This window comes from Brevibacillus sp. 1238 (assembly GCF_029892995.1).
Lineage (GTDB): Bacteria > Bacillota > Bacilli > Brevibacillales > Brevibacillaceae > Brevibacillus > Brevibacillus parabrevis.
Map to the genome: position 1 here is coordinate 55251 of NZ_JARXWC010000003.1, position 55673 is coordinate 110923.

At 52.6% G+C, this 55673-nt stretch carries 60 protein-coding genes and 1 riboswitch (2 of these 61 cut by a window edge); of the genes, 41 read left to right on the plus strand and 19 right to left on the minus strand.

Annotated features, from left to right (window positions below; genetic code table 11):
- From M2298_RS07810 to M2298_RS07825, 4 genes are all read left to right on the plus strand, one after another.
- Positions 1 to 284: the final stretch of an aspartate aminotransferase family protein gene (locus M2298_RS07810; protein ID WP_122964944.1), read on the plus strand. Its footprint begins 931 nt before the window's first position; 284 of the gene's 1215 nt are visible here — the last part of the coding sequence; its start codon lies beyond the left edge, outside the window; its stop codon occupies positions 282 to 284.
- A 3-nt stretch (positions 285 to 287) separates the two neighbouring features.
- Complete coding sequence (locus M2298_RS07815) at positions 288 to 1421, plus strand: N-acetyldiaminopimelate deacetylase (protein WP_122964945.1); 1134 nt, start codon at positions 288 to 290, stop codon at positions 1419 to 1421.
- Between the two features lie 290 nt (positions 1422 to 1711).
- A complete protein-coding gene (locus tag M2298_RS07820) occupies positions 1712 to 2308 on the plus strand; it encodes a hypothetical protein (protein WP_173597014.1) in 597 nt (198 codons plus the stop codon).
- A 113-nt stretch (positions 2309 to 2421) separates the two neighbouring features.
- Positions 2422 to 2784, plus strand: a complete 363-nt coding sequence (locus M2298_RS07825; protein ID WP_063229721.1) for a DUF4912 domain-containing protein — start codon at positions 2422 to 2424, stop codon at positions 2782 to 2784.
- Between the two features lie 148 nt (positions 2785 to 2932).
- On the opposite strand, the gene M2298_RS07830 is transcribed toward M2298_RS07825, so the two are convergent.
- Positions 2933 to 3571, minus strand: coding sequence for a glycoside hydrolase family 73 protein (locus tag M2298_RS07830; RefSeq protein WP_122964947.1), 639 nt, complete (start codon positions 3569 to 3571; stop codon positions 2933 to 2935).
- A 166-nt stretch (positions 3572 to 3737) separates the two neighbouring features.
- Positions 3738 to 4166 carry a DUF1885 family protein gene (locus M2298_RS07835; protein ID WP_122964948.1) on the minus strand — a complete coding sequence of 143 codons (429 nt, stop codon included), beginning with the start codon at positions 4164 to 4166 and terminating at the stop codon, positions 3738 to 3740.
- Between the two features lie 178 nt (positions 4167 to 4344).
- Here M2298_RS07835 and M2298_RS07840 point away from each other — a divergent pair, with 178 nt between their 5' ends.
- From M2298_RS07840 to M2298_RS07860, 5 genes are all read left to right on the plus strand, one after another.
- A complete protein-coding gene (locus M2298_RS07840) occupies positions 4345 to 4869 on the plus strand; it encodes a MarR family winged helix-turn-helix transcriptional regulator (RefSeq protein ID WP_122964949.1) in 525 nt (174 codons plus the stop codon).
- A gap of 105 nt (positions 4870 to 4974) precedes the next feature.
- Complete coding sequence (locus M2298_RS07845) at positions 4975 to 5274, plus strand: DUF3055 domain-containing protein (RefSeq protein ID WP_063229717.1); 300 nt, start codon at positions 4975 to 4977, stop codon at positions 5272 to 5274.
- A 137-nt stretch (positions 5275 to 5411) separates the two neighbouring features.
- The gene (locus M2298_RS07850; RefSeq protein ID WP_173597015.1) at positions 5412 to 6221 is read left to right on the plus strand and encodes an alpha/beta hydrolase; all 810 of its coding nucleotides are present in this window, start codon (positions 5412 to 5414) and stop codon (positions 6219 to 6221) included.
- 128 nt (positions 6222 to 6349) lie between these two features.
- A complete protein-coding gene (locus tag M2298_RS07855) occupies positions 6350 to 6475 on the plus strand; it encodes a GapA-binding peptide SR1P (protein ID WP_083955739.1) in 126 nt (41 codons plus the stop codon).
- A 109-nt stretch (positions 6476 to 6584) separates the two neighbouring features.
- A complete protein-coding gene (locus M2298_RS07860) occupies positions 6585 to 8720 on the plus strand; it encodes a TolB-like translocation protein (protein WP_173597016.1) in 2136 nt (711 codons plus the stop codon).
- A 174-nt stretch (positions 8721 to 8894) separates the two neighbouring features.
- On the opposite strand, the gene M2298_RS07865 is transcribed toward M2298_RS07860, so the two are convergent.
- The gene (locus M2298_RS07865) at positions 8895 to 10949 is read right to left on the minus strand and encodes a dihydroorotate dehydrogenase (RefSeq protein ID WP_280648417.1); all 2055 of its coding nucleotides are present in this window, start codon (positions 10947 to 10949) and stop codon (positions 8895 to 8897) included.
- A 129-nt stretch (positions 10950 to 11078) separates the two neighbouring features.
- Positions 11079 to 12551, minus strand: coding sequence for an aminotransferase class I/II-fold pyridoxal phosphate-dependent enzyme (locus M2298_RS07870; RefSeq protein ID WP_122964952.1), 1473 nt, complete (start codon positions 12549 to 12551; stop codon positions 11079 to 11081).
- Positions 12552 to 12715: 164 nt separating this feature from the next.
- Between M2298_RS07870 and M2298_RS07875 the strand changes: the two genes are divergently transcribed.
- Positions 12716 to 13681: an NAD(P)H-dependent flavin oxidoreductase gene (locus M2298_RS07875; protein WP_173597019.1), complete on the plus strand. Its 966-nt coding sequence runs from the start codon at positions 12716 to 12718 to the stop codon at positions 13679 to 13681.
- Positions 13682 to 13831: 150 nt separating this feature from the next.
- On the opposite strand, the gene M2298_RS07880 is transcribed toward M2298_RS07875, so the two are convergent.
- Positions 13832 to 14458, minus strand: coding sequence for a YktB family protein (locus tag M2298_RS07880; RefSeq protein ID WP_063229713.1), 627 nt, complete (start codon positions 14456 to 14458; stop codon positions 13832 to 13834).
- Positions 14459 to 14683: 225 nt separating this feature from the next.
- On the opposite strand from M2298_RS07880, the gene M2298_RS07885 reads away from it, so the two are divergent.
- The 4 genes from M2298_RS07885 (at position 14684) to speD (ending at position 17599) form a co-directional block, all read left to right on the plus strand.
- Complete coding sequence (locus M2298_RS07885; RefSeq protein ID WP_122964953.1) at positions 14684 to 15283, plus strand: hypothetical protein; 600 nt, start codon at positions 14684 to 14686, stop codon at positions 15281 to 15283.
- A 223-nt stretch (positions 15284 to 15506) separates the two neighbouring features.
- The gene (locus M2298_RS07890) at positions 15507 to 16013 is read left to right on the plus strand and encodes a DUF4446 family protein (protein ID WP_122965469.1); all 507 of its coding nucleotides are present in this window, start codon (positions 15507 to 15509) and stop codon (positions 16011 to 16013) included.
- Positions 16014 to 16360: 347 nt separating this feature from the next.
- Positions 16361 to 16957: a hypothetical protein gene (locus tag M2298_RS07895; RefSeq protein ID WP_063229710.1), complete on the plus strand. Its 597-nt coding sequence runs from the start codon at positions 16361 to 16363 to the stop codon at positions 16955 to 16957.
- A gap of 237 nt (positions 16958 to 17194) precedes the next feature.
- Complete coding sequence (gene speD, locus M2298_RS07900; RefSeq protein ID WP_063229709.1) at positions 17195 to 17599, plus strand: adenosylmethionine decarboxylase; 405 nt, start codon at positions 17195 to 17197, stop codon at positions 17597 to 17599.
- Between the two features lie 69 nt (positions 17600 to 17668).
- Here the strand turns inward: speD and M2298_RS07905 are convergent, their stop codons facing one another.
- Positions 17669 to 18277: a YhcN/YlaJ family sporulation lipoprotein gene (locus M2298_RS07905; protein ID WP_122964954.1), complete on the minus strand. Its 609-nt coding sequence runs from the start codon at positions 18275 to 18277 to the stop codon at positions 17669 to 17671.
- 136 nt (positions 18278 to 18413) lie between these two features.
- Between M2298_RS07905 and typA the strand changes: the two genes are divergently transcribed.
- Positions 18414 to 20255, plus strand: coding sequence for a translational GTPase TypA (gene typA, locus M2298_RS07910; protein ID WP_173597020.1), 1842 nt, complete (start codon positions 18414 to 18416; stop codon positions 20253 to 20255).
- A gap of 66 nt (positions 20256 to 20321) precedes the next feature.
- Here typA and M2298_RS07915 read toward each other — a convergent pair whose 3' ends face one another.
- Positions 20322 to 20795 (minus strand): glutathione peroxidase, encoded by a 474-nt coding sequence (locus M2298_RS07915; protein ID WP_274874079.1) that lies wholly within the window; start codon positions 20793 to 20795, stop codon positions 20322 to 20324.
- Between the two features lie 236 nt (positions 20796 to 21031).
- Between M2298_RS07915 and M2298_RS07920 the strand changes: the two genes are divergently transcribed.
- The 3 genes from M2298_RS07920 to M2298_RS07930 all read left to right on the plus strand — a co-directional run bounded on the left by M2298_RS07920 (position 21032) and on the right by M2298_RS07930 (position 23246).
- Entirely contained in the window at positions 21032 to 21358 is a 327-nt protein-coding gene (locus tag M2298_RS07920; protein WP_122964958.1) for a YlaH-like family protein, read from the plus strand.
- A 9-nt stretch (positions 21359 to 21367) separates the two neighbouring features.
- Positions 21368 to 21640: a hypothetical protein gene (locus M2298_RS07925; RefSeq protein ID WP_280648418.1), complete on the plus strand. Its 273-nt coding sequence runs from the start codon at positions 21368 to 21370 to the stop codon at positions 21638 to 21640.
- A gap of 229 nt (positions 21641 to 21869) precedes the next feature.
- Positions 21870 to 23246 (plus strand): hypothetical protein, encoded by a 1377-nt coding sequence (locus tag M2298_RS07930; RefSeq protein ID WP_280648419.1) that lies wholly within the window; start codon positions 21870 to 21872, stop codon positions 23244 to 23246.
- A gap of 6 nt (positions 23247 to 23252) precedes the next feature.
- On the opposite strand, the gene M2298_RS07935 is transcribed toward M2298_RS07930, so the two are convergent.
- The gene (locus M2298_RS07935; RefSeq protein ID WP_173597067.1) at positions 23253 to 23561 is read right to left on the minus strand and encodes a DUF5665 domain-containing protein; all 309 of its coding nucleotides are present in this window, start codon (positions 23559 to 23561) and stop codon (positions 23253 to 23255) included.
- Positions 23562 to 23735: 174 nt separating this feature from the next.
- On the opposite strand from M2298_RS07935, the gene M2298_RS07940 reads away from it, so the two are divergent.
- The 3 genes from M2298_RS07940 to M2298_RS07950 all read left to right on the plus strand — a co-directional run bounded on the left by M2298_RS07940 (position 23736) and on the right by M2298_RS07950 (position 26851).
- The gene (locus M2298_RS07940) at positions 23736 to 24191 is read left to right on the plus strand and encodes a pyridoxamine 5'-phosphate oxidase family protein (RefSeq protein WP_122964962.1); all 456 of its coding nucleotides are present in this window, start codon (positions 23736 to 23738) and stop codon (positions 24189 to 24191) included.
- A gap of 88 nt (positions 24192 to 24279) precedes the next feature.
- Positions 24280 to 24405: riboswitch (SAM riboswitch) on the plus strand.
- Between the two features lie 95 nt (positions 24406 to 24500).
- Positions 24501 to 25664, plus strand: coding sequence for an aminotransferase class I/II-fold pyridoxal phosphate-dependent enzyme (locus tag M2298_RS07945; RefSeq protein ID WP_280648420.1), 1164 nt, complete (start codon positions 24501 to 24503; stop codon positions 25662 to 25664).
- Complete coding sequence (locus M2298_RS07950; protein WP_122964966.1) at positions 25661 to 26851, plus strand: trans-sulfuration enzyme family protein; 1191 nt, start codon at positions 25661 to 25663, stop codon at positions 26849 to 26851. The genes M2298_RS07945 and M2298_RS07950 overlap by 4 nt, the downstream gene beginning before the upstream one ends.
- A 27-nt stretch (positions 26852 to 26878) precedes the next feature.
- Here M2298_RS07950 and M2298_RS07955 read toward each other — a convergent pair whose 3' ends face one another.
- Entirely contained in the window at positions 26879 to 27490 is a 612-nt protein-coding gene (locus M2298_RS07955; RefSeq protein WP_280648421.1) for a YhcN/YlaJ family sporulation lipoprotein, read from the minus strand.
- 197 nt (positions 27491 to 27687) lie between these two features.
- Here M2298_RS07955 and M2298_RS07960 point away from each other — a divergent pair, with 197 nt between their 5' ends.
- Entirely contained in the window at positions 27688 to 29022 is a 1335-nt protein-coding gene (locus tag M2298_RS07960; RefSeq protein WP_122964968.1) for a PhoH family protein, read from the plus strand.
- A 354-nt stretch (positions 29023 to 29376) separates the two neighbouring features.
- On the opposite strand, the gene M2298_RS07965 is transcribed toward M2298_RS07960, so the two are convergent.
- Entirely contained in the window at positions 29377 to 29856 is a 480-nt protein-coding gene (locus tag M2298_RS07965; protein WP_122964969.1) for a DinB family protein, read from the minus strand.
- Between the two features lie 134 nt (positions 29857 to 29990).
- Here M2298_RS07965 and M2298_RS07970 point away from each other — a divergent pair, with 134 nt between their 5' ends.
- Together M2298_RS07970 and M2298_RS07975 are read left to right on the plus strand one after the other, a co-directional pair.
- On the plus strand, positions 29991 to 30437 hold the full coding sequence (locus M2298_RS07970; protein WP_122964971.1) for a hypothetical protein: 447 nt from the start codon (positions 29991 to 29993) through the stop codon (positions 30435 to 30437).
- 66 nt (positions 30438 to 30503) lie between these two features.
- Complete coding sequence (locus tag M2298_RS07975; protein ID WP_481752850.1) at positions 30504 to 31049, plus strand: hypothetical protein; 546 nt, start codon at positions 30504 to 30506, stop codon at positions 31047 to 31049.
- Positions 31050 to 31124: 75 nt separating this feature from the next.
- Here the strand turns inward: M2298_RS07975 and M2298_RS07980 are convergent, their stop codons facing one another.
- Positions 31125 to 31625, minus strand: coding sequence for a hypothetical protein (locus tag M2298_RS07980; protein WP_122964974.1), 501 nt, complete (start codon positions 31623 to 31625; stop codon positions 31125 to 31127).
- A gap of 65 nt (positions 31626 to 31690) precedes the next feature.
- On the opposite strand from M2298_RS07980, the gene M2298_RS07985 reads away from it, so the two are divergent.
- Together M2298_RS07985 and M2298_RS07990 are read left to right on the plus strand one after the other, a co-directional pair.
- Positions 31691 to 32338, plus strand: coding sequence for an MBL fold metallo-hydrolase (locus M2298_RS07985; RefSeq protein ID WP_217021552.1), 648 nt, complete (start codon positions 31691 to 31693; stop codon positions 32336 to 32338).
- Between the two features lie 96 nt (positions 32339 to 32434).
- On the plus strand, positions 32435 to 33721 hold the full coding sequence (locus tag M2298_RS07990) for a CapA family protein (RefSeq protein ID WP_122964976.1): 1287 nt from the start codon (positions 32435 to 32437) through the stop codon (positions 33719 to 33721).
- A 13-nt stretch (positions 33722 to 33734) separates the two neighbouring features.
- Here M2298_RS07990 and M2298_RS07995 read toward each other — a convergent pair whose 3' ends face one another.
- Positions 33735 to 34808, minus strand: coding sequence for a coiled-coil domain-containing protein (locus tag M2298_RS07995; protein ID WP_173597026.1), 1074 nt, complete (start codon positions 34806 to 34808; stop codon positions 33735 to 33737).
- A gap of 111 nt (positions 34809 to 34919) precedes the next feature.
- Between M2298_RS07995 and M2298_RS08000 the strand changes: the two genes are divergently transcribed.
- Positions 34920 to 36059, plus strand: coding sequence for a class I SAM-dependent methyltransferase (locus M2298_RS08000; protein WP_280648422.1), 1140 nt, complete (start codon positions 34920 to 34922; stop codon positions 36057 to 36059).
- A gap of 33 nt (positions 36060 to 36092) precedes the next feature.
- On the opposite strand, the gene M2298_RS08005 is transcribed toward M2298_RS08000, so the two are convergent.
- The gene (locus M2298_RS08005) at positions 36093 to 36359 is read right to left on the minus strand and encodes a DUF2626 domain-containing protein (protein WP_063229689.1); all 267 of its coding nucleotides are present in this window, start codon (positions 36357 to 36359) and stop codon (positions 36093 to 36095) included.
- Positions 36360 to 36509: 150 nt separating this feature from the next.
- The gene (locus M2298_RS08010; protein WP_122964979.1) at positions 36510 to 37208 is read right to left on the minus strand and encodes a helix-turn-helix transcriptional regulator; all 699 of its coding nucleotides are present in this window, start codon (positions 37206 to 37208) and stop codon (positions 36510 to 36512) included.
- Positions 37209 to 37546: 338 nt separating this feature from the next.
- Between M2298_RS08010 and M2298_RS08015 the strand changes: the two genes are divergently transcribed.
- The 3 genes from M2298_RS08015 to M2298_RS08025 all read left to right on the plus strand — a co-directional run bounded on the left by M2298_RS08015 (position 37547) and on the right by M2298_RS08025 (position 39585).
- Entirely contained in the window at positions 37547 to 37924 is a 378-nt protein-coding gene (locus tag M2298_RS08015; protein WP_063229687.1) for a Spx/MgsR family RNA polymerase-binding regulatory protein, read from the plus strand.
- Between the two features lie 117 nt (positions 37925 to 38041).
- A complete protein-coding gene (locus tag M2298_RS08020) occupies positions 38042 to 38800 on the plus strand; it encodes an enoyl-CoA hydratase/isomerase family protein (RefSeq protein ID WP_122964980.1) in 759 nt (252 codons plus the stop codon).
- 140 nt (positions 38801 to 38940) lie between these two features.
- A complete protein-coding gene (locus tag M2298_RS08025) occupies positions 38941 to 39585 on the plus strand; it encodes an RsfA family transcriptional regulator (protein ID WP_122964982.1) in 645 nt (214 codons plus the stop codon).
- Positions 39586 to 39656: 71 nt separating this feature from the next.
- On the opposite strand, the gene M2298_RS08030 is transcribed toward M2298_RS08025, so the two are convergent.
- The gene (locus M2298_RS08030) at positions 39657 to 40124 is read right to left on the minus strand and encodes an N-acetyltransferase (RefSeq protein ID WP_063230368.1); all 468 of its coding nucleotides are present in this window, start codon (positions 40122 to 40124) and stop codon (positions 39657 to 39659) included.
- 275 nt (positions 40125 to 40399) lie between these two features.
- Between M2298_RS08030 and M2298_RS08035 the strand changes: the two genes are divergently transcribed.
- The 10 genes from M2298_RS08035 (at position 40400) to M2298_RS08080 (ending at position 50490) form a co-directional block, all read left to right on the plus strand.
- Entirely contained in the window at positions 40400 to 41749 is a 1350-nt protein-coding gene (locus M2298_RS08035; RefSeq protein WP_280648423.1) for an acetyl-CoA carboxylase biotin carboxylase subunit, read from the plus strand.
- 14 nt (positions 41750 to 41763) lie between these two features.
- On the plus strand, positions 41764 to 41976 hold the full coding sequence (locus tag M2298_RS08040) for a biotin/lipoyl-containing protein (protein WP_122964984.1): 213 nt from the start codon (positions 41764 to 41766) through the stop codon (positions 41974 to 41976).
- A 49-nt stretch (positions 41977 to 42025) separates the two neighbouring features.
- Complete coding sequence (locus tag M2298_RS08045; protein WP_242770964.1) at positions 42026 to 42940, plus strand: hydroxymethylglutaryl-CoA lyase; 915 nt, start codon at positions 42026 to 42028, stop codon at positions 42938 to 42940.
- 14 nt (positions 42941 to 42954) lie between these two features.
- Entirely contained in the window at positions 42955 to 43728 is a 774-nt protein-coding gene (locus tag M2298_RS08050) for an enoyl-CoA hydratase-related protein (RefSeq protein WP_173597029.1), read from the plus strand.
- Between the two features lie 16 nt (positions 43729 to 43744).
- Positions 43745 to 45283 (plus strand): acyl-CoA carboxylase subunit beta, encoded by a 1539-nt coding sequence (locus M2298_RS08055; RefSeq protein WP_122964987.1) that lies wholly within the window; start codon positions 43745 to 43747, stop codon positions 45281 to 45283.
- A 203-nt stretch (positions 45284 to 45486) separates the two neighbouring features.
- The gene (locus M2298_RS08060; RefSeq protein ID WP_173599294.1) at positions 45487 to 46449 is read left to right on the plus strand and encodes a ketopantoate reductase family protein; all 963 of its coding nucleotides are present in this window, start codon (positions 45487 to 45489) and stop codon (positions 46447 to 46449) included.
- Positions 46450 to 46848, plus strand: coding sequence for a DUF3397 family protein (locus M2298_RS08065; RefSeq protein ID WP_063230374.1), 399 nt, complete (start codon positions 46450 to 46452; stop codon positions 46846 to 46848).
- A 53-nt stretch (positions 46849 to 46901) separates the two neighbouring features.
- Positions 46902 to 47459, plus strand: a complete 558-nt coding sequence (locus M2298_RS08070) for a helix-turn-helix domain-containing protein (RefSeq protein ID WP_122964990.1) — start codon at positions 46902 to 46904, stop codon at positions 47457 to 47459.
- A 114-nt stretch (positions 47460 to 47573) separates the two neighbouring features.
- A complete protein-coding gene (gene bshC / locus M2298_RS08075) occupies positions 47574 to 49193 on the plus strand; it encodes a bacillithiol biosynthesis cysteine-adding enzyme BshC (RefSeq protein WP_280648424.1) in 1620 nt (539 codons plus the stop codon).
- A 241-nt stretch (positions 49194 to 49434) separates the two neighbouring features.
- Complete coding sequence (locus M2298_RS08080; protein ID WP_173597032.1) at positions 49435 to 50490, plus strand: S-layer homology domain-containing protein; 1056 nt, start codon at positions 49435 to 49437, stop codon at positions 50488 to 50490.
- Between the two features lie 81 nt (positions 50491 to 50571).
- On the opposite strand, the gene M2298_RS08085 is transcribed toward M2298_RS08080, so the two are convergent.
- From M2298_RS08085 to M2298_RS08100, 4 genes are all read right to left on the minus strand, one after another.
- Positions 50572 to 51153 (minus strand): hypothetical protein, encoded by a 582-nt coding sequence (locus tag M2298_RS08085; protein WP_242770970.1) that lies wholly within the window; start codon positions 51151 to 51153, stop codon positions 50572 to 50574.
- Between the two features lie 135 nt (positions 51154 to 51288).
- Positions 51289 to 52500 (minus strand): CynX/NimT family MFS transporter, encoded by a 1212-nt coding sequence (locus M2298_RS08090; protein ID WP_280648425.1) that lies wholly within the window; start codon positions 52498 to 52500, stop codon positions 51289 to 51291.
- Complete coding sequence (locus M2298_RS08095) at positions 52497 to 53198, minus strand: FadR/GntR family transcriptional regulator (RefSeq protein ID WP_122964995.1); 702 nt, start codon at positions 53196 to 53198, stop codon at positions 52497 to 52499. The genes M2298_RS08090 and M2298_RS08095 overlap by 4 nt, the downstream gene beginning before the upstream one ends.
- 176 nt (positions 53199 to 53374) lie before the next feature.
- Positions 53375 to 54643, minus strand: a complete 1269-nt coding sequence (locus M2298_RS08100) for an APC family permease (protein ID WP_122964996.1) — start codon at positions 54641 to 54643, stop codon at positions 53375 to 53377.
- A gap of 126 nt (positions 54644 to 54769) precedes the next feature.
- Here M2298_RS08100 and M2298_RS08105 point away from each other — a divergent pair, with 126 nt between their 5' ends.
- On the plus strand, positions 54770 to 55673 hold the 5' portion of the coding sequence (locus M2298_RS08105) for a LysR family transcriptional regulator (protein WP_122964997.1). The gene runs 23 nt beyond the window's last position; 904 of the gene's 927 nt are visible here — the first part of the coding sequence; its start codon is at positions 54770 to 54772; its stop codon lies off the right edge, out of view.

Consider the following 55673-nt stretch of genomic DNA (forward strand, 5'->3'; position numbering starts at 1 on the left):
ACCTGTGGGCTGGACTGGAAGCACTGCGTGAGCGCCTCCCGGAACAGCTTCAGGCGCTGCGCGGCAAAGGCATGATGGTGGGAATCCCGCTCAGTGCTGCTCCCGAAGAGGTCAGCCGCTTGCAGCAAGCCATGCTGGATCGGGGAGTTCTCGTGGATGTGACGCAAAAAACGATTGTTCGCTTGCTGCCGCCGCTCACTTTGACCAAGGAAGACGTAGACCGTTTCCTGGAAAGCTTTGCAGCGGAACTGGCTGAGCTTCAAGGGGCAAAAGGGGAGGCGTAAGCGATGACGACATCTTTGTTTACCCAAATTCGCCGCGATCTGCACCAAATTCCCGAGCCGGGCTTTCAAGAGGTAAAAACGCAAAAGTATTTGCTCGATTACCTGGAGAAGCTTCCGCAAGATCGGCTGGAGATCAAGACATGGCGCACCGGGATTTTGGTCAAGGTTGCCGGAACCAATCCGAAGCGGACGATTGCCTGGCGGACTGACATGGACGGCTTGCCGATTGCAGAGGAGACGTCCTATCCGTTTCGCTCGTTGCATGAAGGGTATATGCATGCGTGCGGACACGACATGCACATGGCGATTGCTCTCGGGCTGCTGACGCATTTTGTGCAGCAGCCGATCGCAGATCACCTGCTGTTCCTGTTTCAGCCGGCGGAAGAAGGGCCAGGCGGCGCCCTGCCGATGATGGAGAGCGAAGAGTTTGCGCTCTGGCGGCCCGACTGCATTTTTGCCCTGCACATCGCTCCCGAGTATCCTGTGGGCCATATTGCTACAAAGCCGGGCATTTTGTTTGCGAACACGTCCGAATTGTACATCGATTTGGTCGGAAAAGGCGGACATGCGGCGTTCCCGCACAAAGCAAATGACATGGTAGTTGCCGGGAGCCATCTGGTGACGCAGCTACAGTCGATCATTTCGCGCAACATCGACCCGCTCGATTCCGCTGTCGTGACCATCGGCAAGCTGGAGGGCGGAACCAAGCAGAACATCATCGCCGAGAAGGCGCGGCTGGAAGGGACGATTCGCACGTTCTCGACAGAGTCCATGGCTCTGGTCAAAGCGAGGATTGAATCGCTAGTAAAAGGGATCGAGGCCGGTTTCGACTGTACAGCATCCATTGACTACGGCGTGGGCTACTGCCAGGTGTACAACGAAGAAAAGCTCACGACAGCGTTCATGGACTGGGTTCGCGAGCATGGGGAGGATGTGACGCTGATCGCCTGCAAGGAAGCGATGACCGGAGAAGACTTCGGCTACTTCCTGCAAGAGATTCCCGGCTTTTTGTTCTGGCTGGGCGTTCATACCCCCTACGGCTTGCATCATGCCAAAATCGAGCCGAGCGAGGAAGCGATCGAAGTCGCGATTCGTCTCGTCTCCCGGTATTTTACCTGGCTTTCGCAGCAAGACTAGCGTGCGACGGCAAAAGAAGAGCGGCTGTGCTGGCCGTTCTTTTTTTATCGGCCAATACCAATAGTGTGCGGACGGCCATATGCCCGCATTGTCAAGAGTCCGGAGTGGTTATTCACAAAATGGTGAACAAGTCTTTCTTCCTGTGCGGCCGTTGCTTGTGGATTCTGTGGATATTGTTGAAAAAACTTGTCTTTGCACCACAACTATTTGCCGTTTTTCACGTATAAACTAGAGAGAAGAAATTCCGGAAGAACAAGCGCTGCCGCGCACACATACAGGAGGATTATGACATGAAAAAAGCATGGTTATCGGCCTTGTTGGCGCTGACTGTAGCGGGAGTCGGGACTACCGCTGCTTTGGGAGAAGGTGCGTTGCGCGTATTTGTCGGCTCAGAAACGATTGCGAGTGACATGCCGGCTTCCAAAGCTGATTCGATTGAATCGTTGGTCAATAAGCTTGGCGGATTCGTCGATTACGATCAGAAAACAGGAAAGCTGCAAGTAGTCAAGCCCAATGTAAACATCATTGTCCTGGAAGGGATTCAGCAGACACGCAACAAAACAATCGTGTTCAGCAACCCGATCAAAGGCTACAGTGACAAAAATGTTCCGCGCACCTTCAACGTCTTTGTCGAAGTGGACGAAGCTCCCGTCGCCAAAGACTTGCGTATACAACTGGTTCTGATCGGACCGGATGGCAAAGAAGTAAGCAGAGGAAAAGAGCTGAAGTATTCGACGCAAAACGCGAACAGCTTCTATTTCGCCGAGCCGTTTGTTTCGACCAAGCTGGAGGACTACGGCAATTACAAGGTGCAAGTCCAAATGAAGTCGGAGAAGTTCCCTACGTATGTCGTAGTAGGCGAAAACACTTTTACGGTAGGGCGATAAATTAAATGGCTTGGAAACGTTCCCACTTGGCTTGGTCACATGGTATAATAGACTGAATAAACCAATATACATGTTGAAAGCAAGTACATGAAAGAAAGGAACGATGGGAGCAGATGGAGACAAATCCCCCGCGATCGTCCACGGATGTAGAAGGCCCGAGTATACACATTGCCTGGAAAGATGAGCATTCGATTCAGGCAGAGTGGAGTATGACGAAGGAGTTCGAGCAGGAAGTGGAGAAGAAATTTGCGATACCTTTTGCCGAACTGCCGTTTGTCCTGCGCCTTTTTGACGTGACTGAGCGCAAAGAGATCCGTAACGATGGCACAGACCTTTACACTGATTTTGATATTAATCACCGCTCTTCCGAATGGATTTTGTACGGAGTCACGCAAGGATTGGAATATTGCGTCGATCTCGGCATTCGGATGGTGGATGGAAGGTTCTATTCGCTGTCAAGATCTCAAATGATTTGATCAACGTGCTCGTTTGATTTGGCTGTTTGGATGTGTGATCCAAGGAAGCCGCATAGGAAGTAGTACCCGTTTTCTTATAAGGAAAAAGCCCCGCTGGCCCACGTTTTCGTGTGGCTGGAACGGGGCTTTTATTTTTGCGGCGGATGGCTTATGGCACTTGGCGCTGTTTGTCCAGCAGACGAAGCGCGATAGCGAAGACCGCCCAGGCAGGCAGCGGCTCATCCAGCTTGCCGAGCCATTCCGGCGACGTAATCAAACCTTCGCGCAATGCCCGTTTGCCGAGATCGAGCTTCCAGGGGGGATAAGGGGATGGCTCTTCAGGCGTAAATTGATCGTAGGCGCTCAAATTGTAATTTTGAATCAAACGAATCAGCTTGTCGGCGTACTGCGGATCAGTGGCATACCCGGCTTTTGACAGCGCCTGGGCAGCTTCCTGCGGCGTCTGGGCCATCAGCACTTTTTTGTATGCGGGCTTGAGCAGAAACTGGGCGTGATCGTCGATGGATTGTTGATAGTTGTAGTAAGCTTTGAACTCGGATGGGTGGGACACGGTTTCCCCGTTTACGACTTCCTTGCTGACGGTGGTGACCGATCCGGCGGGGCCTGTGCCTTTGATGCCAAACAAATTGTAGGAGGAGCGGCCTGTCGTCGAATCAACAGGCACTTTTTGCCCCCAGCCTGATTCCAAAATGGCTTGCGCAATCGTGATGGAAGGGAAAATGTGATAATTCAAGTAAGACTGCCTGGCGGAGCCTGCCACCAGCTCGATGAATGCTTGCGGCTCCATACGCTTTTCACCTCTTTCGTCGTCGCTGACCTCTGGCGGTGGGTACTGGCAAATTCGGCTATCTGTACCCATGTTATGCCGGGCGCAGCGAAAAAAGCTCCGCGAGGAAAGCAGCGCACGCATGCAGACGTAAAAAAACAGCAGGTCAGAGCCTGCTGCTTCATGGTTACGGTTTGCGAGGTTGAAAATATTGGACGCGTTTGTTGAACAAATGCAGCTCCGCCTTGTAGTCGCGGGCCAAGTAACGACAGTATTCGTTGGCTTTGTTCATGTCTCCGTTCGTGGCAGCTTCCGGGAGCGAAATCTGGATGTAATGCTTCTCGGTGCCATCTTCGTTGGCGCTGCCAACTCCGACCACGATCGATTTGTACATGCTCGGGTCTTTTCCCTTGAGGAGGAACCACGATTCCTTGCCTTCCGGACGTTCTTCTATGGTGTATGGAAACGCTGCCTCTTGATAGGACCAGCCGAGTTGCTGCCCTGTTTTAGCGGTCATGTCCATATATCGCGTAAACTTGGCTTTCACGTCTTCAATAGTTGCAGATTGGGCGGTAGAGCCATTCACAAAATAGATGTAGGCCGATTGAAGTTTCACGATTGCACCCTCCTAGTACCGGGAATATCTGCGTTTAGTGTAGCATTGCTTCCACTCTTTGGCAATGAGACAGTTGCGAAACGAAAACAATTGCGCGTCTTTTCTGAAAAGTGTAAAATATAAATACTATTTATATAGTCGATAAGTGAACGATAAAGGATCATGGAGGAGTAAGCCCATGCAGGAGGCCTCGATTAGACACGTATTTGAAGCATTGAACACGATGCGCGCCATTGATGTGGTAAACAAGGAAGACTGGGAGCGGGCGGCGAAGGAAGCCGAATTGGATTCCTCCGTGCAGTTAAACATTCTCTGGATCATTTACTGTTATGAAGGAGTGCGTGTCACCCAAATTGCCGATTGGACTTTCTGGCACCCGTCTTCGATCGTCATTCACATCAAAAAGTTGATGGAGAAAGGGATGGTGACGATTGAAAAGTCTGAGCTGGACGGACGGGTCGTCCATGTGTACCCAACCCAGCGAGGCAAAGAAGTTTTGGAAGAAAGCAGAAGAAATGTCCCATCAATTTTCAGATTGACGTATGCCCTGGAGAAAATGGAGGAACGATACAGTACAGCAGTAGTCGAATTGTTCTTCGAATGCCTCTCCTTTGTCGCCCAATCGCTGCACGGAGCGGAGAAGGTGAGATGGATTCAGGAGGGCGAAGATCGCGTGATGAATCCTACTCATCTGATTAGTTAAGGAGCAGAGGGTGGCAAAAAAGCCGATTTTCGTGTATACTGTTAAATACTCCGAATATTTTTGAAATATTTCCGGAGTGAAAACCAAGATGAGGAGGGATTGCTGATGGAGCACTACGAACACTTATACGACGTTTCTGAGAACGCGAATGTCCGTTTTCTCGGATTTGTTTCTGAGGGAACCAGACACGACTTTGGGATTGTATTTACACACAAGTTTTATGGAAAGCCGTTGGTGGTCTGTATGCAAACGGGGCAATCAACCCTTCTCTGTTCAGAGGATGCGGTAAAGCCGGGATATTTGCAAAAAGTTTTCCGACTGGACTCGGAAAGCGAAGCCCAGGCGCTCGCTGAATTTTTCCAACAGTACCTACCGACCATTTCATTTGAAGAGAATCAGTACTAGCAGGCGGGCAGAAGTTTATCTTCTGCCCGTCTTTTTTGCTAGAGCGCCGTGGCTGTCTCGAAAGCAAGCGGAGTACCCTGTTTACGAAGGCGGGCGACCCGGCTTACAATCGGGATAAGGAACAGGAGGCCAGATCGATGAACGTACATAAATGGGCGGCCAGCGAGCCGAGAGGAGCAATCGTGCTGGTGCATGGAACAGGAGAACACCACGGGCGGTATGAGCATGTCGCCGCTTTTTTGAATCAGCAAGGCTGGGATGTGTATGCAGGAGATTTGCCAGGCTGGGGGCGCTCTCCGGGAATCAGGGGGCATATCGACTCGTTTGACGATTATTTGCAAAGGGTGCGGGAGTGGACGGCGTTTGCCCTGCAAGACAGCGCCGGAAAGCGTCCCGTCTTTTTGCTCGGGCACAGCTTGGGCGGATTAATTGCGACTCGCTTCGTGCAGGAAGAGAAGCTCGCTCGTGAGCTGACGGGACTGATCCTGACTTCTCCGTGCCTTGCGCTGAAGCTGGCGGTTCCGGCGTGGAAGGCGCGGGTGGCGAGTCTGCTCGACCGCGTTTGGCCGACGCTTGCCATCGCCAACGGGATCACCCCTGACATGGTTTCGCGGGATGTGGCGGTTCAGGCTGCTTACAAAAGCGATCCACTCAACTATCCAAAGGTCAGTGTACGGTGGTTTCAGGAATTGCACAAAGCGATGAACATGGCTTTTGCGCAAAGCGGACAGCTTGCGGTGCCTGTGCTGGTGCTCCAGGCAGGTGACGACTCTCTCGTCGATGCCGATGCTGTCGAGCGCTTCGCCGAAGGCATACAGGGAAACAAAACGTTTCGGCGTTTGCCAGGCTTGCGCCACGAGGTGCTGAACGAGCCGGAGCGCGAGGATGTACTCCGGCAAATCGGCAACTGGCTGGATGAAATCGCCAAAACGAATATGACATACTAATTAAATTCAATTTGTGTGCAATTACCGTATTGACTCCTAATGGTGTGGCATATTAAGATGAGAGTACGTTGAATTGAAGGATATGTGTTATCACATTTCATGAGGAATCCAATGCGGAGGGGACACAGATGGGAACTATCGTATGTCAGACTTGCGGGACCATCATCGAGCATTTTGAGAGCAACTCAGTGAAAACGCTTTATGCGGCTTGCAACTGCGAGTGCCGACCTGATCAGAGACAGGAAAAAGAATAGGATAAAACGCGCAGGCCACTCAGTTCGGGGCCTGTTTTTTTTGACAACCTTTTCATATTGAAGGATAATGGGGAAGTGTGATAATCGTTGCAAAAGGAGGAATTGTTTCATGAAACGAAAGCCCATGCAAGGACTGATGGCCGCAGCGCTACTGGTCAGCTCCTTGTGGACCGGGACGCCAGCGTTCGCTAACAGTGTCGGAGAGGAAATCAAAATAGACGCTAGTCAACCTGAAATTTCTGAGGATGGTTTCGACATTTCCAAAGATTATGCCGTATGGAAAGTGGAAGGCGAGAAAACACTCACCCTGTACAACCTCAGCAAACAGACAGAATTGAAAATCGGTGATAAAAAGTCCGACAAAACAAGCCCGAGAGTGGACGGGAAATACGTCGTCTGGATCGACTCTCGCAACGGAGGCTCCGATGTATACCTGTACGATATCGCCAAAGACGAAGAGATCCGTTTGACAAAAGACGCTTCGGTAAGCGGTCTGGAAATCACAGGCAAGCAAGTCGCCTGGGCAGACAAGAGCGATGAAGGCACAGACATTTATTTGTACAACATCTCGACAGGTGATACGACACGCGTGTCCACAAGCGGGAAAGCCGAGTCTCCAACCGTGGGCGACAGCTATGTAGCTTGGGCAGACAAGAGAGAAGGCAACTACGACATCTACTACTACGACATCGAGCGCGGAGTAGAAAAAGCGGCAGTCTCCGGAAAAGGCGATCAGATCGAGCCAAGCATTTACAGCGACAAGATCGTGTACGAGAACAGTACGAGCCAACAAATTTACCAATATTCGATCAGCGGCGGTAAAAACAAACAGCTTACAGATAGTTCGGACAGCAAGGGATTCGTACATATTTTCAAAGACAGAGTCGTCTATTTGGAAGATGACGATTTGGTTTACCACCAATTAAACAAAACGTTTGGCAAAGAAATCGTCAGCAACATTTTTGACGAGGTCGGTCCTCGCCTTTACGAAGACTACGTGCTGTATGCCAAGAAGGACAACAACAAAAAACTGCGCTTGAGTCTGTACGACCTGGACGAACAAGAAGTCATTCCGCTCGGGACCACTTCCGGCAAGCCGATTCAGCCAGACGCTTCCGACCGTTATGTCGTGTACGTGGCAGAAGCCAAAAAGGGCAATGCTGTCATTTTGTATGATACAGAAAAAGGTACAAGCAAAACGATCAGCAGCGAGGACTCCGATCCGGAAAGAGCCGTTGTAAGTGGACGCTACGTCGTCTGGTATGACCAGAAGGAAGACGCGCTGGTTGCCTACGATATTCGCAAAGGGACAACCAAACAGATTACGGACGAAGATGAAGATCAGGAGCCGAGCGACAAGCTGTACGAAGTCGATGGCGACAACCTTTTCTGGGTGAACATCAATCGCCGGGCTGATCTGATGATTACCGATTTGGCGACAGAAAAAACAACAGAGATCGAGAGCTTGAAGAGTGAGCCGCTCTCCATCGATATTTACGGAAACTACGCTGCCTGGGTGGCAGAGACTGGCAAGAAAACGGCGAGCGTTTATTTGTACGAAATCGATGAACAAGACACGACAGAAATCCGCAAAAATGTTAACGTGCAATCGGCGCAAATCGGTGACGATTTTGTCGTTTGGAGCGAAACAAGCGACAAGTCTAAGACTGGCTGGGATTTGTACCGCTACAACATGGATCGCCAACGGACCGATTTGCTGATGCGTTTCAACGATCGCGATCAAAAAAATCCGCAAGCTTCCCGCAATATGGTGTTGTTTGAAGACAACCGCCTGACGAAGAAAGACAATGATTTCTACTATGAGCTGTATGATGCAGAAGACGGTTCGTTCAGCGACGTCGAATGGAACGAAAAAGCGGAAATGTCCAGTGCGCGAATCGGCGGCAACCGCGTTGTTTGGATCGATGAGCGCGATGGAGATCCGGTTGTGTACACGATGGCATTTGCGAAACCGCAAGATAGCGATGAGGAAGAGGAGCCAGGGGAAGAAAAGCCGGAGCCTGGTGAAGTAAAAGAGTTCAAGTATGTCGACTTGCTCAATAACAACACTTTGGGCAAACTGCTCAAAGAAGTCGGCTACAACAATTTTGTGTATGTGTTCTTTGCAGGAACGGACGAGGAAGTTACCATGACCATGCGCGAGGTCGTAAACGACAAGAGACGTTTTGACGATTACATGAAGCAAAGCGACGTGGACGAAGTCGTGGTGCGCGTCACCTACTAGAAGGAATGCGCAAGCAAAAAGCAGACAGTGGACATTTTCCAGCTGTCTGCTTTTTTGCGTGCAAACCGTTTTGCACTGCGCGAGCGCTTTTTGGCACAGATAAGAATTGATCAGATGCTTATCCAGTATAAGTGCAACCAAGACTGCGCCAAAGGCTTGGCGCAGCCAGGTTTTCTAAGCAGGGGGAGTTGCTGGAATTTGGCATAAATACGGCTTTGTCAGCAGTAATCCGGCCAGAAACAAAAGGACGGCCACATAAGCGGGGAACAAATGCCAGAAGTCGACGTAGCCGACGGCAAAGTGAATCCCGATGCCCGCAGCGAACCCCGGTATGCCAGCGAGGAACAGTGTCCACCACACCCATGCTTCCCCGCGGCGGAAGCCCCACAAGCTGATCAAGAGGACAGCGAGACCGTCCGATACAAGTGCACCGCCAAAACCTGCCCTGTCGTGAGCGATCAGCGGAATCAGCTTTTCGTTAAAGGCGTTCAGCATTTCTGCGGATACGCAAAGAAAGACCAAATCGGATGGAACGAAGACGCCAGTAATCCCGATCAGGGAAATGATCAGTCCAGCTCCCGTCAGGCTAAAGCCGATGATGACAAAAAGCAGCTGCCCCCACAAAGCCATTTTCCACGTCCGGTCGTTATGTACGTCTGGCGGAAGGGCAGGCATATGTCTGTTGGCTCGCGTACGCAGAGCAAGCAAGAACAGCGGGAGCAAAAGCAGCGCCAGAATCGCGTGCATGTAGTCAAAATAGCCGTAGCCAATAAACAGGAAAAAGCTGGAGAATCCGACCGTTCCGGAAGCGAGCAGCACGGCGCGCGTCCAATGAATGTCGTTGCGCAAGCCGTGATACGATAGCTGCGCATACATGATGCCGATCGAGATCATCGTTCCCGCCAGGCTGACCCGGTCGTGAGCCATAAACGAAAGCAGCTGCGGGCTGATCAAAGCAAGTTGTTCCGCGCTCATTTGCAAAAAACGTTCGTCGTACGGGAGGATGACACTGGCAACGGCAACCAGCCACGCCAGTGCGCCGCCGATGATCATCCCGATGCCCAAAAGCAGCCCGCAAAGCCAGGAAGGAAGCCACAAGGCGGATCGTTCCTGTGGCTTTTTCGTAGTCGTGGTCGTTTCAGACACTGCCGCTGCTTCCTTGTCCATGTCCGGGAGCGGGCAGTCCAGCGAAGCGCATGCGCCGAAACGGGATTGCAAAATCGCTTCGTTGATTCGCTTCGGCAGACCAGGACCGGAGTAGACCAAGCCGCTGTGCAACTGGACAAAGTCAGCGCCAGCGTCAAAAAAAGCAAGAGCGTCTGCCGGTTCTAGGATGCCGCCAGAGCCGATCAAAAGGCATTCAGGCCAGGCCGCTCTGGTGCGGGAAACAGCTTGGAGAGAAGCTGCGTGTGACGGCTCGCCTGTGACGTATGCAGCAGTATGCACGTTTTCCGCATCCCGCTCCCGCTGCTGTACGCCTACGCCTCTGACGCCCCCGCATACGATCACGCCGTTCAGCCCTGCTTGCCGGGCCAGGCGGAGCAGACGAAGCCACTGGTTTTCCTCCAGGTCAGGCGGGATCGCCAGCAGGACGGGCAGCTCGGTAGCTTGCCGCAAACAGGCCAGATGATGCTGCCACTCGGCGTCACTCCACGGGTTGTCTCCTTCCATGGCGCGGCAGTCCAACGAAAAAAAGGCGCAGTACGGCTGCAAGCGGGCCATCAGCTGTTCTCTCTCCGCTGTCGCTTCCTCTAATGTTGCCCCCGGACGAAACCCCAATCTGGCTCCGAGCGGGATCGCTGACGGCGTGGAAGTGGATTGGCGCAAACGGCTTTCTACGGCTTCGATTCCCGGATTTTCAAGCGGTGTCCTGTACGTAATGGCGGAAGCACCCACGTTCCGAGCTGTCTGCCCGGAATCGGCAAGCGGCGCAAGCGTAACTGGCCCCAGCTCGATGTAGCCAAAACCGAAGCGTGACAATGCTCTAAGCGCTGTTCCAGCCGGGTCTAGACCAGCTCCCAGGCCAACCGGAGCAGGGAAGGTCAGTGCGCCGACTGTTTTGGATAAAGTTGCAGGCGGATGCATATGGCCCATCAGCTCGATGATGGCCGAGCCGCCAGGCAGCTTTGCCAGCGTGCCGATGGCGGTGAGGGTCAGACTTCTGGCGTGTTCGGCTGGCAGCAGAAAAAGCAAGGGCCGAAACAACGTTTGATAGGACCAGTCTGGCAAAAGGATCAACACCTTCCTGATTTTTCCCATTTCTATCTTATCTCAAAAGGTTCAGGCGATACATGCCCAAAAAAGCAAAAAGCCGTTGTCTCCGCAGAGGCAACGGCTTGGGATGCAAGTTCGGCGAGCTTATCCCGAAATGGCGGTTTGGCGTTTGATGACTTTGATCGTTTTCAGCGATTCGTCTTCCGGGCCTTGTACAGGAAGTCCGACGCGAATGTTTTCCTGGATGTAGGCGATGTTTTCTTCGGTGATGACTTCTCCCGGCAAGAAAATCGGAATGCCTGGCGGGTAGACCATGATAAACTCGGTAGTTACGCGGCCTGCCGCTTCCACCAGCGGAATGGTTTCGGTTTCGGCATAGAACGCATCGCGTGGTGTCGTGGACAGCACCGGGATGTTCGGCAGAGAGATCGTTGGCTTTTCTTCTGCCTGCACGTGGGAAAACTCCACTGACAACTCACGCAGAGCGTTGACCAGCGATTGAACGGAGTCTTCCGTATCCCCGGCGGTAACAAAACAGAGCACGTTGTACAAGTCGCTCATTTCCACTTCGATGTTGTACTTGTCGCGCAGCCAGTTTTCCACTTCCCAGCCCGTAATGCCAAGATCGCGGACGTGAATCAACAGCTTGGTCGGGTCCATGGCGTAGGTGGCAGGCTTCCCGAGAATTTCTTTGCCGACACAGTAGATGCGCGGAATCTCATTGATCATGTCGCGCGCTTTGTTCGCCAGCTGCATGGCCTGGTCAGCCAGCATTTTGCCGTTGAGCGCCAAGTGCTGACGGGCCATATCGAGCGAGGCCAGAAAAATGTACGAGGTAGACGTCGTCGTGAGCATGCTTAGCACTGTCTTGACGCGGTCGACATCGACCAATCCTTCGCGGACGTTGAGAATGGACGTTTGCGTAAGCGATCCGCCCAGCTTGTGAACGCTCGTTGCCGCCATGTCAGCCCCGGCTTGCATCGCTGAAATCGGCAACTCAGAGTGGAAGTGGATATGCACGCCGTGTGCTTCATCCACCAACACCGGAATTTCGTAGTTGTGGGCCGTGCGCACGATTTCGCGCAAGTCTCCGGCAATCCCGAAATAAGTAGGGTTGATGACCAGCAGGGCAGCCGCGTCAGGGTGGGCTTCCAGCGCTTTTTGCACGGCTTTCACTGTAATCCCGTGGGAAATCCCCAAACGCTCGTCCATCGCTGGATGAATGAAAATCGGTACCGCTCCGGCAAAAATAATCGCCGACATGACGGATTTATGCACGTTTCTCGGCACAATAATTTTGTCTCCAGGGCTGCACGTCGCCATAATCATCGCCATAATCGCGCCGCTCGTCCCTTGAACAGAGAAAAATGTATGGTCAGCGCCGAACGCTTCGGCAGCCAGTTCTTGCGCTTCTTTAATCATTGCTTTCGGATGGTGCAAGTCATCCAGCGGGGCAATGTTGATGAGGTCTATCGAGAGAGCGTTCTCCCCGATGAACTCGCGAAATGCCGGATGCATGCCCATACCTTTCTTATGGCCCGGAATGTGAAATTGAATCGGGTTCCGGTTGGCGTGCTCCAACAACCCGCTGAACAAAGGAGTTTTCATTTGTCTCACTACGATCGCCTCGCTTTACGAATCAAGAATAAAGGGGATAAAACAAACAAATTGAGTATAGCAAAATAGGGGGGGAAAGCAAGCGAATTTTTATTCATATTCGCGTGTGGCAGCAGGAGTTTCCTCTGGTAGCCGAGAAGCATAACAAAAATGGGGGGATGGGGATGAAAACAAGAGTAACGGAACTGCTGAAAATCGACCATCCGGTAGTTCAGGGCGGATTGGCCTATCTAGCATACGCAGAATTGGCAGCAGCTGTGTCAAATGCGGGAGGATTGGGACAGGTCACCGCGATGTCGCTGCCCTCGGCAGAAGCGCTGCGCGAAGAAATTCGCAAGGTGCGGCAGTTGACGGACAAACCTTTTGGCGTCAACTTCGCGATTGGCCAATACAACCGCCCTTATGAGGAGGCGCTGGAGGTTGCCATCGAGGAGGGCGTAGCAGCCATCTCCGTGACGGGAGGCAATCCCGAACCTCTTTTGCGCAGGCTGGACGGTCATCCGATCAAAAAGCTCGTGCTGGTCGCTTCCGTGCGGCAAGCGCAAAAAGCGGAAGCGATCGGGGCAGACGCGGTCATGGCGGTCGGACAGGAAGGCGGCGGCCACCTTGGACGCGATGATATCGGTACGTTCGTGCTGATTCCGCGCGTCGTGGACTCTGTAAACATTCCGGTGCTGGCAAGCGGCGGAATCGGTGACGGTCGCGGGCTTCTCGCCGCGCTCGCTCTCGGTGCCGAAGGGGTGGAGATGGGAACACGCTTCATCGCCACACAGGAATGCGTGCATGCCCATGAGGCGTACAAGCAGGCTCTATTGAACGGAACCGAGCAAGATACCGCCGTCATCAAAAGGACGCTGGGAGCCCCGGCGAGGGTCGTGCGCACGCCAGGATCGGACCGCATTTTGCAAATGGAAAAAGCAGGAGCCGGCTATGAAGAGCTGAAAAGCTTCATCAGCGGCGAAAATAACCGCACCTTTATTTACGAAGGCGACTGTGACAACGGCTTTGGCTGGGCTGGTCAAGTCATCGGCCTGATCGACGACATCCCGACCGTGCAGCAGCTGTTCGAGCGGATGCTGCAAGAGGTGGAAGGCGGACTTGGGCGATTGAACAGTCTTCAGGGCAGATAGGCAGGTAAGCGAGCCTATTTTAGAATGCCCGTTATTGTGCCGTCAGGGTGTGCCAAAAACAAAAGAACAGGCAAGCGCTTTTCAAAAGAAAGCGGACCTGTTCTTTTGCATATACCTTAACCAAATGCCAGGGAGGCGATAGATGAAAGGTTAACGACCGATTGTATACAGCTTGCCGAGGACGGTAAACGTGTTTTCGAGGCGTTCCAGCAAGGCTTCCGGATCGGCGAGCACGGGATCATGGCGATCAATCGTAATGCCGCAGAGCAGCTCCGCCTTTTTTACTTGAGCCAGCCTGTCCACCAGCTTTTTCACGCCGTCTCTGCCCAGCTCTGCCTGAGAATGGCTCGTTGGCTCCGTGTGGTCAGGCGACCAGTGGAACGTATCCGGCACGAGCGTCATGACCTCGTCGAGTTTGGACTGGAGCGACTGGCTGATCTCGGTTTTCGCCGGCGCTTCGTAAATCACGGCATACCAGACAAACAGGTGAGTCTGCCACAGCCCGATTTGAAAGTGGGGATGCTTTTTGTACCCGCGTTTGTCATTGGCCCAGGCAACCCACGTATCTTTTGGCGGGTTGACGGTACGGCGAGCGTGCTTGGCTACATGAAAAAACATCTCGTCCCCGGTTTTAAGCGACAAGACAGGCGCGAAATGATGGCCAAGCGCTTCAAGCTTGGGACGAACAATCGTTTTGATGGCGTCCATTCGCTGGTCGAGTCCATCAATGGCAAAAACGTCAAAGTCTTCCTGGTGAAATCCGGAAAAAGCAGTCATGAAACAAACACCTCAATTTATCCATGATCGATCGCCATGCAAAAGAAAAGGGCGAACGTCCTTGTCAAGGGAGCTTGGAAACCTCCATATGATATCATACCACGCAGGAAAAAAATACTTGCCGGGATATGAATAGCAAAACCGAAGCGTGAATAATATGATATACCACTCACTCCCTTACAGCGAAAGTGAAATCTGAGTATTCTGTCAACGGGAGGGGCCTGGATGAATCTCGGCATGGAGTTGGAGTATTACAATCTCGCGGTTTGGTTTGATCGCAAAACATTGCACGCGATGGTGCAGGCCCTGGTGGAAGCGGGGGTGAGCGTCACGTGGAAGGAATCTCCCGAGCAGTTTCACCTCCTCGTGAATACCACAGACGGCCTTTCCGACTGGAAAATGCAGCGATTAAACGGGTCTTACAAGCTGCAAGTGGCAGGTGTTCCGGTGCATGACTCCCGCGTGGCGCTGGTGCTATACCGCTTCGTGGAGCAGGCCAAGGGGCACGCCATCATCAAGGTCACGTTTGAAGACTGCATCTTGGTGAAGCACGTCCAGTACGGCGAAGTCGTCAGAATAGTGGAAATTAAAGGAGCTGAGAAAACAATGATCTACGAAAAATTTTGCAACGTGACGATGGACCAGGTGATTGCTGCTTTGAAACGACGCGACTCAGAAGAACGGATTCCTGTCTTGCGCCTGGAGCTTGATTACGAATTGGCGACGTTGTTTGATGCGATACAGGCAGAAGATCAGACGCAAATTGGCAAATCCATGGAAATACTAAAACAGCTTCGTCGGGAAATGCTGCTGCTGGAAGCGTAGGTAGACTGGAGGATAACCATAGGACGATGAGTTTGACACATAGGCGTGCGAATTAAAAAAAGCGACATCTCACAATGGAGAGTGTCGCTTTTTTTGGTTGCGCAAATTTTAGTAATTCTTGTTTTGCCCAAGACTTTGTTTGAACGCCAGGCAATGCGGAGGTACAATAGAGGAGGTTTTGACTGCTTATACGCACGCACGTATCAGAAAGGAAGAAAATGTTTTGGAACCATTCCTATCCCAGACTTCCAATGTAGCGATTTTGCTCTTGGCGGTCATCGCGCTGACCCTGATTTTGCTGCTCGTCATCATCCTGCAATCCGTTCGCATCAACCGGATGCGCAAATCGATCAACAGGCTGATGACAGGTACCGGAGGAGCCAACCTGGAGGAAGGACTGCACAGATTGCTTGATCAGGTGGATGAAGTGAAAAAGCTGCAAAGTGATCAGCAGTTTACGATCAATCGCCTGTCGCAGCGCATTGCAGCCCAATGTGGCAAAGTAGCGATTATTCGCTACAACGCTTTTGGAGATGTCGGAAGCGATCTCAGCTTTTCCATGGCGATTTTGGACGATGCCCAAAACGGCGTGGTGATCACCAGTATTTTCGGCCGGGAAGAATCGCGCGTGTATGCCAAGCCGATTGAAGCGGGCGCATCCACTTACCATTTGTCCGAAGAAGAACAGGCCGCAATCAAAAAGGCGATGACTGCCAATCCTGGATTGTAACTCCTAGCGAATTCTTTTGAAACCGCAAGCATATGAATGATTCAGGGAGATCCTTTCGTCTCCCTGCGCTATATTGCAGATATTCGTTATTTTTGCGCAAATTCATCTGCTTTTTCATCAAGACTTTTGAGGGCGCCTGTTGTATAATAAAGGTGTCAAGGATGGCTTTTTTTCGGAAAAACAAAAAGTAGGTGATCCGCCTTCATTACCCAAATCGATTTTCGATTCGCGGGGCAAGGCCAGGTTCTACAGCGTTCCTTCGTTGACACTTAGCGTATCTCCTCTACATTTGGACACAGTTTGGTCGTAATCGGCCCACGGAAACCAAAAGAATTGAGGAGATATTTATGGCACAGCGTTTAGCAACCAACTACGCCAAGGCCTATTTTACGGTGAATGAAGAGGAGCTGAACCAATTCGTCTCGCTCTTCACCAATGAACACATTTCAGTCGATGTCAAAGTATGCGACAACGGCGACCGCGACGTGATTCTGACTGACCATAACGGCGAAATTCAACTGAGTTTTTGCCGTGCGGGCAACCGCTATTCCTGCGACAGCTCCTATCTCATTCGGGACAGACAGCTGGCAAACGCGATGCGAAAAGCGATGAAAACGTTTCGGGGCTACGGAATCGTCCACAGAATTTACGAAGGCTTCACCATGGTCTACCATTACGACCAAGGTTCTGTTGTAAGCATTCAGGAATTGTCTGGGGATGAGGAGACGTCCATCTTTGAAAATACCTCTCTGAACGCGGCGAGCGAGCTGGAGTCGTTGTTCCAGCAAGAAGGCAGCGAAAGAGAGATCGAGTCCTTGCGTCAGGAGACGGACCGCTGGCTGGATTTGCGAAATTGGGCAAAGGGAGCTGCGCCTGAGAAGCTTCCAGCAATCGATGCACGCTTAGTGTCATTGTCGCAGCGGCTGTTTGAATTAGAAGTGTAGGAACGTTCGACGAAAACGGGTGCCAGATGGTGCCCGTTTTTTTCTTGGACTTTTTCTTGAAAAGGGTATTGTCAAAGTAGGCAAATACATGGTATTGTTGTTTTCGTTGGAAACAGGATTAGGAACCAGGATTCACTTCAAAGGGTGGATAACAAGAGGGAAACCGCCCCCGTTAGTGAATGACGCAGGTCCTAGCGATGTTTAACATTACACTCGTTAGGAAGGGGGAACCGAAAGATGGAATACTCGACTTTCGGAAGACACGTTGCTGTTGACACATGGGGAGTTCAGTTTGACTTGTTGAACGACGCAGAATTTTTGAAAAAGGAAATGATTGAAGCTGCTGAGGCATGCGGAGCTACGGTGCTTAGCGTGCAAGCAAAGCAGTTTTCTCCTCAGGGTGCTACCGTACTGGTTCTTCTCTCGGAAAGCCACCTGTCCATTCATACTTATCCTGAGCGTGGTTTTGCTGCTCTGGATTGCTACACTTGTGGCGAGACAGTCGATCCGCAAGTTGCTATCGACTACTTGGTATCCGTGCTGAAGCCGGAGAAAACCTACGCGAAGAAACTCGTTCGCGGAATTGGTGAACTGCAAGTGATTGAGCCAGAAATCAAAGTGGCTGAAGTTGTGAGCAAGTAACAAACGGAAGAGTATTCAAGAGGTGCGGAACCACATTCCGCACCTCTTTTACGTGAGTGAGCGACATCATTACGGCTGTTTGACGGTCGCGCCCATATCGTGCAGGAGTCTGGTGAACTCCGTCGAGGTGTTCATCACTTTTTGTCCGGCCGTACCGCCTTCGTGCAAAAGATCGTTGGTGCGATTGGTGGCTTCCTGGTAAATTTGCGCATTGATCGCGCGTACCCGATCGAACACGGATGGCTCGGATGATACTTGCAGCTGCAAGGCAGGGGAAACAGCGCGGCAAGCCGAGTGCACCTGCTGTTCAATCACTTCTGCCTGAGGCTGGGCGAGGTTGTCCCGCACCTTGACGCCTATGACGGCGTCGTTGCCGCTGACGACCACTGTGGCCCGATCTACGCCGGGAACGTCGTCTGCCGCTTTCGTCAGCTGTTCAGCGAGGTTTTGATTGAAGCCGTTTGAGGTGTAGCCTTTCAGGTAGTTTTGCGCGTTGATTCCTTGTGTATAAGCGTTATGATCGTGCGCGATGCTGGATCGCGTCAGCGGTGTCTTCGAATACGAGCTGCTTTGCGTCTGCGCTCCTGTGTCGGGACCTGCTTTGGAAGTTGCGCACCCGACCAGCGCTGCTGCAATCAAACATAAGCCTGCTAAATAGCTCGGCCCTTTTTTCCTCATGGCAGACCACCTCCTGTCTATAGTATGGCGCTTGTGGCACATGCTAATCAGGAAGTGCTTTCCGTCAAAAAATGCCCATTGTGCCGGGTTTCACGACCTGTTAATATGGAAGGTATGCATAACAGAGGAGGTTCACATGAAGCGTCTTGACATACGCAACATCGCGATTATTGCCCACGTTGACCACGGGAAAACTACTTTGGTTGACAAGCTTTTGATTCAATCGGGCACATTCCGCAGCAATCAGCAGGTAGAGGAGAGAATGATGGACTCCAACGACCTGGAGCGGGAGCGCGGGATTACGATCCTGGCGAAAACGACATCCGTGAAATACAATGAGTTCACCATCAACATTTTGGATACCCCGGGCCACGCCGACTTCGGTGGCGAGGTAGAGCGGATCATGAGCATGGTGGACGGCGTTCTTTTGATTGTTGACGCATTTGAAGGCTGTATGCCACAAACGCGTTTCGTATTGAAAAAAGCGCTCGAAGCAAAAGTTACCCCAATCGTTGTCGTGAACAAGGTAGACCGCGACAATGCACGCCCTCAAGAAGTCATCAACGAAGTGTACGACCTGTTTATCGATCTGGACGCGACGGAAGATCAGCTGGAATTTCCGATCGTTTACGCTTCCGGTCTGCAAGGTATCGCAGGCATGGAGCCAGATAAGCTGGAAGGCGACCTTCGTCCACTCTTCGACACCATTGTTGAGCATATGCCTGCACCTGATGCCGACGAAGCGGCTCCACTCCAAATGCAAGTAACCATGCTGGATTACAACGACTTTTTGGGTCGTATCGGGATCGGCCGCATTTATCGCGGAACGATGAACGTAAATGAAATGGTATCTGTTACCACACGCGAAGGCGAAGTGAAAAAAGCGCGGATTCAAAAGCTGTTTGGCTTCTCCGGCTTGCAGCGCGTGGAACAAAAAACAGCAAGAGCGGGCGATATCGTAGCGATCGCAGGGATTGACGATATCAACGTCGGGGAAACGGTGTGCCATGCAGACCATCCAGACGCATTGCCATTGCTGAAAATTGACGAGCCAACGCTGCAAATGACTTTCCTGGTGAACAACAGCCCGTTTGCAGGTCGCGAAGGCAAGCACGTAACATCCCGCAAGCTGCGTGATCGCCTGATGGCGGAATTGGAGACAGATGTATCTCTTCGTGTCGAGGAAACAGATTCTCCAGATGCTTTCATCGTATCTGGGCGCGGCGAATTGCATCTGTCCATCCTGGTCGAAAACATGCGTCGCGAAGGCTTCGAGCTGGGCGTATCCAAGCCGGAAGTTATCGTGCGTATGGTCGATGGACAAAAAATGGAGCCGGCAGAGTTTCTCGTGATCGACGTACCAGAAGAGTACACCGGGCCAGTCATGGAGACGCTTGGCCAACGCAAGGCTGAGATGGTCAACATGATCAACAACGGCTTCGGTCAAGTTCGCCTGGAATTTATCATTCCATCCCGCGGTTTGATCGGCTACCGGACAGAGTTCTTGACGATTACTCGCGGCTACGGCATCCTCAACCACTCCTTCGACAGCTATCGTCCGCTGGTGCAAGGCGCGGTAGGTGGACGCCATGCCGGGGTGCTCATTTCCCATGAGACAGGCACAGCGACCACGTACGGACTGATGTCTGTAGAGGATCGCGGAATCATGTTCATCCAGCCTGGTACGGAAGTATACGAAGGCATGATCGTGGGCGAGCACAACCGCGACAATGACCTGACTGTGAACGTCTGCAAGGAAAAGCATGCGACAAACGTGCGTTCCGCAACGAAAGACGAGACGGTAAAAATGAAGACGCCACGTCTGCTGACGCTCGAAGAAGCTTTGGAATACTTGAATGACGACGAACTGTGCGAGGTAACTCCGCATTCCGTTCGCCTGCGCAAAAAGTATCTGAACAAATCGGATCGTGAGCGCTATGAAAAACAAAGACGCTGGGAAGCACAACCGCAAGCCTAAGCGTGAATAACAAGAAAGCCGCTTTGCCCTGACCGGGACGAAGCGGCTTTTTTGACTTTGGTTGATCTACAAAAGACTTTCGATGTCGACTGCAAGCTCTTCCGGTTGCACGCGGGCGCCGATGCGCTTGGCCACCTGTCCGTCCTTGTCGACGAGAAATTTTGCGAAGTTCCATTCGATATCTTCGCTTTCGCCTTCCGGTGCGTGTGCTTTCAGGTGCTGGTACAAAGGATGGGTGCCAGGGCCATTGACCTCAAGCTTGGCAAACAACGGGAAGGTCACGCCGTAGTGACTTTCGCAAAAGGAAGCGATCTCTGCTTCGCTGCCTGGTTCTTGACCCGCAAACTGGTTGCAAGGAAAGCCGAGCACGGCAAAGCCTTTGTCCTTGTATTTTGTGTACAGTTCCTGAAGTCCTTTGTACTGCGGAGTCAAACCGCACTGGCTGGCCGTGTTGACGATCAGAAGCACTTGTCCTTTGTAAGCGGCAAGCGTCGTCTCTTCTCCGGAAATCGTTTGGACGGCAATATCGTACAAGCTCATTGGATTCCCACCTTTTTGGCATACTTGACTTGTCCATCATAGCATGTTCGCCCAAAAATAGGCAGTAACTGGCGCGTGCCAAAGTGTGTGCCGATCTATTTTGACAAATGAAACGGTTACCTGATAAAGTAAAAAGGATACATAAAAATGTGGAAACAGAATAAGAGGATGCAAAAGAAACAGTCGATTCCCGCATGTGAAACGAGAAATCCTTTTGCGTTACAGGAGAGATCAGGATGGACTGGATACAGCTTGCTTCAACTTACGTACCCGCCAACCCGGATCAGCTCACGGCGTTTGACAGCTTCCGCCTGTGGGCAGACCATAACCGGGCTTGGATCTTGTTTGTGCAATTGATTATCGTGTACTACCTTGGATTTGCAACCCGCATTCGCATGCCGATTTTGAAAACATTGCTTTTGTACATTTTGCTGTTCGCAGGTGCGCTTATTTTTGCCATTCTTGATGTCCAGCTGCCGGTGAAGAGCGCGATGCTGGTTGCCATTGCGATTTTGGTCGTTGTGAAATTGCGCATCAAGCCGGAGCAAACAGAGCGAAAGTGAGGATTTCTCATGAAGCGTGAAGATGCCCTTTTTAACTGGCTGCAAATTCAGGTTGTGGCAGAAGCCCGCCCCGACGATCGGTCTGCGCTCGACACTGCCGCGTTTTTTGCCCAGCTGTTGCTGGAGGATCATGCCATCAGCGAGCTTTCGTACCGGGTGGAAAACGGCTGGTATCATTTGTCGGGCAAGCAGGAAGCGGGTACGGTAGATAACCGCTATCCCGCGGAAGCGGTGGAGAGCCTGCTGGCTGCGATTGAAAACGAGCCGAAATTCAACTGTTGATGAGCGAAACAAAAAGACTCCCGAAGCCTTGGGGACGAATCCGAGGCTTGCGGGAGTCTTTTTTTATTGAGGTGCGGGTGATTAGCCTCAAAACAAACTGGTTCTGCAAGCGGAAAATGGGCCATTAGGAGTGGTTTTCTTCCGGATGCAACTTTTGAAAAAAATGCGCCGTCTGTATGGTTGCCCTGGGCACAGAGGGAATGACTGGCAGAATAGAGGGGGAACAACAATGAAAAAAATCATGACCAGGCCCGTTTTGGCTGTCGTAACAGCGGCGGGACTCATCGGTTGCCTGACACCGCTTCTGGCGGACGCAAGCTCGACAGGAGCAGCCGAAACATCCAAGGTAGTCATGAATGAGCAAGGACAGAAAGCGACCCGATATCAGCTCAAGGAGCTTGTCCAAAGCGATCCGGCTACGCTGAACACGCTCCTGAAAACACAGGCAGACCATCTGTACATTATCGTCGATAAAATTAATTTGAACGTAAAGTTGCAATCGTATATGGAAACGAACAAGGCGGAATGGGAGCGGATTTATCGCGACTACTACAACGACATCTGGCTGGAAGTGCGCAGCCCGAAAGCGGATGAGCAACTGGTCAGCGTGAGCGCCCAGACGAAAAGCGACAAGGTGTACATCAAAGGTCTTGTGACACCGGACGTGACCAAGGTGGTCGTGACCAAGCCGAACGGTGATATCATCGAGACGGTGCCGACCAGCGAGCACTCGTTTACCGTCAGCTTCCCTGCCGTCGGTACGTCCGCCGAGCAGTATGTGACTGTTCAGGCTTTTGCGGGAAGCGTGCTTGCCGACACGGAGAAAGTAAAGCTCGTAGCGCAAACGGAAGAGGACAAAAACAGGCTGCTCCATATGTTCACGGTTTATGACGCGAAAAAAGCAGAGTGGCAAGTCAAAGGGATTGTCAAGCACGGGGCGGAGCGGGTTGTCGTCACGTATAACGGCGTGCGAAAAGAGGCCAGCCTGAAAAAGCTGCTCGATAACGTTGACAGCTTCAGTGTGACTTTCGAGAATCCGACGACGGATGCCAAGAGCAGCAAGGCTGTGATCGAAGTGTATGAGGCCGGGAAAAAGGTGGACGAGGACTCGATTGCGATTGAGCCGAAAAAGACACCGGACAACAATCCGGAAGTAGACTACAGCATTGCGGGCACAGCTGTGCACGACATAAAGAAAAAGCAGATCGAACTGAAAGGTACCGTCAAGGGCTGGGACAAAAAGCAAAAGGCGAAGCTTTTCGCGATTAAACCAGACGGCAAGAAAAAAGAGATCAAGCCCAATGACAAGGGCGAGTACACGCTGGAATTGACGTACAAAGATCGCTCGTACACGGCCAAAGCGATTCAGCTTGAACTGTATGTAAAAGACAAGCTGGTCAAGCAAGCAGACATCGTCCTGAGCACGAAGGTCATCGTCGCGCCGCCTGAGCATGATGAGGATGAGAAGAAGCACAAGCATCCGAATGGCAAAGCGTACGGCTTCTGGAAGAAACACGATGGCAAATGGGACGATGACGATCGGGACGACGATGACCGCGATCGTGACGAAGATGACGACGATCGTGACAAAAAGAAAGACAAGTAGCTGCTGTTACGGCTGTTTGTAAGTCTGGACGTAATCGACCAGTTCGCGGATGTAGTCGCCGAGGATCGGGATCGAGAGAAATTGTGTCAGTAGCGAACCGAGCAGTGCGAGAACGATAGCAGTCCCAATCGTCAAACCAAGACCCCGGGCAAGACCTGCGAGGAAATTGATCCAGAGCAGCTTGCGCGGGGCTGTGTAATTTTGGATGACATCAGCAAGCCGGATATCCTCCAAAAACATGGCGATCTTATCCATGCGCTCGTTCATTTTCCGCACTTCCTGAAGCTCGTGGAGGACTTGATCTATTTTGTGCATGAGCCGATCTGTAGGCGTAGGAGCCACTTGTTTCAACCTCCTTGTTCCTGGAAGCATTGTTTTCTACCAGTTTAGGGAAAAAGCCGACCAGAATCAAGGCGGGGAGGAAAGGTTTGCCTCCGGCTTGCGGGAGGGGTACAATAGACGTACAAAAGTATACGAGGAGGCATCCGAATGGCTGAAACCGTATCCCAAACCTTATCGGAAGAACTGTTCGCGCTCCTGCAAAAAGAGCGCTTTGTGACGTTGGCCACAGTCGATCACGAGACAGGTGCGCCATCCGTCAGTTCCTTGTCCTGGACTTTTGCTGTGAACAGCGGACTCATCCGTTTTGCTGTAGACAGCCGCTCCCGCATTCTCGCCAATATCGCCAAAGAACCGCAGGTCGTGCTGCATTTGATCGGGGCAGGCTCTTCTTTTGCGATCAACGGGCGCGCCGAGCTAAAGGCAGAACGGCTGGAAGGGGTTCCCCTGAAGCTTGCGATGGCGGAGATTGCGATTGACTCTGTCAGAGACGTGATGTTTTACGGTTCGCGCATATCCGTAGAGCCTCAGTACGAAAAGACATACGACAAAAATGCCGCAGCGAAGCTGGACAATCAGGTCATGGACGCCTTGAAAAAAGCGTAGGCGCGGTTGTCACACTCTTGTGGAAAATCTTGTTGACAAGAAACAGCGCTATCCTTTAGTATTAGGTCATTCAAATTGAATAGCAAACTTCTTATCCAGAGAGGCGGAGGGACTGGCCCGATGATGCCCGGCAACCAATCACCTGTATGTTCGTTCATACGGGGAGATAATGGTGCTAATTCCTGCAGAGTTTTTTAACTCTGAAAGATGAGAAGGTCTTGCTTACGGCGACGTAAACAAAGCCTTCTTTCAGAGGAAAGGGGGCTTTTTTCATGCCCCTCGACATCATTGGAGGGAGAGAATTACGGTATGAGACTGGAAACAAAATTGATTCAGGCAGGCGTAGGCAAAGATGAGAAAACGGGTGCGGTGAGCTTCCCCGTCTACTACGCTACCGCTTATCGCCATCCGGCGCTGGGACAGAGCACAGGTTTTGACTATACGCGGACGGCGAATCCTACCCGTTCTGTTTTGGAAGAGACAATCGCTGAGGCAGAGGGAGGCGATGCCGGCTTTGCCTGCGCGTCCGGGATGGCGGCAGTCCATACGGTAATGGGGTTGTTTTCCCAAGGCGATCACCTCATCGTATCGCTCGATTTGTACGGCGGGACGTATCGCTTGTTTGAACAAGTGCTTTCCCGTTACGGGCTTGCTTTTACTTACGTAGATTTGCGCGATCTGGAAGCGGTGAACAAGGCGCTGCGCGCAGAGACGAAAGCGATTTTCGTCGAGACGCCGACCAATCCGCTCATGCAGATTACAAATATTCGTGAAATAACCAGCCTGGCCAAGCAACACGGGCTTTTGACGATTGTAGACAACACGTTCATGACTCCTTATTGTCAACGCCCGCTAGAGCTTGGGGCTGATGTGATTTTGCACAGCGCAACGAAGTATTTGGGCGGACACAACGATGTGCTGGCAGGGTTGATCGTTACAAAGGGCGAGGAGTTGTCGGAAAAAATCCGGTTTTTGCACAATTCGATCGGCGCCGTGCTGGGGCCGCAGGATAGCTGGCTTCTGGTGCGCGGCATGAAAACGTTGGCGCTGCGCATGGACAGACACCAGTCGAATGCGCTCGCGGTAGCGAAAAAGCTGAAAGAACATCCAGCCGTTGCCGAAGTGTTTTATCCCGGACTGGAAGAGCATCCCGGGCATGAGATTCAGGCGAGCCAGGCGAGCGGATACAGCGGCATGGTTTCGTTCCGGGTACGCTCCCAGGAGCAGGTGGGCTTGTTTCTGCAAAATTTGCGCGTCGTCTCCTTTGCGGAAAGTCTTGGCGGGGTAGAGTCGTTGTGTACGTACCCGGCGACACAGACTCACGCAGACATCCCTGAGGAAGTGCGGGCGTATGTCGGCGTGTGCGATCGATTGCTGAGGCTTTCGGTGGGGATTGAACATCCGGATGATTTGATCGCTGATTTGTTTCAAGCGTTGGATGCAAGTCTCGTCGTTGGGGGGGCTGTTCGATGAATTTCGCGACAAAAGTTTTGCATGGCTCCACAGGCATCGATCCGTTTACAGGTGCGTCGTCGGTTCCGATTTACCAGGCTTCCACTTTTCATCAGTTTGATATCGATCAGCCGGGCACATACGATTACGCCCGCTCGGGGAACCCGACGAGACATGCGCTGGAAGAAGCGATCGCCGCACTCGAAGGCGGAGCGCGCGGGTTCGCCTTTTCTTCCGGCATGGCGGCCATTTCCAGTGTGTTCATGCTCTTTTCGGCGGGCGATCATATCGTGGTCGCGGAAGATGTGTACGGCGGCACTTTCCGTTTTCTGACGAGAGTGCTGTCGAGAATGGGAATTTCCGTCACGTTTGTGGATGCGACACAGACGGAAGCGGTGCGCGCGGCGATCACTCCGGCTACCAGAGGGGTCTATCTGGAAACTCCGTCCAATCCGACGTTGAAAGTGACCGATATCGCTGCCGTTTCCGCCATTGCGAAAGAGCATGACCTGCTCGTCATCGTGGACAACACGTTCCTGACGCCGTACTATCAGCGGCCATTGGAGCTGGGGGCGGATATCGTCATCCACAGTGCAACCAAGTTTATCGGCGGCCACAGCGACGTTGTCGCGGGTCTGGCGGTAACCCGCGATGAAGCGCTCGGCGAACAGCTGTACCTCATCCAAAACGGCATGGGAGCCGTTCTCGGCGTTCAGGATTGCTGGCTGGTCATGAGAGGGCTGAAGACGCTCAAAGCGCGTCTGGATGTCAGCACGAAGTCTGCCGGAGTTTTGGCGGAATGGCTTTCTTGCCACCCCGAAGTGAGCCGCGTCTACTATACAGGCTTGGCTGAGCATCCGGGACATCTCGTTCAGCAAAAACAGGCGAGCGGCCACGGCGCCGTATTGTCTTTTGACGTCGGGAGCCGCGAGCGGGCAAAAGCGTTGTTTGACCGCGTAAAGCTGCCGATTGTAGCGGTCAGTCTTGGCGCGGTGGAGACGATTCTCTCGTATCCGGTCATGATGTCGCATGCGGCGATGCCGGCAGAGGAGCGGCAAGCTCGCGGCATTACAGACGGTTTGATCCGGTTGTCCGCAGGTCTGGAAGACGCGGACGATTTGCTGGCAGACTTGAAACAGGCTTTGGAAGCACTGCCGCCATTGCCATCCGCGATTCCAAGCAAAAAAGAGGCATACTCCCGGGTGTAACGACCCGGGGGCTATGCCTCTTTTTTCTTATGGAGTGCCAGTGCGATTTACGTTGATTTTTCCTTGCGGGGTACGCCCATTGTTGTTGATCTGTTGTTGCTGATTTTCCTGCGCCGGTGTTTCTTCGCGCTTTCTGACATCTCGCGGCAGTTGCGGAATGATCCGTCCGACGATGTCGGCCAATTCCTCTGCGAAGCCGGAGATCGGGTGGCCTCTGCGAATGTCTGCCGCCATTTCTTTCAGCCGCTGAACGATGTCCGGGTCGGCTGTTACGACGGCATTGGCCCCCTGCGGGTCTTCTTTCAGCGCTTCTGCCACGGTGTACTTGATGACGCCGACTTCCGGTCGATCCAATTGGGCGTCTACATCGATCCCGACGACGGCGTATTTGCCAATCACGACGGCTGTGGCGCCATTGACTTTTTTCACGCGAGTAGCCAACTGGACGAGACGGTCGGCGGTCGCCTGCGAAGATTGGTTGTAAGCTGGTTCCGGTGCCGTTTGCTGAACGCGCTGGGTATGGGGCGCTTGCTGTTGGTTGGGTTGTGGCGCAGCCTGGTTCGCTTTGTTGCCCGCCATGCACCCTGACAAAACAAGGCTCGCACCCAGGCAACCAATGATGATCCGTTTCACACGCATACTCCCTTTCCCCGTAGTGCCTCCGATCAGGAGGGCAGGTTACCTGTATTTTGTTCCCCTCCGCCCCATTTCATTCTGCCAAGGGTCGTCTATCTCTGTTCGACCGAACATAGACTGTAGTACATCACGTCGCCACAATTGAGCATCCCTCCAAAAATTGCATACCGTATATAAGAAGGGTAATAGGAGGCGAGATTTTGAAGAAAATCTACGTACTGGACACCAACGTACTCCTGCAAGATCCACGGGCGATGTTCTCTTTCGCTGACAACGAAATTGTCATACCCGCAGTGGTGTTGGAAGAAATCGATTCCAAAAAGCGGTACATGGATGAAATTGGCCGCAACGCACGGTACGTATCGCGGCTCTTTGACAGTTTTCGTGAGCTGGGTCATTTGCACAAAGGCATTACCCTGGAGACAGGCGGGCTCTTTCGGGTGGAGCTGAACCATTCTTCGCTCCATCAGTTGCAAAAGCAATTTACGGAAATGACGAACGACAACCGCATTTTGGCGGTCGCACTCAATTTGCAGGAGGAGGAGAACCAATCCCCACAGCCCAGACCCGTCATTTTGGTGAGCAAGGATGCGCTCATGCGTGTGAAGGCAGATGCCTTGAACATTTCAGCGGAAGATTTTCTTTCGGATCGCGTCGTAGGTGAATTTTCCAGCATCTACACCGGCTATCAAAAGATGATGGTAGCCTCGGAGATCATCAAGTCTTACTACGCGACGCGCAAGCTTCATCTGGCTACCTGTTTCCCTCGCTATCGCTTTTATCCGCACCAGTTTCTCGTATTGAAGGACGAGTGCAACCCGTCCATTTCCGCGATTGGAAAAGTAGACCCTGACGGCAAAACTTTGGAAATGCTTGTATCAGATGACGATCCGATTTGGGGCATCCGGGCCCGAAATGTGCAGCAAAGAATGGCGACAGAGCTGTTGCTGCGAGATGATATTCCGCTCGTGACCATGACGGGGAAGGCGGGAACAGGCAAGACGTTGCTGGCTTTGGCTGCGGGGCTGCTGCAGATTGAAGATCAGCAAAAGTACAAAAAGCTGTTGGTAGCAAGACCTATCGTTCCTTTAGGAAAAGACATCGGTTATTTGCCCGGCGAGAAAGAAGAGAAATTGCGGCCGTGGATGCAACCGATTTATGATAATTTGGAATATTTATTCAACACAAAGCGCCCAGGCGATCTCGACAAAATTTTGGCGGGAATGGGCAGCTTGCAAGTAGAAGCGTTGACCTACATTCGCGGCCGCTCCATTCCGGGACAGTTTATCATTATTGACGAAGCGCAAAACCTGACCAAGCACGAAGTAAAAACGATTTTGACCAGGGTAGGCGACGGCTCGAAAATCGTTTTGATGGGCGACCCGGAGCAGATCGACCATCCGTATTTGGACGAAAGCAACAACGGTCTGACTTATGTAGTGGAAGTATTCAAAGACCAGAAGCTGGCCGGGCATATCCGCCTGGAAAAAGGCGAGCGGAGCGTGCTTGCACAACTCGCGGCCGATTTGTTGTAAAAAGCGTGTATGAAAATCGTTTTGCGGACCATACTATAGTTGTCGAGCCCGTCAGATTCATGTAGCAAACGGCGAAATGCCTTGCAGGAGGCGAAGATCCGTGGATAATCATGAATTAGCAATCGACGAAAGTCGAATGGAAATAAGCCGAGTTCTTGGGTAACCTAATCTCTTCAGGGAGGTTGAAGTGCCAAAGAGAATAACCGGTAAAACCCCATAAGCAATCGGGCTCGACAAAGAACCGCTCCCAATCTGGGGGCGGTTTCATTTTTGCTTGGTAAGAGGGCCATAAAAAACGCGAAAAACCGTGGGAATGGTTCCGCGTTTTGCTTTGTTGGCGAATGAGTCAAAAAGTTAAGCGTTGGAATGGGCGATTGCTTTGCGCAAAGCGGAAATGGTGCCGATGTGCATGCCCTCATGGAACAGGGTGAAGACCATCATCTCGCCATACGTGTTCATGACACCTTTGTCACCCAACTGGAACGGTTTGGGCAGCGGGTCATTCAGTTTCGTTTGCAACTGTTCTTTTACCCGGGCGTGCTGCTCCTTCAATTGTGCCGCCAGCTCCTCGATGGATGGCACATCGCCTTGCCAGTCTGCGGGCTTTGTGCCGGGGCTGAACAAAGCGGCATACGACGGAGGACATTTCATTTCGGCTGGTCCGAACAACAAGTAATCCTGCGTGAGCAAGATGTGGCCGATATTCCAGTGAATGTTGTTTTTGAATCCTGCCGGAACAATCTCTGCCTCTTGCTCGGATGTTTTGGACAAGCCTTCAAGAAACATGCCGCGAATCATATCATACTGATTCCATACAAATGAGTAATCCTGCATGACAAAACCACCTTTCATCCATTTCCATTCTTCTCCATGTTACCGTAAAAAAACGATTCAGAAAACAAGCGCTCGCTATTTTTTGCAAGGTTGTCCCGCTGCCTTCATACACATGTAAAAAGGAGGGAGCGCATATGGTCACGTTGGACTCATCCATCGCCTTTTTTGTGTATGTGACGGCTGTTTCCAGTGCGGCGGCAGGTGTGACGGAAGCGTTCAAATCGATTATTCCGTTCTTGTCGACGGACTATGAGCCGAAGGAAGATTGCTGGGAGGATCAAAACCATGCGGCGCGGCTGATGAATTACAAGCGATTTTTCAACCTGCTCATCTCTGTTTTGGCGGCAGGCGTCATTTTTGGCATGCTCGGTCTGGACCCCGCCCTGATCTTGACGGGCGCACAGACGGCGTATGTCGAAGACCCGTGGCAGGTGGGAACGTGGCTGTGGGGCATCGTCGCGGTGTTCGGCTCGCCGTTTTTCGCTTCCGTCCTGAAAATTTTGGAAGGCTTCAAGCAATCGGTCAATCACAATCAGCCACCCAATCGCCCGCGGCAAAAAGTAAGCGGTCCGCGGGAGTGAGCACAACCTGGTTGAACCGTGCTTGCAGCGTGCGGTAAGATAGCAAAAGTACATACCGCAAAGTAGGTGGGCACGTTGAAATGGCAAAATTCATTCCGAATGCTTGGACTGTTTGTACTGCTTGCTTGTATGCTGGCAGCCTGTTCGTCGCAAGCAGGGCCAGCCGGGGCGTTTGATCCGGAAAATCAGCAGGAATATGGCGTCAGCGGGGTTTACCTCGGCCAAAACATCAAGGAAGCGATGGACTTGCTAAAGCCGACCAAAGCCGATTTTATGGACATGATCTCCCGCGAAAGCTATACGGTGGAGAGAATGGCAAAAGGCGAGGGCGAGGCGGTCATGGGCATGCTTTTGATCGATCGCACACAGCTGCTCGTCAAGGTCAGAAAAGGCGAACTGATCTCGATCATGCTGGGCGGCGTGGCAAAAGAAGATGCGGCACGCTTTCAGACGCTCCGCGGGCTGTCCATGTACGACAGCAAGGAACAACTGAAAAAATTGTACGGCGAAGGGTCCGGAGAAACCGAGGTTGTGTACGAAGGCAGCAAATATACGGCCAACTTCGGCGTCTCGGGCGGTCAGGTAGTCTGGTTCCGCTTTGACAGCAAGTAGTCGTCTCGGCAAAAAAGCAGGCGGGTTCTCCAAAAGGGAGCCCGCCTGCTTTTTTATGCGCGGCGCGAAGGCACGTTACGACAAAGCCAGAAAGTCCAGCTTGACCTTGTATGCCTTGGCGATCCCTGCGGCAAGCTCCGCCAGATTGCTGTCGATGAGGTAGATGGTATCCGCTTGATCCGCCTGGGGGATCGTGCCCTTGACATGCTCCTTCCATTGCTCGGCCGCTGCCCAGCGATCGTCGGGCGAGCCGGAGTTTTTATCTGCCGTAAACAGCGCGACTTGATCTGCATAAACAAACGTATGGCCATTTTCCGTGACGAAGCCGATATCAGCCCCCTCGTCTATTACGGCTTGGGGAGGAAGCAGCAGCAAGGAGAACTCCTCCCCAAGCATGTTGGATTTTTGCAAGATCGCCGCAAGCTTGTCCCGCTCTTCTTCGCTCTCGACAATAAAAAGCAGTTTGTCCCGAGCAAAGACATTGACATGGTCTCCGATTTTATGTATGACTTGAGCATAGAACCCGGGCAGTTTCCCGGCGGGGATCGCAAGCTCGATTCCGTACATATGTCGCATATCCTTCATCCTTTTCGCAAGCTTTCTTTTTATCGTATCAAAAAATCAGGGAGGTTCCTATTCTTATGAGCGACCAACATCTCGCCGTCCAATCTTTTGCCTTGGGAGGCTTTCAAACAAATGCTTACGTCTTGACCAACAAAGAAACAAACGAAACGATTGTCATTGATCCAGGCATGCAGCCAGAGCGGCTGCTCCAGGAAATTGCCGGTAAAAACGTCGTAGCGATCTTGTTGACCCATGCGCATCTCGACCATATCGGAGGGCTGAATCAAGTAAGAGCGCTGACCAAAGCTCCGGTGTACATTCATCCGCTCGAACAAGAGTGGCTGACCAATCCTGATCTGAACGGGTCCAGCCGCTGGGGACTGCCTGAGCCGATTGTTTGCGAGCGTGCAGAGCATGAGCTTGCCGATGGTCAAACGCTTGCTCTGGCTGGTTTCGACATCCAGGTGCTGCATACGCCCGGGCACTCTCCGGGAAGCTGTTCCTTTGTGATCGGAAAGCATTGCTTTGGCGGGGACGTCCTGTTCCAGCAAAGCATCGGCCGTACCGATTTGTTCGGAGGCGACTACGAGACGCTGATGATCAGCATTCAAGACAAGCTGTTTGAGCTGGAAGATGACACCATCGTCTACCCTGGACACGGTCCCAAGACGACGATTGACTACGAAAAAACGTACAATCCGTTCGTGACAGGCATGCTGCGCTAAAAGACTTCACGATTGTTTATGAGGCAAAAGAAGAGGAAATGGCTTGCAGACGGCGAAAAGGAAGTGGGTTACATTATCGCTAAAGGAGCTATTGTCATGAAGCAAACATGGAACAAGTGGGTCATCATCACAGCGTTAGGCTGTATGAGTCTGGCCGGATGTGTCCCGCCAGCAGCCCCTGATAGCCACGCTTCCAAGGCTCCTGTCCTGCAAGTGAGTCCGTCCGACAATGCCACGCCGCAGACAGCAGAGGAACCGACTACTGACTCGCCATCCGATACAGTCCCCCCAACTGGGGAAGCGCCGCCATCCCGTTTTCCGGAACAGCGGATTTCGCTTCTCGCGGTCGGGGATATCATGGTTCACCAGGAGCAAATGGATGCCGTCTGGAACCCGGCGACCAAAACGTATGACTTCCACAAGTTTTTTCCTTACGTCACGCCGCTGTTTCAGCAGGCTGACTGGGTAATCGGCAATCTGGAAACGACGATGAGCGGCAGTCAGGCCCGCTACTCGGGATATCCGATGTTCAATTCCCCGGAATCTTTGGGGCAGACATTGAAGGAAGTCGGTTTCACTGCGGTAACGACTGCGAACAACCACTCGATGGATCGCAAAGAGCAAGGCGTGCTGCAAACGCTCAAGTACCTCGATCAGGCGGGAATTTTGCACACAGGGACGTTTGCCAGTGCCAAAGAGCGCGACGAGCCGCTGCTTTTGACCAAGGACGGATTTACGCTCGCTCTGCTTTCCTATACGTACGGGACGAACGGAATCGCCATCCCCAAGGACAAGCCATACCTCGTCAACCTGATTTCGCCTGAGTTGATGAAACAGGACATTGCCCGTGCGAAAGAAAAGGGAGCCGATCTCGTTGCCGTCGCCCTGCACTTTGGGGTCGAGTATCAGCGGTTGCCGAATGCGGAGCAGATTAAGACAGCCGAGCTGTGCTTGACCTACGGTGCCGACTTGATTTTGGGGGCGCATCCGCACGTGGTTCAGCCGTACGAATGGAAAACCGTTACGCGGGAGGACGGCACACAACACAAAGGCTTGATTACGTATTCGCTGGGGAACTTCGTCTCTGCCCAGAGATGGGATTACAAAGATGTCGGCGCGATTCTCAAGCTTACGCTGCACAAGGACGAGTCTGGAAAGGCGAGTATCGAACAGGCGGAAATGCTGCCGACCTACGTTCATTTTTTCCGCAAAAACAACAAGCGCAATTATGTCGTTTATCCCGTGGCGGAGACATTGGAGGGATTGCAGCGCGGGGAGAAGTATCCGGGCCTCACGAAAGAAGCGATCCAGTACATGACCCGCTTGCAAAAGGAGATGCCTGTTCACATGAATATGGCTGTTTCCAAGAAAAAAGCCAGCTAACCGTTAGCTGGCCTTATTTCTTTCCGAAGCCGAAGGGGAGATTCAATTTCAGTTGAAGCTTCAGCTCTTCGTTTTGCAGGCTGATTCCTTGCACCTGAATATTCGGGGAGATTAGCTCGGGGTAGAAGCCGAGGTCGTACGTCTTTTCCATTTCGTCGACAGTTGCTTGCGGCAGGGCGAACCCGTCGAAATAAAGCTCCGTGATGTGGAACTTCAACTGGGTAGGAGAGACAAGCTCGTAGTTGCCGACCAGCCGAAGCTCCATGTGGTCATACGTGCCTTCGACAGTCAGCTTGTCGTTTTCAAAAGAAAAACGGGATTGCTTGAACAATTCGTCTTTTTGCATCAAAAACTGGTTGAAATCGCTCTGCTTGATCGTCAGCGTGTGCGAGAAGAAGCCGTCGGACTGAATCCGGTCAGGCGTGGCCAACTCCGGTACTTGCACCATCACTTTGGCCAGCATGCCAAAAAACGTCTGGAAAGCGGGCAAGCCGCGTTTTTCCCAATCATTGATCAGATGATCCATCAGCGCTTCCACGGTGGTAGGATCGTCAAGCTTTTGCACGTTTTTTTCTTTTTCCGCCTGAATGGCGATCATCTCCGCCAATTGCAGCTCGTATTTTTTGCGGAGGTCCTGGAGCAGAGTGAGTCGTGCTTGCTTGTCTGTCTGCATCGTGGCAAGCTTCACTCGCTCGGCGTGGTACGTCTGGAGCCGATTCATATCATACTCGTACACGAGCTGGTAGAAATCGAACATCAATAAAAACTCATTGAAATTTTCCGCATTGAGTAAAAGCGTGAGAAGATTGGCGCGTTCACCCATGTAATAAGCCCGTGCCACCTCGCCGGCATGGCGCTGCATCGCTTCAATCACCAGCTTTTGGCGTTGCAGGTCCAGATCGATTTGAGCGATATCCCGATAGGTTCGCGTCTCTTCATCCTTGAGCAAGGTGAGAGTTCGCTCCAGTTCTTTTTGGGTAAAATGCTGCTGCAAGATCAACTGCTCCAGCGGAATTGCAGTCTCTTCCTGGGCGAACACAGTCAGCGGACATACAAGCAGGAACAAGACGAGCAAAAATTTACGCATGTTTTCACCTTTTGCTTTCATGATGGAAGTCGCTTGCCTTTCCACATTGTATGACTTCTTTTTCGTATTATAGCCTTATCAGGTTGAATTTGGATAGCAGGAGAAGAGCCCATGGATATAAACGCTATGATTCGCCGTGAAATGGAAAGCCAGGAGGGAGGCGCGATCCCATTCGCACGCTTTATGGAGCTGGCCCTCTACCACGACTCCTACGGCTATTATATGTCGGACTTGCCCAAGGTAGGCAAAGATGGCGATTTTTTTACCAGCGCGACCGTACACGCTGTCTTCGGGGAAACATTGGCGGATGTCGTGATAAAGCTGTGGAGCACCGCGGCGATTGAGCAGCCTGCGCTCGTTGAAATCGGAGGCGGGACTGGCTCCTTGTGCAAAAGCATGCTTGCCCGCATACAGGAAGCAGCGCCAGATGTGTACGCCAAGCTTACGGTTGTGTTGATAGAAGCAAGCCCGTATCATCGCCAAAAACAGCAAGAGGCCCTTTGCGAGCACGAGGTGCGCAAAATATGGTACTCGTCACTGGAAGAAGCAGCGCAAGCAGGCGGGCTAGAAGGGGTGATCGTGTCCAATGAATGGCTGGATGCCTTTCCCGTCCATTTGGCGCAAAAGACGAAAACGGGTTGGAAGGAAGTAGCGGTGACATGCGAGGAGGGGCAGTTCACGGAGGTGCTGCAAGAGCCGGGAGCCACGCTTTTGAACAGCCTGACAGAAATCGAGGCTGCTACCGCGATGCCAAACGGGATGCGCATCGAGGTGAATCTCGGGTTGGAACAGGCGGCGCAGCAGGTCGGACGCTTGCTTGCCAAAGGCTACGTGATGACGATTGATTACGGCGACAGACAAGAGGAGTTGTATCATGCCAGCCGGAAAAACGGGACACTGATGTGCTACTACCGCCATCAAGCCCACGATAATCCGTACATTCACGTCGGCGAACAAGATATAACGGCGCACGTCAATTTTTCCGCATGGAGCCGTTTTGGCGAAGCGGCGGGGTTGCGAGAGGTTTTGTATATGCGCCAGGATAAATTTTTGCTCCAGAGCGGCCTTTTGACCAAAGCGGTCGTCCATCACGATACAGACCCGTTTACAAGTGTCGCGATGAAACGCAACCGGGCGTTGTTGCAGTTGATTGATCCTGCCGGGCTGGGCGGACGGTTTCGAGTCATGATCCAGCAAAAAGGCGTGGAGAACAGCCTGGATACGGCAAGCTTTTTCAGGTCGTTTGCATAAAAAAAGATGCTCGCAGATGAGCATCTTTTTTTCTTACATCATCAGTTGCATGAAAGCGTGTTCTTGCGGGCCTACAGGCATTACGAAGAACGTGTAGTACGTGAACCCTACAAAAGACAGGAACATGAAGCCGAAAAAAATGTTCAGATACACTCGCTCAGTCAGGCTCATGTAGCTCAACGCTACGAAGAATGCTGTAAGACCGAAGAAGATGAGCGACATTGGGTACAGACCGCCCCAGAACGCCATCAGCGCGATAACGATGGTCCAGAAACCAAGCACGCGATACATACGATCCATTTGTTGTCCCCCCTTTTTGCCTAGATCGGTAAGATTTACAAGATTCCTACCCCATTATAAAGGACAGGCGAAGACGTGTAAACGATAAAGGTATGACGGATTTGGGGCGAAGGAAAACGCTTCAAATCACCGTCCGGGTGAGGATCATTCTCAATAATGGATAACCGTATAGTTGCACGATTTGCAGCCCCTGATCATCGAGCCATCCTCACGTAATTCAATCTTCCCTAAGTACGTTTCGAATATTCCCATGAGCAGAGCGTTATGCATCTCGCAAACCGCGCGCGGATATTTTTTGGCCGTGTCGGAAAACGTGCAGTTGTTTACACGAAAACGAAGGGTGCCTTCGTCCAGCTTTTCAATATCGGGTTTCAATCCCTGAGCAACGACGAGTCGATGGATCAGGTTCAATTTCTCTTCCAAAGTAGCCGTTTGCAGATTCAATCCGCTTTGGACAACCGCCCGTTTCGCCATCTCTGTACCAATGCGATGCCCCATATTGATCAGAGCGGCTTCGCCCGCCTCGCCGAGCGACAGCAGGCTTTCGATTGCGATATCGGCCAGAAGCTGATAGTCGCGAGGTGGGAACTGGAGGCTCACCACCTGTTCAGACAGGGAATACAATCGACTGGGACGTCCACCTTTGCCACTTTTGTCCGAGACGGCTGTGAGCAAATTCACGTCCTCCAGCTTTGTCAGATGCAGGCGGGCCACATTCGGATGGATGGAAAAGTGGTCTGCGACATCCTGGACAGTGATTGGATCTTTGCTGTACGCGACAAATTGGTAAATGGAGAAGCGGGTGGGGTCTGCCAAAGCACTGGTTAACTTATGCGCGTCGTGGTCCATGCCGGATACCCCTTTCTCAAGTGACAAACCGTGTTCCATATTTGTTTGAAAAAATTTCACATCCACATAAGTGTATCCGATTTTGTTTGGCTTGTTAAGGTGGCAGTGTGCTATAACAACACATCCCCCAAATTTTCTGCCTAGTTTTTAGATTAACTACTATTGACATAGTGTTTATTGTAGATTTATAATCCAAAGTAAGGAAAGAATTTTTATTAGCTTACTTTTTGTGAGTTAATAGCTCAAAGCAATTGCATCCGGCAATTGGCAAAAGAGCACATGGAAACACCAAGAATACACGAAACCAAATGGGTATAGATGAGATGGAGGGGTAACCGATGGCAGTTGCTGAACGTACTCAAACACAAAAATTAACGTTTTTCACGTATCCGAGCTGCACATCCTGTCGCAAAGCCAAAGCATGGCTGGCAGAGAATGGCGTCAATTACGAAGAGCGTCACCTGTTTAAAAACCCGCCGACAGCCGAAGAGCTGCTCGACATCATCAAAATGACGACAAACGGACTGGACGAGATTTTGTCCACGAGAAGCCAACGCTTCAAAAACTTGGACGTCGATATTAATGACATGTCTGTCAAAGAGTTGCTGGAGATGCTGAGCGAAGAGCCGCAGCTTCTGAAGCGCCCGATTTTGACAGATGGCGAGAATTTGATTGTCGGCTTCAATTCTTCCGCGATGAAAAACTTGTTGTCCTGAAAAGGAGGAGGCATACTGCCTTCTCTTTTCTTTTTTTGCCCGCATCCGATATGATTTTGTCGCGCAAACCAGTAAAATAAAGCAAACAAAATCGAAGCAAAGGATGAGATTGCGCTCATGGATACCGTACTGCTGCAAAAAGAAGCGGGCATTGCCACGATTACGCTGAATCGGCCGCACGTACATAACGCGGTCAGCATGGAGCTGGTCGACGAGCTGCACCATGTTTTGGCGGACTGCCAGGCAGATTCGCAGGTGAAGGTGCTCATCATTACAGGTACAGGCAAAAGTTTTGTCTCCGGGGGAGACTTGAACCAGTTTATCGCGGCGCGCGGACATGATCAGGCGTATCCGCTGCTGAGCAAGGTGGCGGGACTGTTGTCTGCCATCGACACGTTCACCAAGCCTGTCATTGCCATGATCAACGGCGCTGCTGTCGGAGGCGGATGCGAATTTGCAGGCGCTTGCCATTTTCGCTTCGCCAGCGAGCAGGCGCGGTTCGGCTTTGTGCAGATCGGCATGCATATTACGACAGGCTGGGGCGGGGGAAGCCGGCTTCTCGACATGCTCCCGGAGTCGAAAGCGTTGGCTCTTTTGCTGGCGGGAGAAAGGCTGACGGCGCAAGAGGCCAAGTCGTACGGCTTCGTGGACGAAATCTACCCGCACGATCAGCTGCAAGCGGCTGTGCACGCGTTCGCGAAAAAAATCGCCGCGCAGCCGTTGGAAGGGATCGAAGCGTACATGCAGCTCGTCCGCTGGAAGCGGGAAGGAATCGTGCGGGCCGAGCGCATCGAGCGCGAGGTGGATCAATGCGCAAAACTATGGGGAAGTCCGGCGCATGTCGCCGTCGTGGAAAAATTTCTGAACAAGCAGTAACCGCCCGCCAGATGGTTCTTCTCGTTTAAACATTTATTTGCTTGGACATACTTTTTCTAGTAGAAAGCGATTCTACAAGAGTAGGGAAAAGCATAGGATGAACTACATCATCCTTTTTAAAGGTAACGGGAGGGACTCATATGGTAGCTTCCAGACAAGACGCATGGACCGAAGATGACGATCTCGTGTTGGCGGAAGTCACCTTGCGCCACATACGCGAAGGCGGTACACAACTTGCCGCATTTGAAGAAGTGGGTCAAAGGTTGGGCAGGACAGCAGCTGCGTGCGGATTTCGCTGGAATAGTTGCGTGCGCAAACGTTACGATGCGGCAATCTCGATAGCCAAAAGTCAGAGACAGCAATTGAAGAAGATGGGCAGGATTCAAACGCCAGCTACCATTGTGGAGACAGAGGCTGTTTTGTTGCCGCAAAGGCAATTGCCGCCTGCTGTTGCCGAGATGCAGGCTTCTGAACTGGAATCAGTGGAAGAAGAGCAAATCGAATCGGTTATTCGCATGCTCGTCAACCAGAAGGAAATGGCGAGGCGCTTGCGACAACTGGAACAAGAGTTGGAAGGCAAAGATTTGGAGTTAAAAGAATTGAAGGATGCGCATGAGCGAGCCAAAAAAGAACTGGAGCAGGTGCAGGGAGTAAATGACGATTACCGCGCGCTTGTTCAGATCATGGATCGCGCGCGCAAGCTGGCCTTTTTGCAGGAAGAGGAGTCCTCCAAAGCTATTTTCAAAATGGATGAGAACGGCAACCTGGAGCGAGTGGAAAAATAAATGCTGCGCAGCAAACAAAAAAAGAAGCGGTTACATTCCGCTTCTTTTTTCTGTCCTGTCCAAAGGAAGAGCTAGTCTTGCAGCTCCACATTCTCTGGCAACCAGACGTAAGGGTTTTCGCCGCGATCGCGCATCGGATTGTATTTGACAGGGGTAAAGCCCATTTTCAGCCAAAATTCGTCCGCACGACAGCGGGAGTTTGTTTTAATAGGAGCGCCAAAGCTTTTTGCGTGGTTAACCAAAGCCGTGCCGTAGTCTTTGCTGCGGTAATCAGGCAGGACTTCAAGCTTCCACAGCTCGTAGTAATCTTGGGCTGGTTGGAAATAACGGTCGTATTTCCCGTCGATTTTATAGAGGCTCATGCGTGCTACCAGAAGATCGTTGTCATAAATACCGTAAAAAGGAGATTCCGAATCGTTCTCCACGATGTTCGCCTCCAGGTCTTCCTTCATCGAAAGCTCCTCCAGGCCAAATTCGCGAAACTTTTGAAATTCCTCCAGTGTCTTGTAGTTGATCTGTAAACGTCTTACTTCAAACATGGTCAGCCACTCCTCTCACAGCTCTTTGCCTTGGCCGGCTTAGGCCACTCCCCTTTATTATACACCATGATCGGATTTTCCGAAGCGTTTTCTTTGCCGCGTTGCGGAATTGTCAGAAAGCGAAAAAAGGTTCATGGAAAAAATTTAAAAATTCTTTCTAGAACTATGTTCATTCTCATGGCAAAATAGAAGTAAGCATCACATGAAACAAACCGAGCAAACAATTTGGAAACGCTTTCGATTGGAGTCGGTTTGTCAAAGAGGGGAGCGTTGCCATGCGTAAGGTATTGATCGCAAACCGTGGTGAGATTGCCAGAAGAATTATGCGCACCTGCCGCGAAAAAGGAGTCGCAACCGTAGCCGTCTACTCGGATGCCGACCGCGACCTGCCGTTTGTCCGTGAAGCGGATGAAGCCGTCCATATCGGCCCGCCGCCAGTGCCGCACAGCTACTTGAACGTAGAGGCTATCATCGCGGCGGCGAAAAGCACGAATGCCGATGCCATTCATCCCGGCTACGGACTGCTTTCGGAAAACGAAGCGTTCGCGAGGCGCGTTCTAGAAGAAGGGCTTGTATTCATTGGACCTTCGCCAAAGGTCATCGGGCAAATGGGCGACAAGCTGACGGCCCGCAGAATCATGCAGGAGGCAGGCGTGCCTGTCGTGCCAGGCTGCGAAGATTCGCTTGCGACAGTGGAAGATGCGACAGCGCAGGCCGCTCAAATCGGCTATCCGGTCATGTTGAAGGCCAGTGCTGGCGGGGGCGGGATCGGCATGCAAATATGCCGTGAAGAGTCGCAGCTGTTGCAAGCCTATCAGTCGGCAAAGGGTCGCGCCAAAGCGTATTTCGGCAACGATGCGATGTACGTGGAAAAATATGTGGAGCGCCCGCGGCATATCGAGGTGCAGATTGCAGCCGACAACGCTGGCAATGTCATTCATCTGCTGGAGCGGGAGTGTTCCATTCAGCGCCGTCATCAAAAAGTGCTGGAAGAAAGCCCGTCGCCTTTTCTTGATCCTGCCACGAGAGAACAATTGTGCGAGGCAGCCGTCAAGGCAGCGAAGGCTGTCGGCTACACAGGGCTGGGAACGGTCGAGTTTATCGTAGATGAAAACAAAAATTTTTACTTTTTGGAAATGAACACGCGCTTGCAAGTGGAGCACGCCGTGACCGAAGAGATGACCGGATACGATTTGGTCGCTATGCAGCTGGCGATTGCCGATGGACAGCCGCTGCCAGTCGAACAGCGCGATGTTCAGGCGAAGCGGCACGCGATTGAACTGCGTGTGTACGCGGAAGACCCGGTGACGTTTTTGCCGTCGCCAGGCACGATCAGCCTGTATCAGCCGCCTGCCATGGAGCATGTGCGGATCGATGACGGGGTAGAGTCGGGAACACAGGTTACGCCTTTTTACGACCCGATGATTGCCAAAGTGATCATTTCCGGCGAGACAAGGGAAGAAGCTGTGGAGCGGGCGCAGGAAGCTATGCATCATTTTCTGATTACTGGTATTAAAACGAATATTCCATTTTTGCAGGAAGTATTGGCGGATGAACAGTTCCGGGGCGGAGACTACACCACCTGGTTTATTACGGAGCGAACAACGAAAACCAACTACAAGTAAGGAGAGGGTCTTGGATGAAACAAGTAGCAGCGAATATGGCAGGAACCGTCATTTCTGTTTTGGTGCAGCCAGGTGACACGATCAGCGAGGGGCAAGATGTCATCGTGTTGGAATCGATGAAAATGGAAGTGCCTGTCCAGTCGATGGAAGCGGGAAAAGTCGTGGAAGTGAAAGCGAATATCGGTGATTTTGTCAACGATGGCGACATTATCGTCGTTCTCGAATAATTTTTTTCTTTCCAAACTGAGCGGTCGCTAGGAAAGGGGCGGGAAGATTGTGAACGTGCAAATCGTAGAGGTTGGCCCACGCGATGGGCTGCAAAATGAGAGCGTCATCGTACCCGCAGAAGCAAAAATCGAGTTGATTAAGAAGCTGATCGACGCCGGGCTTGTGCGGATCGAGGCCAGCTCGTTTGTCAATCCGCGCTGGATTCCGCAATTGGCGGACGCCGAGGAAGTTTTGCAAGGAATACTTCCAGCCAGCAAAAAGGACGTGCGCATCAGTGCGCTGGTGCCAAACGTTCGCGGGCTGGAGCGGGCGCGCCTGTGCGGCGTGAGCGAAGTTGCCCTGTTCATGTCTGCCTCGGAGAGCCATAACCGCAAAAATATTAACAAAAGCATCACGGAAACATTTCCTGTGCTGGCGGAAGCGGCGAAGGAAGCGCTCGCTCTCGGCATGCGCGTGCGCGGGTACGTCTCCACCGTGTTTGGTTGTCCGTATGAGGGAGCCGTCCCTGTTGACAACACGAGAAGAGTGACCCATGCGCTCGTCGAGATGGGCGTGTCCGAAGTTTCGCTCGGGGATACGATCGGCGTGGCAACCCCAAAGCAAGTGCACGAGGTTTTTCAGGAGCTTGTGAAAGATGTTACGACCGAGCGCTTAGCCGGGCACTTTCACGACACGCGAGGAACCGGGCTGGCGAATGTCGTCGCAGCGTTGGCGGAAGGCATCCGGATTTTTGACAGCTCCATCGGCGGCTTGGGCGGATGCCCGTACGCACCGGGGGCGGCAGGCAACATTTCGACGGAAGACTTGGTCTACATGCTGCACGGAATGGGCTATGAAACCGGAGTTGACCTGAATCGGCTGACAGAGGCAGGTGCCTACATCCAGGAACAGCTGGGCAGGGAGCTGACTTCCAAAGTTTTGAAAGCAAACCTGGCAAAGCAAAAGCAGGAGGAGCATACGTAGAGAGGAAGGGCCACATGACGATTTCCTATCGAAAAGACGGGCTGGTCGGTGTCGTGACGCTTGATCGGCCGGATGTGTTCAACTGTTTGAACCTGGAGACTTTGACGGAACTGCGCAAGCTTATCGCCGAACTTGCCTGCGATCGCAGCACGCGTGTCGTCATCGTCACCGGGGCGGGAGACAAGGCATTTTGCTCCGGCGCGGATTTGAAGGAACGGCGAGGCATGTCGCCCGAACAGGTGGAAGTGTACATTCGGACGATTCGCGACACGTTCAGTGAGCTTGAAAAACTGCAAAAGCCGGTCATTGCTGCCCTCAACGGTTTGGCGCTTGGCGGCGGTACGGAGCTGGCGCTCGCCTGCGATTTGCGAATCATGAGCGAGCAGGCGCAAATGGGCTTGACGGAAACCTCTCTCGGCATTATCCCGGGAGCGGGCGGCACGCAACGGCTGCCGCGGCTAGTCGGCAAGGGCATCGCCAAAGAACTGATTTTTACAGCGCGGCGCGTTTTCCCGGCGGAAGCTTTGGCGATCGGGCTTGTCAACCGCGTCGTGCCGCACGAGCAACTGATGAATGTGTCCATGGAGCTGGCAGCGCAGATTGCGAGCAATGCTCCGCTGGCGCTGGCCCAGGCCAAGTTTGCCATCGACTGCGGCAGCGAAGTAGAGCTGGCAACCGGATTGATGATGGAGAGCAATGCGTACCAGCTGCTCGTTCCGACCAAGGACCGTTTGGAAGGACTGGCAGCTTTTGCGGAAAAACGAAAACCGATCTATCGCGGAGAGTGACGAGGGGGAGTAGCCGATGACCAAGCATTTGGAAGAGACGTTGCAGGAGAAGATCGCGCATATCAAGCAAGGTGGCGATGCCAAATACCACGAAAAGCTCAAGGAGCAGAACAAGCTGTTCGTCCGCGATCGGCTGAAGCTGTTGTTCGACGATGAGTTCATGGTCGAGGACGGGCTGTTCGCCAATGTCATGGCGGGAGATTTGCCTGCGGATGGCGTCGTGACTGCGATTGGAAAAGTAAACGGCCAGACGGTATGCGTCATGGCCAATGACTCTACGGTCAAAGCAGGCTCCTGGGGCTCGCGGACGGTAGAAAAAATCATTCGCATCCAGGAAACGGCGGAAAAAATGCGCGTACCGCTGATTTACCTCGTGGACTCGGCAGGCGCTCGCATTACCGACCAGTTGGAAATGTTCCCCGGCAGACGGGGAGCGGGACGCATTTTTTACAATCAAGTGAAGCTGTCCGGCAAAATTCCGCAAGTCTGCATTTTGTTCGGCCCATCTGCTGCGGGCGGCGCGTACATCCCGGCTTTTTGCGACATTGTGATCATGGTCGACAAAAACGCGAGCATGTACCTCGGCTCGCCGCGCATGGCGGAGATGGTGATCGGGGAAAAGGTGAGTCTGGAAGAGCTGGGCGGCGCCCGGATGCATTGCTCGGTGAGCGGCTGCGGCGATGTGCTGGCAGCAAACGAAGAGGAAGCGATTCAGTCTGCGCGCACCTACTTGAGCTTTTTCCCGGCGAACTACAGCGAGCAGCCTCCGCTCCAAGCGGCAAAAGCGCCGATCGAGACGGCCAAAGACATCACTACTATCGTACCGGAAAACCAAAATGCCGCGTTCAACATGCACGATCTCATTCAATCGCTCGTTGATGCGGATTCATTTTTCGAGATCAAGAAGCTGTTCGCGCAAGAGCTGATTACGGGTCTTGCCCGTCTGGATGGCAAGCCGGTCGGGATCATCGCCAACCAGCCACGGGTAAAAGGCGGCGTCCTGTTCGTCGATTCCGCCGACAAAGCGGCGCGCTTCATTACTTTGTGCGATGCGTTCGGCATCCCGCTGCTGTTTTTGGCCGACGTCCCAGGCTTCATGATCGGGACCGCAGTAGAGCGGGCGGGCATCATCCGTCACGGAGCGAAAATGATTTCCGCTATGGCCGAGGCGACCGTACCGAAAATTTCCGTGATTGTGCGCAAGGCGTATGGAGCCGGACTGTACGCCATGGCCAGCTCGGCGTTTGAACCGGACGCGTGCATTGCCCTGCCTGGAGCGCAAATCGCGGTCATGGGCCCGGAAGCTGCCGTAAACGCTGTGTACAGCAACAAAATTCAGGCGATCGAGGACCCGGCAGAACGTCAGGCGTTCATTCAGGAGAAGCGCAAGGAATACCAGGAGGACATCGACTTGTATTTGCTGGCTTCCAACCTGATCGTCGACGCGATTGTGCCGCCGAGCGGTTTGCGCCATGATCTGATTTCGCGCTACGAGATTTACAAGGGGAAACGGCAAGTTTTCTCTGACCGTAAGCATCCCGTTTATCCTGTATAAATATTCGTTGAGACTGTCGCTATCCCGCGGCAGTCTTTTTTGAGCAGATTGAAAACGGCGAGCAGTTGACCGCTTGAAAAACAAAGGAACGTGGCTGATAGAAATTTTTCGATAATTTTGATCTTTTTTGTTCCAATCAATTGAACAATCTCCTAAACTCTGCTATTCTTATAAAATAAGTATTGATTAATGTAGGTGAACAAATGCAACCCGATACAAGCGCTTTGCAAGTGGTTGTCGTTGGCGGAGGTTCCGTTGGTTTGCTGTATGCAGCAAGGCTTGCGCTCGCTGGTCAGTCCGTGACCGTCGTAACGCGCAGTTCACTACAGGCGAATCAACTCATGGAGCAAGGACTGTGGCTCCACAGTCTGGACGGCCAAAAAAACAGAGTAAACGTACAAGCCCAACCGATTGCAGATGGATTGCCGGAAGGGAACTTGTATTTGCTCACTGTTAAACAGCCCGATTTGCCCTTGCTACTCCCGGCTCTTGCCGAAATCCCTCCGTACGCGCGTGTCATTGCCTTGCAAAACGGCATGGGACACCAGGAATTGCTCGCATCTGTACTGGAGGATGCGCAATGCTACTTCGCCATTCATACAGAAGGAGCCAGAAGGCATTCTGCTACGGAAGTGGAGCATACCGGAACAGGGACGCTTCGCGTTGGTCCCTGGCAGGAAAAGGCAGACCGCGATGCTTTGATTGACGCATTCGTCACATGGGCAGTCGAGGCAGGCATCACAGCGCTTTATGAAAAAGCAATCGAACCGCATGCGTGGAGAAAGCTGTTGGCCAATGCCTTGATCAACCCGCTCACGGCATTGTTTGAGATTCCGAATGGCGCCCTCCTCGACAGTTCATATACGCAAGGACTGATGCGTGATTTATTTAATGAAGCTGTGGAGGTAGCTGCTTTTTCCGGACAGAAAATCGGCGATCCCGAATGGCAGGAAATTGTCGCCATTTGCCGAAATACTTCCCGTAATCTTTCCTCCATGCTTCAGGATGTGAAGCGGCAAAAACCGACGGAAGTGCAAGCAATCAACGGCTACCTCGTGAAGCGGGGAAAAGAAGCCGGGATTCCTACTCCGTTGCACGAAACCTTGCTTCGCGTCATTCTTCTCAAGACAAGCATGGGAATAGGGAAGGAGGGGAGGCGACAGTAGATGGCCGTGTGGACAACTTTCTGGTCCTATTTTTGGGGTACGCTGACCGTAGTGCCTTTCTTGGGGTTTCCGCTTGTTTACTTGATCGTGTACATGTGGAAGCGGAACAAGAGATTGGCCGGTCGCTGGGCGGTGAATATCACGAATTTTTTGGTGATTCGCTCCGCTGTTTCCGCATACGAACTCATCTGGCCTGAGGCGATGTCAGCCTGGTGGTGGGTGAGCTGCTTTTTCCTCGGCGCCATTGTGCTTTTGGGATGGCTCCAGGTCAAGCTGAAAGGAAAGCTATCTCTGAAAAAGGTCGGGTTTTCCGCCTGGCGGTTGTCGTTTCTCTGGTTTGGACTTGTCTATATAGTGCTGTTTACGACCGGCATAATCAAGACGATGGGTGTCGTGTAACGCACTGACTGATACATATCGTATTTATTCCGATAAGAAAGAAGGTTGGAACTATGCGACTTCCCATCGAGAGCATCGGACATAAGATTCGGATGATTCGAAAAGAACGTGGATTTACTTTGGAGATCATGGCAGGCAAAACAGGGCTCAGCAAAGGGCTGCTCAGCCAGGTGGAACGGGGGATATCCCAACCGTCACTGGATTCTCTCTGGAAAATTACAAAGGCCCTGGAGTCTCCGATCATTCATTTCTTCGAAGACATCGATCAAAAGCAAGTACACGTGACACGTCTGCAAAAGCGCAGACAGCTGGTTTTTCCCGAATCGACCGGCACGTATTCGTTGCTCTCGATGGGAGGAAGCGCCAAGCTGGGCATGCTGGAAGTGCGTCTGATGCCGAAGGAAATGGTCACAGACAAATTCGTCCAGTCCGAAGGCGAGGAGTGCTTTACCGTCATATCGGGTAGCGTGACAGCGAGGTTCAATGATGAAGAGCACGTGTTGGAGGCGGGAGACAGCATCTCGTTTGACAGCAGCAAGTCGCACACGATTGAAAACAGCGGCGAGGTGGAAGCTGTCCTGATCTGGTCTGTTACTCCGCCGCAATTTTAAAAAGATGCCAGCTCTACACTTTGACAACCCATTTAAGCGGGTTGTCTTGTTTTTTGTGAATGCCTGGCGTGGTATAATTTGCAGTGACCATCGCCCTAAGAAAGGTGAGCTAGCATGAATGTTGAACGCGTTGCGCTTCCATTGGCAAATCGGCTGGCGCGAGAGTACCAGCAGCAAAACGAGTCTGCCCTGTCATTTTTTGCCCATAATCCCTACCGAGATCAGGCATACCGGGAGCGGCTGGAGTGGCTGTCCACCCAAACCTTCAATCGGCTCCAACTGGCGGAAGGCTTACATAACTTTAATCAGGCGATCGGAAACCACCCCGAAGCGCTGGACAAAATCGAGTTGTTGAAGCAGCAGGATACATATGTCGTCATCGGCGGTCAGCAGGCAGGCGTCCTGACAGGCCCGCTGTATACGATCAACAAGGCCGTCCATTTGATTCAGGCGGCCAAAAAGCTCTCTGCCGAGCTGCAAGTAAACGTCGTCCCGGTCTTTTGGATCGCGGGCGAAGATCACGACATCGATGAGATCGACCACGTGTACTGGACGACGGATGGCGATACGCGTCTGCACAAAGAGCGGCTGTCGCTGAAAAAGAAAGGTCGTGCGTCTGCAAGCAAGCTTCCTTTGGAAGAGGAAGTGTGTATGCAGTTCCTGGAAACGTTTTTCCAGGAACAAACCGAGACGGCGGAAACGAAAAACGTACGGGAATTGCTGACGCAAACGGCGAAAAGCTCATCCACGGTAGTGGAGTGGTTTGCGCGTCTTTTGGCGCAGTTGTTTGGCAAGCATGGCTTGATCCTTGTCGAGTCATCGCTGCCTTTTGTCCGGGAGTTGGAACGTCCCGTATTTCAGCAGGTGATCGAGAAAAACGAGCAAATGGCCCAGTTGCTGGTGCAGGCTTCCGAGCGGCTTGCCACAGCGGGCTACCCGTTGCAGCTTGAAGTCGACGAACATCAGGCCAACTTGTTTATTTATGAAGGCGAGGATCGACTTTTGCTTTCCCGCCATCTGGATCGCTTTGTCAACAGACGGCAGTCGTACAGCCGCGACGAGCTGCTTGCGCTTGTCCAGGAACAGCCGGAGCGGTTCAGTGCCAATGTAGTCACGCGCGGTCTGATGCAGGAGCAGCTGTTCCCGACGCTTGCGTTCATTGGCGGACCCGGTGAAATCGCCTACTGGGCGTATTATCGCGAAGTTTTTGCGTTGTTCGGGATGCAGATGCCGATCGTTTTGCCGCGGATGTCGATCACTTTGGTGGAAGGGGCGCATTTGCGCTTGCTGGAGGGTCTGGAGCTGTCTGTCGAGCAGGTTTTGACCGGCTTCACCGAATGGAAAGCTGACTGGGAGAAGAAACAAGGCCCGCATCCGCTGCACGAACAATTCGCCCAAGTGCGCCAATCGATTGAGCAGCTCTACCGTCCGCTCGTGGACGAAGTGATCCGGCTGGACCCGGGAATGCGCGGGCTGTCGGAGAAAAACAGCACGCTCTTGCTCGAACAAGTCTCCTTTTTGGAGGAGCGGCTGATTCGTTCCTTGCAGCAAAAAGAAGACGTGGCCTATAACCGGATCAAGCGAATCGAGACGACGCTGTTGCCGGAGGGCGGTCTGCAAGAACGCAAGCTGTGCTTTTTCCCTTTTGCAAACAAGTACGGATTGGAATTAATTGATCGCATGGTCGAAGCGCCATTCACCCATGACGGGACTCATCAACTGTTTTTTGTCTAGAAATCGCCAAAGCCGACTGCTCGTCCTGGACGAAACGTCGGCTTTTTTCTATGAAAAACGTCTCGATGTTTTTCAGGAAATGGGATGTGCCTGCTTGGCTTGCGGTCAACAAAACGGACATGACCATTTTGGTTGTTGCACCGCTTGTGGGAAAAATTTCTAACGAATAGACCGAAACTTTTCCGACAAATTTTGCGTCCTACGAATAAGGCAATTCCTGTGAGGAAAGGTGGTACTCGAGATGCAGAACAAGTTGCGACAAGTCGGGAAAAAAGCCACTGTTTTGGCGCTTGCCTGGTCAATCGCATGGGCGGGCGCGGCATTTGGTGAGTGGAATCGGGCACAGGCCAGGGAGGAAAAACCCGTGGCTTCCGCAGGCTCTTTCCTCGACACAAAAGGACACTGGGCAGGAAAAGAGATTGAATTGGCAGCGAAAAGCGGGTTGATCCAAGGCTTTCCGGACGGCACTTTTCAGCCGGAAAAAACCGTTACGCAAGAGCAATTTCTTGCCTTGGTGGAGCGTGTGCTGCCATCCTATAGCGGATTTGAGCCTGACGCTTTTGTCAAAGAGACGTATTTGGCTCCTTCCGTAGGTCGCTGGTCAGAGCAGACGTACCGTCATTTGGCGGCAGCAGGCATTATGTCGACAGGCAAACCGACAGACGGGATGACCAGACTGGAGGCGGCCCGCATTCTTTTGGCGGCGCTCGGACATCAATCCGAAGGGGAAAAGTATCGGGGAACGACCACGCGCTTTTTCTCTGATTTGTCTACCGCCAACGAACAGGAAGTCATGACCGTGTACCCTGCGTACAAGATGGGCTTGCTCGCCGGATACCCGGACGGCTCTTTCCGTCCCAATAGTGCGATCAGTCGGGCACAGGCGGTCGTGATGCTGACGCGTCTGGACAGCAAAATCGAAGAGCTGTTCCCGGGCGAAGTGACGGCGAGCGAGAAAAAAGGGATGAGCGATGCGGTATCGGCGTTTGTCCGCGAAGTAATGGAGCAAAAAAAGATCAGACGCTATGCTGATCTGCAAGCTTACGTCAAAGAGAACAAGCTGAATGTCAGCGAACCGTTTTTGCGCGAGCACTTCTCTTTTATGAAGTACGAAGTCTACGATTACGTGCGGTTCCCGCGATTTAATGAATTGATGTACTATGCTAAAATCGGCACGAACAAATACAGGCTGACCGTGCAATACTATGCCGGAGAGCTTGGCGGAAGCGTCGACAAGACCTTTTACCTGTCCTCCCAGGATGGGAAGACGTTCCGATTGATTGGGAAAGATGAATAGCGGGTGTGGAAAAGCGAAAAAGCAGGGGGCCTTCCCTGCTTTTTTTGCTGCCAGCGCTGTTGCTGTTGCCTGCAAAAGGGGCTACTGTTTTCCTTGAAGCTGACGGATGAGTTTCCGGTTGAAGGCAACGGCGTCATCAGTCGTAGTCGTGTCATTGAGCAGGAAGGTAGTCATATAAGAGGCGTTTTGATGGTGAAAGGAATAAAAGGCATACGTTCCGGAGGCGGCTTCTTTTTGCCCGTATTCGACTGTGATTCCTTCTATTTCGGCTGTCTTGGCGTCATGTAAGGAGTTTTTCATCGTGCTGATTTCCATGATGATGATTGGCCTGCCCGCGTACTCGCCATAAAAGATTTCACGCTGCTGCCGGTTGCGCATTTCCGCTTTTTGCTCGTCCGTGATTGGCAAAAGTTCTCCCTTTTCATCGGTATACACGATGGTTGCGATAGAGGGGCCAGCGATTTGTTGCCCGTTTACGATGGGCGGATAGCGAATTTCTGCATACTTGACGACCAGCTTGCCGTTTGAAGGAACAGCGATATCCATACCGATTTGCTCCTCCATCTGCTTTTCGATAGCCGAGGGAAGCGTGTTTGATTGCGGTTCGGCACAGCCGACCAGAAGCGACAGAGTCATCGCGGTACATAGCAGCAGACGTTTCATTTTCCAGGCTCCTTCCTCGCAAGGGTATTTTTCTATATTTTACCATACAGGCGAGTTGGGTAGATACTCTGCTCCCCGAACAAAAAAGCGTGCAAGCCTTCGAAGGGCTCTTGCACGCTTTTTTGAAGCTTGTTTTTACACCGTCTGATTACGCCCGGCACCGATTCCGCTCAGGATTACGAACAGGCTGACGAAGCAGAGGATGGTGAGGGGCAATGTCCACGATTGCTGCCAGTCGTAGACGAGTCCGACGACAATCGGTCCTACCGCGGCCAACAAGTAGCCGATGGACTGGGCCATGCCGGACAAGCGGGCTGCCTGGCGTACGTCTTGTGCACGAATGACGATAAACGTGAGGGCGAGACTGATTGCTGCGCCTTGCGAGACGCCGAGCAAGAGCAGGCAGGCATACAGCAAGACCGTGCTGTTTCCGATCAAAAGCCCGGCGAATCCGAAGAGGGAGCAAAGCCCGATGACGGCAGCCAGCAGACGCTGATTGGACAATCGGGAAGCGATCACCGGGGTGAAAAAGCTCGCGGGCAAGCTGATGGCCTGAACAAGCGAGAGCATCCACCCGGAGCTGGCTTGGCTAATGCCGTGCTGCTGCAAAATAGCGGGCAGCCAGGCGATCGTGCAATAAAACAAAAAGGATTGCAGCCCCATGAACAGCGTAATTTGCCAAGCGAGCAGGGAACGCCACAGCCCTGGCTGCTTTTTTTGCCCGGCGTGTTTGACAGAAGCACTTCCGGCAGAGCGAAGCTGCGGAAGCCAGACAGCGATGGCGAACAGGACGGGAAGCGCCCAGGAAAAGAGCGAGCCTTGCCAGCCCCAATTCCCTGTACTGGCGAGCGGAATGCTGATGCCGGAAGCAAGAGCGGCGCACATGGACATCGTAGTCGTGTACACACTGGTCATCAAGCCGGCTTTTTGCGGGAAACGCTGTTTGACCAGCCCCGGCAGCAGCACGTTGCAAATCGCGATGCCAGCTCCCACCAACGCGGTTCCGGCAAACAAGGTGAAGACGTAGCCGGACGAGCGCAAAATCAGGCCGATGAGAACGACAAGCAGTCCGGCAAAAAGTGTTCGCTCTGAGCCGAGCCGATGCCCGATCCCCGGAGCCAGAGGGGAGAGCAGCGCAAAGGCGAGCAAAGGAACCGTCGTCAACAACCCGGACATGCTGTTGGACAGCCCGAGATCGCCTTGAATGGAGCCGACCAACGGCCCGACGGCAGTCAACGGTGAGCGCATGGCGAACGTAATCAGAATGATTCCGGCGATGATCAGAAACGGTTTGGGGGTGGCTGGCTGCGCGTTGCTTTTCGCAGTTGCCAATGCTGTCGGACTCATAGGTCAAGACTTCCTTTCTGTATCTGTTCCAAAAGAGCGGTTTTGCTTGCTTGAATCAGGCTCCTTGCCGCTTCCTCGGCTGCGTCTGCATTTTGCTCCGCAATCGCTTGAACCAGCGCTCCATGTGTCTGCGCCTGTTCGTCCATCAACTCTTTTACATCGACTGTACCGCCTACGGACATGTGCAGCGACTCGGTCATTTGCTCGTACAGATCGATCATCACGCTGTTGTGGGTCGCGCGGGCAACCGCGATGTGGAACGCGACATCCGCCGAGATATAGCCCTGGGGATCGTGCCTGAGCGAGAGGGACGTGTCCAGCTTTTGCCGGATCGTCTGCAAATCGGCTTCTGTCCTGCGGCTTGCCGCCAGTCTGGCGATCTCGCGCTCCAGTCCGTAGCGCACCTCCAAAATTTCCAGTAAAGTCGAGCGCTTGAGCCGACGCTGCATCGCCGCGCCAAACTCGCTCGCTGCGCGGACGTACGTGCCGTCCCCTTGCCGCGCTTCGAGCATGCCAGTGTGAATCAGTGCCTGTACCGCTTCGCGAAGCGTATTGCGGCTGATGCCTAGCTGTTCGACCAATTCAGGCTCAGGCGGGATGCGTTCCCCGACCTTCCAGCTGCCAGACTCGATTCGTTCGACGAGCTGCTCCGCGATTTGCTTGACGAGCGAGGAACGAACGGGTTTTTGCAATGTCATGAACGAAACCTCCAAACATCCGATGATTGGGAATGTCGTCATTGTAGCACGGAGAAAGCAGGTGCACAAGATTCATAAGCTAGGAAACTGTTTAAAGCGAAAAAAAGACAGGCGCTTCTCCCGGAGCGGAAGAGGCAGCCTGTCGCTGCTGTTGCGAAGGTCATGTTTTTGGATCATCAAGCTTTTTGCTTTTGTTTTTGCCAGACGAGCAAGACGGCAGCGATCACGAGCGGGTACAGCGCAGACCAGCCGAGAAACGGGTACAGGCCGACGGTGAAAACAAGCGACGTCCAGGCAGCCAGCCGCCCGAAGCGATGGTCGCGCAAAAGCCGCACACCAGCGAGACAGCCGCCGATGTAAGTGGCGAAAAAAGTCGCGTTGGGCAGTTCGATCAGTCGTGCCAAATCAATCAGTCCGAGGTACAAAACCGTCAGCACGACAACAAAGCAGAGGGAGAGAAACAAAAGCCCGCCGAGCGGTGTCCGGTATTTGGCGTGCAGCAGCCCGAACCAGCGCGGAGCGATCTTTTCCTGCGCCAGAGAATAGGCGATGCGCGACGCTGCGCCGATGTAGGCGTTGGTCGTGGCAATACAGATGAACAAAGCCGTCACCGCAACAATCCAACCGCCTAAAGGGCCGAGTGTGAGCTGAACCATGACAGAGAGCGCAGCAGCCGAGATGCCTGCCCCGTAACTGTGGGTGGCTACGGTCATGAACGCTACGGAAAAGTACAGCAAGGCGACGATTCCGGCGCTCCACAGCACACCGCGAATGGCATTTTTCGCCGGATCGACAAATTCTTCCGACAAATGCGTAACCGCCTCCCAGCCGATAAAGCACCAGAATAACAGACCTGCCGCCTGGATGACGCTCAGCCAGCCGTTGGGAACGAAAGGGGTGAAGTTGCTGACGGAAGCGTGGGGCAGGGCAGCGACTACGGCCAAAATCAGGATGGCGATAATCAGGGAGACGACGATGGTCTGGACGCGTGCCGCTACGTGCATTCCGAGAATATTCATGATCACGACTGCGGTCAAAATCAGTGCCGCAGCGGTGTAAATTTGCGTGTCGCCCCAGCCGAGCAACAGGGCGAGGTAGTTCGCTCCGGTCACGCCGAGGATCGGGGCGCCGATAGGCACAGATAATAGAAAGAACCAGCCGACGATATTGCCGAAACGATCGCCGTAAGCCGTGCGGACAAAAGTGGAGACGCCGCCGGAGCTTGGATAGCGGGCAGATAGCAGTCCCATCGTAATCGCCATCGGCAAAACGAGAATCGACATGACCAGCCAGGCGAGAATCGAGGCTGGGCCTGCTTTTTCCGCTGCCAATCCGGGAATCAGCAAGACCCCGGACCCGATGACAGCGCCGATGTACAGGGCGACGATTTGCGGCAGCCGCAACGTTTTGGCCAAGCCCGCAGTTTGCACAGTTGCTTTTTCCATGAATGTTCCCTCTCTTTATGTTCGGTTGTTTGTAGAGGTAGTGTAGCATAGACATTATCATCGGAGTTATCTATAATATTAGATAATTGAAATCGGATTTTTCGATGAAAAAGGAGGGAGCCGTTCATGGATACGCGCTACTTGCTGACGTTCCGCGAGGTGGCAAAATGCCAAAGTTTTACCCGTGCCGCAGAGGTGCTGGGCTACGCGCAATCAAGCGTCACGACGCAGATTCAGAACCTGGAGGCGGATTTTGGAGTGACGCTGTTTGAGCGGTGGGGGCGGAAAATCAGGCTGACCCACGCCGGAGAAGCGCTGCTTGCGTACAGTGAACAGCTGCTGGCGGTTCTCGATGAAGCGAGGGCCAACTTGTCCGAGCAGGCTCAGTTGGCTGGCACGCTGCGCATCGGAACGGTTGAATCGCTTGCGGCGTTTTTCCTGCCTCCTTTCTTGCAAAAATTTCGCCAAGAACACCCGCGCATGCGGATTTTGCTGAAGCCGGGAATTTGTCACGACTTGCGGCAAGGCGTCAAGGAAGGGCATCACGACTTTGCCTTTGTGCTGGATTGGCTGCAAGACCATCCCGAGCTGGTCAACGTGAATCTGGGGGAAGAAAAGCTGGTCGTCATCGCCGCGCCCAACCATCCGCTGGCACAGGTAGAAAAGATCGAAGCGCGCGATTTTATCGGAGCCAACTGGATTTTTACCGAAGCAGGTTGCAGCTATCGCTCGATCATGGAATCGGTTTTGCGCGATGCCGGGGCTGCGATCGAGTCTTCCTCCGAGTTCGGGAGTCTGGAGGCGATCAAGCAATGCGTCGCATATGATTTAGGGATTGCGCTCATCCCTGCTATCGCGGTTGGCGAAGAGGTGAAAAACGGAACGCTTGTCATCCTGCCTTTTTCCCACCCGGATGTCCGCGTTTACCGACAGTTGGTTTACCATAAGAAAAAATGGATGCCGCAAGCTTTGCTGCGCTTCCTCGAACTGTTGACGGCGAGTGCTCCGCCGCAGCCGCTGCCAGGAAAAA

Coding starts and splice junctions, on each gene's coding strand:
- M2298_RS07950 (WP_122964966.1), top strand. CDS start 25,661: ATGAATTTCGCGACAAAAGTTTTGCATGGCTCCACAGGCATCGATCCG.
- M2298_RS07820 (WP_173597014.1), top strand. CDS start 1,712: ATGAAAAAAGCATGGTTATCGGCCTTGTTGGCGCTGACTGTAGCGGGA.
- M2298_RS08065 (WP_063230374.1), top strand. CDS start 46,450: ATGGCCGTGTGGACAACTTTCTGGTCCTATTTTTGGGGTACGCTGACC.
- M2298_RS07955 (WP_280648421.1), bottom strand. CDS start 27,490: ATGCGTGTGAAACGGATCATCATTGGTTGCCTGGGTGCGAGCCTTGTT.
- M2298_RS07995 (WP_173597026.1), bottom strand. CDS start 34,808: ATGCGTAAATTTTTGCTCGTCTTGTTCCTGCTTGTATGTCCGCTGACT.
- M2298_RS07935 (WP_173597067.1), bottom strand. CDS start 23,561: ATGCACAAAATAGATCAAGTCCTCCACGAGCTTCAGGAAGTGCGGAAA.
- M2298_RS08055 (WP_122964987.1), top strand. CDS start 43,745: ATGACCAAGCATTTGGAAGAGACGTTGCAGGAGAAGATCGCGCATATC.
- M2298_RS08095 (WP_122964995.1), bottom strand. CDS start 53,198: ATGACATTGCAAAAACCCGTTCGTTCCTCGCTCGTCAAGCAAATCGCG.
- M2298_RS08015 (WP_063229687.1), top strand. CDS start 37,547: ATGGCAGTTGCTGAACGTACTCAAACACAAAAATTAACGTTTTTCACG.
- M2298_RS08020 (WP_122964980.1), top strand. CDS start 38,042: ATGGATACCGTACTGCTGCAAAAAGAAGCGGGCATTGCCACGATTACG.
- M2298_RS08100 (WP_122964996.1), bottom strand. CDS start 54,643: ATGGAAAAAGCAACTGTGCAAACTGCGGGCTTGGCCAAAACGTTGCGG.
- M2298_RS07840 (WP_122964949.1), top strand. CDS start 4,345: ATGCAGGAGGCCTCGATTAGACACGTATTTGAAGCATTGAACACGATG.
- M2298_RS07855 (WP_083955739.1), top strand. CDS start 6,350: ATGGGAACTATCGTATGTCAGACTTGCGGGACCATCATCGAGCATTTT.
- M2298_RS07850 (WP_173597015.1), top strand. CDS start 5,412: ATGAACGTACATAAATGGGCGGCCAGCGAGCCGAGAGGAGCAATCGTG.
- M2298_RS07885 (WP_122964953.1), top strand. CDS start 14,684: ATGAATCTCGGCATGGAGTTGGAGTATTACAATCTCGCGGTTTGGTTT.
- M2298_RS07930 (WP_280648419.1), top strand. CDS start 21,870: ATGAAAAAAATCATGACCAGGCCCGTTTTGGCTGTCGTAACAGCGGCG.
- M2298_RS08035 (WP_280648423.1), top strand. CDS start 40,400: ATGCGTAAGGTATTGATCGCAAACCGTGGTGAGATTGCCAGAAGAATT.
- M2298_RS07920 (WP_122964958.1), top strand. CDS start 21,032: ATGGACTGGATACAGCTTGCTTCAACTTACGTACCCGCCAACCCGGAT.
- M2298_RS08050 (WP_173597029.1), top strand. CDS start 42,955: ATGACGATTTCCTATCGAAAAGACGGGCTGGTCGGTGTCGTGACGCTT.
- M2298_RS07985 (WP_217021552.1), top strand. CDS start 31,691: ATGAGCGACCAACATCTCGCCGTCCAATCTTTTGCCTTGGGAGGCTTT.
- M2298_RS08060 (WP_173599294.1), top strand. CDS start 45,487: ATGCAACCCGATACAAGCGCTTTGCAAGTGGTTGTCGTTGGCGGAGGT.
- M2298_RS07965 (WP_122964969.1), bottom strand. CDS start 29,856: ATGCAGGATTACTCATTTGTATGGAATCAGTATGATATGATTCGCGGC.
- M2298_RS08085 (WP_242770970.1), bottom strand. CDS start 51,153: ATGAAACGTCTGCTGCTATGTACCGCGATGACTCTGTCGCTTCTGGTC.
- M2298_RS08025 (WP_122964982.1), top strand. CDS start 38,941: ATGGTAGCTTCCAGACAAGACGCATGGACCGAAGATGACGATCTCGTG.
- M2298_RS07830 (WP_122964947.1), bottom strand. CDS start 3,571: ATGGAGCCGCAAGCATTCATCGAGCTGGTGGCAGGCTCCGCCAGGCAG.
- M2298_RS07815 (WP_122964945.1), top strand. CDS start 288: ATGACGACATCTTTGTTTACCCAAATTCGCCGCGATCTGCACCAAATT.
- M2298_RS07825 (WP_063229721.1), top strand. CDS start 2,422: ATGGAGACAAATCCCCCGCGATCGTCCACGGATGTAGAAGGCCCGAGT.
- bshC (WP_280648424.1), top strand. CDS start 47,574: ATGAATGTTGAACGCGTTGCGCTTCCATTGGCAAATCGGCTGGCGCGA.
- M2298_RS07945 (WP_280648420.1), top strand. CDS start 24,501: ATGAGACTGGAAACAAAATTGATTCAGGCAGGCGTAGGCAAAGATGAG.
- M2298_RS08040 (WP_122964984.1), top strand. CDS start 41,764: ATGAAACAAGTAGCAGCGAATATGGCAGGAACCGTCATTTCTGTTTTG.
- speD (WP_063229709.1), top strand. CDS start 17,195: ATGGAATACTCGACTTTCGGAAGACACGTTGCTGTTGACACATGGGGA.
- M2298_RS07860 (WP_173597016.1), top strand. CDS start 6,585: ATGAAACGAAAGCCCATGCAAGGACTGATGGCCGCAGCGCTACTGGTC.
- M2298_RS07980 (WP_122964974.1), bottom strand. CDS start 31,625: ATGCGACATATGTACGGAATCGAGCTTGCGATCCCCGCCGGGAAACTG.
- M2298_RS07875 (WP_173597019.1), top strand. CDS start 12,716: ATGAAAACAAGAGTAACGGAACTGCTGAAAATCGACCATCCGGTAGTT.
- M2298_RS07915 (WP_274874079.1), bottom strand. CDS start 20,795: ATGAGCTTGTACGATATTGCCGTCCAAACGATTTCCGGAGAAGAGACG.
- M2298_RS08000 (WP_280648422.1), top strand. CDS start 34,920: ATGGATATAAACGCTATGATTCGCCGTGAAATGGAAAGCCAGGAGGGA.
- M2298_RS08030 (WP_063230368.1), bottom strand. CDS start 40,124: ATGTTTGAAGTAAGACGTTTACAGATCAACTACAAGACACTGGAGGAA.
- M2298_RS08090 (WP_280648425.1), bottom strand. CDS start 52,500: ATGAGTCCGACAGCATTGGCAACTGCGAAAAGCAACGCGCAGCCAGCC.
- M2298_RS08005 (WP_063229689.1), bottom strand. CDS start 36,359: ATGGATCGTATGTATCGCGTGCTTGGTTTCTGGACCATCGTTATCGCG.
- M2298_RS07925 (WP_280648418.1), top strand. CDS start 21,368: ATGAAGCGTGAAGATGCCCTTTTTAACTGGCTGCAAATTCAGGTTGTG.
- M2298_RS07970 (WP_122964971.1), top strand. CDS start 29,991: ATGGTCACGTTGGACTCATCCATCGCCTTTTTTGTGTATGTGACGGCT.
- typA (WP_173597020.1), top strand. CDS start 18,414: ATGAAGCGTCTTGACATACGCAACATCGCGATTATTGCCCACGTTGAC.
- M2298_RS08010 (WP_122964979.1), bottom strand. CDS start 37,208: ATGGACCACGACGCGCATAAGTTAACCAGTGCTTTGGCAGACCCCACC.
- M2298_RS07940 (WP_122964962.1), top strand. CDS start 23,736: ATGGCTGAAACCGTATCCCAAACCTTATCGGAAGAACTGTTCGCGCTC.
- M2298_RS07845 (WP_063229717.1), top strand. CDS start 4,975: ATGGAGCACTACGAACACTTATACGACGTTTCTGAGAACGCGAATGTC.
- M2298_RS08070 (WP_122964990.1), top strand. CDS start 46,902: ATGCGACTTCCCATCGAGAGCATCGGACATAAGATTCGGATGATTCGA.
- M2298_RS07895 (WP_063229710.1), top strand. CDS start 16,361: ATGGCACAGCGTTTAGCAACCAACTACGCCAAGGCCTATTTTACGGTG.
- M2298_RS07905 (WP_122964954.1), bottom strand. CDS start 18,277: ATGAGGAAAAAAGGGCCGAGCTATTTAGCAGGCTTATGTTTGATTGCA.
- M2298_RS07990 (WP_122964976.1), top strand. CDS start 32,435: ATGAAGCAAACATGGAACAAGTGGGTCATCATCACAGCGTTAGGCTGT.
- M2298_RS08080 (WP_173597032.1), top strand. CDS start 49,435: ATGCAGAACAAGTTGCGACAAGTCGGGAAAAAAGCCACTGTTTTGGCG.
- M2298_RS07880 (WP_063229713.1), bottom strand. CDS start 14,458: ATGACTGCTTTTTCCGGATTTCACCAGGAAGACTTTGACGTTTTTGCC.